This window comes from Clostridioides sp. GD02404 (assembly GCF_045898275.1).
Taxonomy (GTDB): Bacteria; Bacillota; Clostridia; order Peptostreptococcales; family Peptostreptococcaceae; genus Clostridioides; species Clostridioides difficile_A.
This window is the reverse complement of record NZ_JBJOCA010000026.1, coordinates 1-57,671: the sequence shown is the minus strand read 5'-3', so window position 1 is coordinate 57,671 and position 57,671 is coordinate 1. Positions and strand designations below refer to the sequence as shown.

The 57,671-nt window shown below is 28.3% G+C and carries 50 protein-coding genes and 1 CRISPR repeat array (1 of these 51 running past the window's edge); of the genes, 4 read left to right on the top strand and 46 right to left on the bottom strand.

Annotated elements, in window-relative coordinates:
* Positions 1 to 677 carry the 3' portion of a methylenetetrahydrofolate reductase gene (locus tag Q3287_RS14995; RefSeq protein ID WP_407964350.1) on the top strand. The gene continues 94 nt to the left of window position 1, outside the view, so the window shows 677 of its 771 coding nt (coding positions 95-771); the start codon falls outside the window, past its left edge; its stop codon occupies positions 675 to 677.
* A 206-nt stretch (positions 678 to 883) separates the two neighbouring features.
* The gene (locus tag Q3287_RS14990) at positions 884 to 2,035 is read left to right on the top strand and encodes a GGDEF domain-containing protein (RefSeq protein WP_074179827.1); all 1,152 of its coding nucleotides are present in this window, start codon (positions 884 to 886) and stop codon (positions 2,033 to 2,035) included.
* 80 nt (positions 2,036 to 2,115) lie between these two features.
* Here the strand turns inward: Q3287_RS14990 and Q3287_RS14985 are convergent, their stop codons facing one another.
* From Q3287_RS14985 to adhE, 17 genes are all read right to left on the bottom strand, one after another.
* Positions 2,116 to 3,834 carry a putative 2-aminoethylphosphonate ABC transporter permease subunit gene (locus Q3287_RS14985; protein ID WP_054271479.1) on the bottom strand — a complete coding sequence of 573 codons (1,719 nt, stop codon included), beginning with the start codon at positions 3,832 to 3,834 and terminating at the stop codon, positions 2,116 to 2,118.
* A 4-nt stretch (positions 3,835 to 3,838) separates the two neighbouring features.
* Positions 3,839 to 4,828: an ABC transporter ATP-binding protein gene (locus Q3287_RS14980; protein ID WP_074179828.1), complete on the bottom strand. Its 990-nt coding sequence runs from the start codon at positions 4,826 to 4,828 to the stop codon at positions 3,839 to 3,841.
* An 84-nt stretch (positions 4,829 to 4,912) separates the two neighbouring features.
* Positions 4,913 to 5,962: a putative 2-aminoethylphosphonate ABC transporter substrate-binding protein gene (locus tag Q3287_RS14975; protein WP_054271481.1), complete on the bottom strand. Its 1,050-nt coding sequence runs from the start codon at positions 5,960 to 5,962 to the stop codon at positions 4,913 to 4,915.
* A 288-nt stretch (positions 5,963 to 6,250) separates the two neighbouring features.
* Entirely contained in the window at positions 6,251 to 6,919 is a 669-nt protein-coding gene (locus tag Q3287_RS14970; protein ID WP_054277463.1) for a V-type ATP synthase subunit D, read from the bottom strand.
* Between the two features lie 5 nt (positions 6,920 to 6,924).
* Positions 6,925 to 8,298 carry a V-type ATP synthase subunit B gene (locus tag Q3287_RS14965; RefSeq protein ID WP_054271483.1) on the bottom strand — a complete coding sequence of 458 codons (1,374 nt, stop codon included), beginning with the start codon at positions 8,296 to 8,298 and terminating at the stop codon, positions 6,925 to 6,927.
* Positions 8,295 to 10,073 (bottom strand): V-type ATP synthase subunit A, encoded by a 1,779-nt coding sequence (locus Q3287_RS14960; protein WP_074179830.1) that lies wholly within the window; start codon positions 10,071 to 10,073, stop codon positions 8,295 to 8,297. The genes Q3287_RS14965 and Q3287_RS14960 overlap by 4 nt, the downstream gene beginning before the upstream one ends.
* A gap of 116 nt (positions 10,074 to 10,189) precedes the next feature.
* Entirely contained in the window at positions 10,190 to 10,507 is a 318-nt protein-coding gene (locus tag Q3287_RS14955) for a V-type ATP synthase subunit F (RefSeq protein ID WP_009893746.1), read from the bottom strand.
* Complete coding sequence (locus tag Q3287_RS14950) at positions 10,500 to 11,477, bottom strand: V-type ATP synthase subunit C (RefSeq protein WP_054271485.1); 978 nt, start codon at positions 11,475 to 11,477, stop codon at positions 10,500 to 10,502. The genes Q3287_RS14955 and Q3287_RS14950 overlap by 8 nt, the downstream gene beginning before the upstream one ends.
* 14 nt (positions 11,478 to 11,491) lie before the next feature.
* Positions 11,492 to 12,055, bottom strand: coding sequence for a V-type ATP synthase subunit E (locus Q3287_RS14945; protein ID WP_054271486.1), 564 nt, complete (start codon positions 12,053 to 12,055; stop codon positions 11,492 to 11,494).
* 51 nt (positions 12,056 to 12,106) lie between these two features.
* Positions 12,107 to 12,598, bottom strand: a complete 492-nt coding sequence (locus Q3287_RS14940; protein ID WP_021385913.1) for a V-type ATP synthase subunit K — start codon at positions 12,596 to 12,598, stop codon at positions 12,107 to 12,109.
* A 2-nt stretch (positions 12,599 to 12,600) separates the two neighbouring features.
* Positions 12,601 to 14,526, bottom strand: coding sequence for a V-type ATP synthase subunit I (locus tag Q3287_RS14935; RefSeq protein ID WP_054271487.1), 1,926 nt, complete (start codon positions 14,524 to 14,526; stop codon positions 12,601 to 12,603).
* Position 14,527: 1 nt separating this feature from the next.
* Positions 14,528 to 14,839 (bottom strand): hypothetical protein, encoded by a 312-nt coding sequence (locus Q3287_RS14930; RefSeq protein WP_054271488.1) that lies wholly within the window; start codon positions 14,837 to 14,839, stop codon positions 14,528 to 14,530.
* A gap of 629 nt (positions 14,840 to 15,468) precedes the next feature.
* Positions 15,469 to 15,744: a hypothetical protein gene (locus Q3287_RS14925; RefSeq protein WP_407964349.1), complete on the bottom strand. Its 276-nt coding sequence runs from the start codon at positions 15,742 to 15,744 to the stop codon at positions 15,469 to 15,471.
* 95 nt (positions 15,745 to 15,839) lie between these two features.
* Entirely contained in the window at positions 15,840 to 17,249 is a 1,410-nt protein-coding gene (locus tag Q3287_RS14920; protein WP_407964348.1) for a L,D-transpeptidase family protein, read from the bottom strand.
* 325 nt (positions 17,250 to 17,574) lie between these two features.
* A complete protein-coding gene (locus Q3287_RS14915; protein WP_054277470.1) occupies positions 17,575 to 18,237 on the bottom strand; it encodes a B3/4 domain-containing protein in 663 nt (220 codons plus the stop codon).
* A gap of 250 nt (positions 18,238 to 18,487) precedes the next feature.
* Entirely contained in the window at positions 18,488 to 20,713 is a 2,226-nt protein-coding gene (locus Q3287_RS14910) for an EAL domain-containing protein (protein WP_054277471.1), read from the bottom strand.
* A 273-nt stretch (positions 20,714 to 20,986) separates the two neighbouring features.
* Positions 20,987 to 23,641: a bifunctional acetaldehyde-CoA/alcohol dehydrogenase gene (adhE, locus tag Q3287_RS14905; protein WP_407964347.1), complete on the bottom strand. Its 2,655-nt coding sequence runs from the start codon at positions 23,639 to 23,641 to the stop codon at positions 20,987 to 20,989.
* A gap of 387 nt (positions 23,642 to 24,028) precedes the next feature.
* Between adhE and Q3287_RS14900 the strand changes: the two genes are divergently transcribed.
* Positions 24,029 to 24,217: a hypothetical protein gene (locus Q3287_RS14900; protein WP_074179836.1), complete on the top strand. Its 189-nt coding sequence runs from the start codon at positions 24,029 to 24,031 to the stop codon at positions 24,215 to 24,217.
* Between the two features lie 125 nt (positions 24,218 to 24,342).
* On the opposite strand, the gene Q3287_RS14895 is transcribed toward Q3287_RS14900, so the two are convergent.
* The 5 genes from Q3287_RS14895 to Q3287_RS14875 form a co-directional block, all read right to left on the bottom strand.
* Positions 24,343 to 24,933, bottom strand: a complete 591-nt coding sequence (locus Q3287_RS14895) for a dipicolinate synthase subunit B (RefSeq protein ID WP_054271494.1) — start codon at positions 24,931 to 24,933, stop codon at positions 24,343 to 24,345.
* A 2-nt stretch (positions 24,934 to 24,935) separates the two neighbouring features.
* Positions 24,936 to 25,811 (bottom strand): dipicolinate synthase subunit DpsA, encoded by an 876-nt coding sequence (dpsA, locus tag Q3287_RS14890; RefSeq protein ID WP_407964346.1) that lies wholly within the window; start codon positions 25,809 to 25,811, stop codon positions 24,936 to 24,938.
* Positions 25,812 to 25,886: 75 nt separating this feature from the next.
* The gene (locus tag Q3287_RS14885; protein ID WP_407964345.1) at positions 25,887 to 27,272 is read right to left on the bottom strand and encodes an AMP-binding protein; all 1,386 of its coding nucleotides are present in this window, start codon (positions 27,270 to 27,272) and stop codon (positions 25,887 to 25,889) included.
* 3 nt (positions 27,273 to 27,275) lie between these two features.
* Positions 27,276 to 28,412, bottom strand: coding sequence for a thiolase family protein (locus Q3287_RS14880; protein WP_407964344.1), 1,137 nt, complete (start codon positions 28,410 to 28,412; stop codon positions 27,276 to 27,278).
* Between the two features lie 16 nt (positions 28,413 to 28,428).
* Positions 28,429 to 28,977, bottom strand: a complete 549-nt coding sequence (locus Q3287_RS14875) for a biotin transporter BioY (protein ID WP_407964343.1) — start codon at positions 28,975 to 28,977, stop codon at positions 28,429 to 28,431.
* Positions 28,978 to 29,270: 293 nt separating this feature from the next.
* Here Q3287_RS14875 and Q3287_RS14870 point away from each other — a divergent pair, with 293 nt between their 5' ends.
* On the top strand, positions 29,271 to 30,050 hold the full coding sequence (locus Q3287_RS14870) for a hypothetical protein (protein WP_243193297.1): 780 nt from the start codon (positions 29,271 to 29,273) through the stop codon (positions 30,048 to 30,050).
* A gap of 186 nt (positions 30,051 to 30,236) precedes the next feature.
* Here the strand turns inward: Q3287_RS14870 and Q3287_RS14865 are convergent, their stop codons facing one another.
* The 24 genes from Q3287_RS14865 to nrdE form a co-directional block, all read right to left on the bottom strand.
* On the bottom strand, positions 30,237 to 31,154 hold the full coding sequence (locus Q3287_RS14865) for a putative RNA methyltransferase (RefSeq protein WP_407964342.1): 918 nt from the start codon (positions 31,152 to 31,154) through the stop codon (positions 30,237 to 30,239).
* Between the two features lie 281 nt (positions 31,155 to 31,435).
* The gene (locus tag Q3287_RS14860) at positions 31,436 to 31,864 is read right to left on the bottom strand and encodes an N-acetyltransferase (RefSeq protein ID WP_407964341.1); all 429 of its coding nucleotides are present in this window, start codon (positions 31,862 to 31,864) and stop codon (positions 31,436 to 31,438) included.
* A gap of 57 nt (positions 31,865 to 31,921) precedes the next feature.
* Positions 31,922 to 33,591: a CRISPR direct-repeat array (repeat unit 29 nt; unit sequence CTTTACATACCACTTAGTTAATATAAAAC).
* 183 nt (positions 33,592 to 33,774) lie between these two features.
* Positions 33,775 to 34,041, bottom strand: a complete 267-nt coding sequence (gene cas2, locus Q3287_RS14855) for a CRISPR-associated endonuclease Cas2 (protein WP_054271501.1) — start codon at positions 34,039 to 34,041, stop codon at positions 33,775 to 33,777.
* A gap of 3 nt (positions 34,042 to 34,044) precedes the next feature.
* On the bottom strand, positions 34,045 to 35,025 hold the full coding sequence (gene cas1b / locus Q3287_RS14850) for a type I-B CRISPR-associated endonuclease Cas1b (RefSeq protein ID WP_054271502.1): 981 nt from the start codon (positions 35,023 to 35,025) through the stop codon (positions 34,045 to 34,047).
* A gap of 2 nt (positions 35,026 to 35,027) precedes the next feature.
* Positions 35,028 to 35,579, bottom strand: a complete 552-nt coding sequence (cas4, locus tag Q3287_RS14845; protein ID WP_187130398.1) for a CRISPR-associated protein Cas4 — start codon at positions 35,577 to 35,579, stop codon at positions 35,028 to 35,030.
* A gap of 14 nt (positions 35,580 to 35,593) precedes the next feature.
* Positions 35,594 to 37,924 carry a CRISPR-associated helicase Cas3' gene (gene cas3 / locus Q3287_RS14840; RefSeq protein ID WP_407964340.1) on the bottom strand — a complete coding sequence of 777 codons (2,331 nt, stop codon included), beginning with the start codon at positions 37,922 to 37,924 and terminating at the stop codon, positions 35,594 to 35,596.
* Entirely contained in the window at positions 37,896 to 38,630 is a 735-nt protein-coding gene (cas5b, locus tag Q3287_RS14835; protein WP_407964339.1) for a type I-B CRISPR-associated protein Cas5b, read from the bottom strand. Before cas5b ends, cas3 begins: the two co-directional genes overlap by 29 nt.
* 1 nt (position 38,631) lies before the next feature.
* The gene (cas7i, locus tag Q3287_RS14830; protein WP_407964338.1) at positions 38,632 to 39,546 is read right to left on the bottom strand and encodes a type I-B CRISPR-associated protein Cas7/Cst2/DevR; all 915 of its coding nucleotides are present in this window, start codon (positions 39,544 to 39,546) and stop codon (positions 38,632 to 38,634) included.
* 1 nt (position 39,547) lies between these two features.
* The gene (gene cas8a1, locus Q3287_RS14825; RefSeq protein WP_407964337.1) at positions 39,548 to 41,404 is read right to left on the bottom strand and encodes a type I-B CRISPR-associated protein Cas8b1/Cst1; all 1,857 of its coding nucleotides are present in this window, start codon (positions 41,402 to 41,404) and stop codon (positions 39,548 to 39,550) included.
* A gap of 5 nt (positions 41,405 to 41,409) precedes the next feature.
* On the bottom strand, positions 41,410 to 42,147 hold the full coding sequence (cas6, locus tag Q3287_RS14820) for a CRISPR-associated endoribonuclease Cas6 (protein WP_407964336.1): 738 nt from the start codon (positions 42,145 to 42,147) through the stop codon (positions 41,410 to 41,412).
* Positions 42,148 to 42,224: 77 nt separating this feature from the next.
* Positions 42,225 to 43,142 (bottom strand): helix-turn-helix transcriptional regulator, encoded by a 918-nt coding sequence (locus Q3287_RS14815; RefSeq protein WP_407964335.1) that lies wholly within the window; start codon positions 43,140 to 43,142, stop codon positions 42,225 to 42,227.
* A 268-nt stretch (positions 43,143 to 43,410) separates the two neighbouring features.
* Positions 43,411 to 45,327 (bottom strand): FtsX-like permease family protein, encoded by a 1,917-nt coding sequence (locus tag Q3287_RS14810; RefSeq protein ID WP_407964334.1) that lies wholly within the window; start codon positions 45,325 to 45,327, stop codon positions 43,411 to 43,413.
* Positions 45,327 to 46,073 carry an ABC transporter ATP-binding protein gene (locus Q3287_RS14805; protein ID WP_054271510.1) on the bottom strand — a complete coding sequence of 249 codons (747 nt, stop codon included), beginning with the start codon at positions 46,071 to 46,073 and terminating at the stop codon, positions 45,327 to 45,329. Before Q3287_RS14805 ends, Q3287_RS14810 begins: the two co-directional genes overlap by 1 nt.
* A gap of 108 nt (positions 46,074 to 46,181) precedes the next feature.
* Positions 46,182 to 47,033 (bottom strand): undecaprenyl-diphosphate phosphatase, encoded by an 852-nt coding sequence (locus tag Q3287_RS14800; RefSeq protein ID WP_054277480.1) that lies wholly within the window; start codon positions 47,031 to 47,033, stop codon positions 46,182 to 46,184.
* Between the two features lie 223 nt (positions 47,034 to 47,256).
* Positions 47,257 to 48,006, bottom strand: a complete 750-nt coding sequence (locus Q3287_RS14795) for an ATP-binding protein (protein ID WP_407964333.1) — start codon at positions 48,004 to 48,006, stop codon at positions 47,257 to 47,259.
* Positions 48,007 to 48,267: 261 nt separating this feature from the next.
* Positions 48,268 to 48,960: a response regulator transcription factor gene (locus Q3287_RS14790; protein ID WP_054271513.1), complete on the bottom strand. Its 693-nt coding sequence runs from the start codon at positions 48,958 to 48,960 to the stop codon at positions 48,268 to 48,270.
* Between the two features lie 145 nt (positions 48,961 to 49,105).
* Positions 49,106 to 50,065, bottom strand: a complete 960-nt coding sequence (locus tag Q3287_RS14785; protein ID WP_407964332.1) for an NrtA/SsuA/CpmA family ABC transporter substrate-binding protein — start codon at positions 50,063 to 50,065, stop codon at positions 49,106 to 49,108.
* Positions 50,066 to 50,097: 32 nt separating this feature from the next.
* A complete protein-coding gene (locus Q3287_RS14780; RefSeq protein WP_407964331.1) occupies positions 50,098 to 50,976 on the bottom strand; it encodes an ABC transporter ATP-binding protein in 879 nt (292 codons plus the stop codon).
* A complete protein-coding gene (locus tag Q3287_RS14775) occupies positions 50,969 to 51,751 on the bottom strand; it encodes an ABC transporter permease (protein ID WP_407964330.1) in 783 nt (260 codons plus the stop codon). The genes Q3287_RS14780 and Q3287_RS14775 overlap by 8 nt, the downstream gene beginning before the upstream one ends.
* Positions 51,752 to 52,381: a hypothetical protein gene (locus Q3287_RS14770; RefSeq protein WP_407964329.1), complete on the bottom strand. Its 630-nt coding sequence runs from the start codon at positions 52,379 to 52,381 to the stop codon at positions 51,752 to 51,754.
* A 366-nt stretch (positions 52,382 to 52,747) separates the two neighbouring features.
* Positions 52,748 to 53,647 carry a helix-turn-helix transcriptional regulator gene (locus tag Q3287_RS14765; RefSeq protein WP_407964328.1) on the bottom strand — a complete coding sequence of 300 codons (900 nt, stop codon included), beginning with the start codon at positions 53,645 to 53,647 and terminating at the stop codon, positions 52,748 to 52,750.
* A 63-nt stretch (positions 53,648 to 53,710) separates the two neighbouring features.
* Complete coding sequence (locus Q3287_RS14760; protein WP_407964327.1) at positions 53,711 to 54,337, bottom strand: GyrI-like domain-containing protein; 627 nt, start codon at positions 54,335 to 54,337, stop codon at positions 53,711 to 53,713.
* Positions 54,338 to 54,416: 79 nt separating this feature from the next.
* Entirely contained in the window at positions 54,417 to 55,388 is a 972-nt protein-coding gene (gene nrdF, locus Q3287_RS14755) for a class 1b ribonucleoside-diphosphate reductase subunit beta (RefSeq protein ID WP_407964326.1), read from the bottom strand.
* Positions 55,389 to 55,400: 12 nt separating this feature from the next.
* A complete protein-coding gene (gene nrdE / locus Q3287_RS14750) occupies positions 55,401 to 57,500 on the bottom strand; it encodes a class 1b ribonucleoside-diphosphate reductase subunit alpha (RefSeq protein WP_407964325.1) in 2,100 nt (699 codons plus the stop codon).
* Positions 57,501 to 57,671 lie beyond the last annotated feature (171 nt).

Sequence of the window (57,671 nt, the reverse complement as noted above, 5' to 3'; positions counted from 1 at the left end):
TAGCTTGCAAAATAAAAAGAGAATTAGATATTACCCCTATACCTCATATGACATGTAGAGATAGGAATATTAATGCAACTAAAGCTCTCCTTTTAGGACTTAATATTGAAAATATAGATAATGTACTTGTAGTAACTGGAGACCCTATACCATCTGCTGAAAGAGATGAAATAAAAGCTATGTTTAGCTTTAATTCCTCAATATTAGCAAATTACATAAAAACATTGAATGAAAATACATTTAATACACCTTTTAATATACTTGGAGCATTAAATATAAATGCAATAAACTTCGATTCTCAACTTAAACATGCTAAGATTAAAATAGAAAATGGAGTTACTATGTTTTTAACTCAGCCAGTTTTAACAGAGCAAGCTTTAATAAACCTAAAAAAAGCTAAAGAAATACTTCCTGCAAAGATACTTGGAGGAATAATACCTGTTGTAAGCTATAGAAATGCTTGCTTTATGAATAATGAGATTTCAGGGATTACTGTTTCTCAAAATATTATAGACCTGTACAAAGATACATCAAAAGAAGAGTCTACCAAGCTTGCTATTAATATATCTACTCAAATAGCAAAAGAAATTGAACCCTATGTAGATGGTTATTACATTATTACACCTTTTAAAAGAATTGATATAATATGTGATATAATAGCAAATATTTATAAATAAAATATTTATAATATAAGTAATATTAAAATATTTATTAAAATATATTATAATTCTATAAAGCTTTATATTTTAAGGTTATAGGCTTGTTTATTCATTGTAATTTTTATATAAATTTGGTAATATATAGATATATTATGGTGAAATTTATAGATATATATTAATTATGAGGAGATTGTGGGAAGCTCTTTTCACAAAACAACTAAGCTATGAAAATAAATAAAAAATTTAATAGAGTTGATATGCAGGTTTCAATACTTACTGCAATTATTGTAATAATATCTTCTTCGTGCGTGTATTTTTTTAACTATCAATTGACTTACAATGATATGATATATACTTTGAGTGAAAGGTCTAGACGCATATATGAGTATGCAGAAAAAAATATTGATAAAGATACATTTACTGAAATTAACTCTAAAGAAGACCAATCAAAAAACTCTTATAAAAGTTCTAAGACCTTATTAGAATCTATAAAAAATACCACTGGAGTCATGTATCTATATACTGCTAAAAAAACAAAAGATGGCTCATTAGTGTATGTTGTTGATGGCTTAGATTCATCTAGGAGTGATTTTAGAAACGCTGGTGATTTAATAGAAAAAGAAATTTGGGGTGACCTTAACAAAGCACTGGATAATAATATATTGCTCCCTAAAAAAATTAAAGCAACATCCTGGGGATACATATTCATATCATACTTTCCTATTCACAATAATGATGGTGAAGTTGTTGGGGTAATAGGAATTGAATTTGAAGCAAACCATCAATACAATACATTTAAATTTATAAGCATAGTTACACCACTTATAGCATTATTAACTTGTCTAATATCAGCATTGGTTGCGGTAGTTCTATTTAAGCGTATATCAAACCCTACATATACTGATTTTGCTAATACAGATTACTTAACAGGTTTAAAAAATAGAAATGCCTTCGAAATAGACATGAATAATTTGAACAATTTAAGTATAAAAAAGCTAATATCTATCATATCAATAGACTTAGATGGCTTAAAAAAAATCAATGATAAATTTGGTCATCAGACAGGAGATTTATACATTAAGCATGCAAGTAAAATTATAAGAGATGTTATAGCTAAAAAACATGTAGTTTATCGTGTTGGTGGAGATGAATACATAGTCATTCTAAAAAATTCATCTCATGAAGAGATAAATACTATTATAAATAATATCAATTTAAAAATAATTGAAGAAAACTCAACTAACGAGTTAAAGTTATCAATGTCTATTGGATATGCTGTTTTTGATGATAAATTAGATGTTTCTTTGTTTGATACATATCATCGTGCAGATTCTCAAATGTACGATAATAAAAGGAAATTTAAAACACGTGATTAACATTAATTCTAAGCTTAAAAAGTCTATTCCATAAATAACAAGAATAGACTTTTTTAATTTGTATTTTTTTAAGAATTTATTTAGTTAAGATTTGTCCTTTTTTCCAAACGATTTTTTATGAACTCATGTATTACTTTCACTAATATGTTTGTAATTAGTATTAATACTGCCAATGCTGCAGCCTGTGCAGTGCTACCTTTATCATCCAATTGTACAATTGATATTGCAGCCACTTTTGAACTTGCAGTATATATAAATACTAAAGCTGATATGGTCACCATAGAGTTTAAGAAAAAATACATAAAATTTTCTAAAACTGCTGGCAAACAAAGTGGTATAGTTACATTTTTAAGAATTGATGCACTGTTTATCCCCATCGACTTAGCCACCATATCTAATTCCTTATCTACTTTCTTAATGGCTGTAGTAGCAGTTATAAACGCTACTGAAAAGAAATGTACTACATTACATATAACCATTATAAGTACTGTTCCATATAATCCATTGAATAAGTTTTTAATGTATATTGTATCCATAAAATTAAACTCTAACTTATTAAAAAATAGTACATAAGATATACCTAAAACCAACCCTGGCAATGCCATAGGTAATGTACTTAAAAAATATCCAAATGATTTTAAATACGGAGCTTTTTCTGTTTTTTCATTTAGATATGCAAATAAGAAAACAAAGCTTGTACCAAGAATAGCTGTTAATAGTGACATTTTTATTGAATTTATAAATGGTGTAATTCCATCAATACTATTTTTCATAGAAAAGTGTTCTAGTGTGAGTCTTAAATCATATGGCCAAACAGATATTAAGGATGATAAGATTACAGTTAACATTACAGCTATTATACCAAATGCAATAAATCCTACAATCCCACCAAAAATACTATCTCTTAATTTATTAGATTTAATTTTATATGGAATTGACTTTGAATTTATATACGAATTTTGATTCTTTTCAATTTTTTTAGTTACCATAAATGATATTATTGCAGGTATTAAAAGTAAAATTGATACAGTAGCACCCATTGGCATATTTTGTTGCCCTATAATCTGCTTATACACATCTATTGATAATACATTAAACTCTCCTCCAATTACTTTTGGAGCTCCAAAGTCTGTAAAGCATAGTGTAAATGATACAAATGCAGAACTTATCAAAGAGTATTTTATACTAGGAATTGTTATACTTATAAATTCTCTTATTTTACTTATACCCATAGTGTTACTAGCTTCATATAATCTATAATCCGTTGAACTTAATGATATATAAAGTATTTGAAATGATTGAGGAAATACATATATAATTTGTGCTAATATTATTCCTACTGCTCCATATATTGGAACATGTATTCCAAGTAAATTAGTTACAACCCCTTGATTCCCAAACAAATATACTAAGCCTATTGCGTGCATCATTGTTGGAGCAAACATAGGAAACATTGCTAACGACTTAAAAAATCCCTTAAATTTAATCTTTGTCCTCGTTAGTGCATACGCATATACTAATGCAAGTGTTAATGATATCACAGTTGATATAATAGATACAAATACTGTATTTTTCAGCGAATTCAACAGAGCTTCAGAAGCTAAGTATTCTTGGAAGTTTTGCAATCCAACAAAGACTCCATCTTTATCTAAAAATGCCTGCACAAATAGATATATTATAGGTGCCAGTAAGAATATTACTAAAGACATAACCAATACTGTAAGCATGCACTTTTTTATATCTAGATTCATTTTTGATTTAAGACTTATACCCTTAGAACTCATAGCATTATTATTCATATACTTATGCTCCTTTAACTTTTGGATACTTTAAATAGTATTTTTCATCTATATTTATCTTTACAAGGTCACCTTCTACTAAATTTAAATTAACCCATTCTTTTATAGAAACATCACTTATTATGAAATTTTCATTTAATTTATCTTTTATTTCTACTCTTAGGAGATTTCCTCTGAACTCTATGTTAGATATTATTCCTTGATAATTTTCTTTTGTTGATTTCTCTATTTGGACATATTCGGGTCTTACAGTTAATATAGAATCTCCATTATCAAAGCAGTTTGTATCTCCTATAAATTGAGCTGTAAATAGATTTTGAGGATTTTGATATATTTCTTCTGGAGTTCCTATCTGCATTATATCTCCTCCATTTAAAATAGCGATTTTATCTGCCATTGTTATAGCTTCTTCTTGGTCATGTGTTACCATTATTGTTGTTATATTAAGTTCTTTTTGTAGCCTTTTAATATCCATTCTAAGCTTGTGTCTAACCTTTGCATCTAATGCAGACATTGGCTCATCTAAAAGCAAAAACTTTGGTTCAAGCGCTAATGCTCTCGCTATTGCAATTCTTTGTTGTTGCCCACCTGATAACGCTTTAGGATATTTATGAGCTTCATGAGTTAATCCCACTATTTCAAGAACTTCTTTAACTTTATTATCTATTTTTTCTTTTGAAACTTTTCTTTCTTTAAGTGGAAAAGCTATATTGTTATATGCAGTCATATTTGGAAACAAAGCATATGATTGAAACACTATTCCAAAACCTCTCTTTGACGGTTCTAAATCTGTAATATCTTTATCTTGAAGAATTATAGCTCCACTATTTACTTCTTCAAGACCAGCTATTATTCTAAGTAATGTAGTTTTACCACATCCACTAGGCCCAAGTAAACATAAAAATTCACCTTCTTCAATATCCAAACTAATATTATTTAAAACCCTTTTTTGGTCATAATTTTTAAACACATTATTTATTTTTAAGTAACTCATATCTTATCTCCCCTTATCTAATTATATTTTTGTTTTAAATTTTTTTCTTCTAAAATTATCTCTTCTAAACTATTCATTTAAATTTTACTTACTTTCAGATTTTGAACCATACTTTGATTCCCAAGTTTTTAATACCATACCTCTATTTTTTGCAGCAGAGTTTAAATCTACTTCCTTTATTAGCTGTTCAAATGGTTGTTTAGAATAACCCTTTGGAACTGGATTATTTGTCTTTATAGAAGTAACTGCTACTTCGTGTGCATATCTATTCATAGCTGAATCACTCATTGCCCAGTCTAAAAATATCTTTGCTTCTTTTTTTATATTCTCTTTTTTAACTAAAGCATTTGCTTCTAAATCCCAACCTGAACCCTCTTTTGGAAATACTACTTCTATAGGTTCACCACTAGATAATTGTTGTGTAGCTCTATATCCAAGTGTAATACCTATTGGATATTCTCCAGAACCAGCTAGTTTAGCAGGCTTTGAACCAGAGTGTGTATATGTAGCTATATTTTTATGTAATTTATCCATATAATCGTAAGCATCTTTTTCGCCCATCATTTGAATAAGTCCTGATACTGTAAGATACCCTGTTCCAGATGATGCTGGATTTGGCATTGTTATTAGCCCTTTATATTCTGGTTTTATCAAATCTTTATAACTTTTTGGAACATCAATACCTAATTTTTCAAGCTCTTTATAATTAACTACTATAGCTGTTTCTGGTACACTCATTCCTACCCAGGATACATCTTCTCCAGTATCTTTGAATTTTTTATCAACCTTATCATAATTTTTTGGCTTATACACTTCAAGCGCTCCATCTTCTTTTAACTCTATCATGTTCATTGCTGACAATCCCCATATAACATCAGCTTGCGGATTATCTTTTTCTGCTAATAATTTTGAAGCTATTACTCCATGAGAATCCATAACTATCTCTACATCTATATTTGGATACTCTTCTCTAAAGCCTTCCATATAGTAAGCTATTTGCTCTTCCTCTAATGCTGCATATATTGTAAGTTTATTATTTCCTTTTCCTTGAGTAGTTTGTGGTGTTGTTGATATGCAACTTGTCATAAATGTAATTACTACAATACACAGACAAGTAAATATAAATTCTTTCATATCTTCCCCCTTTATGTATTTTTATGTGTTTTTATCTTTTTTTAATTGTTTTTTATTGTTTTTGCTTATGTTTATATAATACACCTAATTTGTTAATATAAAGTTAAGTGTAAATTAACAGTTCGTTAATTTTTAGAAATTTTTGTTAAATATGTTATTTTTGATTAATTCTAGTATACTTTTAAACAATATTTTATTTTTATGGTATCTATATTTTTAATTTGAGCATAAAAAATAAGCCTAACTCCTATAAACTAGAATGTTAGACTTACTTTTATAAGTATTTAATTACACAACCAAATTATTTTTCTTCTTTTCTTCAAGTGCTTTTTTAAGCACCATATCCTTAACCTTCATAAGTCTAGTAGTACTTGCTCTTTCATTTTCCTCAAGCTTCATAGCAATATACTTAATAGTCTCCATGTAATTTGGTATCATTACATTCTCAAGAGCATTAACACGTCTACGTGTCTTTTCTATCTCTTGAGCAAGAAGTTGTGCACTTTTCTCACTTTCTGCAAGTCTTAAAAGTGGCTCCATAGCAGCTGAGAATGCTTCCATAGCAGAATCTAATTCACCTGATGTAAAGGCAAGTCCATAAGGATAAATATCACTTTGATTGTTTTCAGTTTTAAAGTCAAACACAGGAACATCAACACTCATTATATTTTTCGTAGAGACATCTACTGAAACAGATTGCTTTGGCATCATAAGTGCTGAACCTAGATACTCCTGACTCATAACTGCTCTTGCAATTATAAAATTTTTATAAGCACTATCAAGAGCATTTTCTGCTTCTTCACGTAATCGCTTATTTTCTCTTACAATATCAAGAAATTGTTTCATAAGTTCATCAAGCTTATCTTTAAGAAGCTTATGACCTCTTGTAGCAGTTTTAAGGAGTTTCTTAAGTCTAGTCATTTCCATACGTGTTGGATTTACATTTAATCTAGCCACAGATATCACTCCTTAGGCATATATTTTTCAAAATATTCATCACGAATACGTTTAAGTTCACTCTTTGGTAACATACTAAGAAGCTTCCATCCAATTTCTAATGTTTGCTCAATAGTTCTGTCAGTTCTAAATCCTTGTGAAACATATTCTTTCTCAAATTCATCTGCAAACTTTGCATACATTAAATCAATCTCAGAAAGTGCAGATTCACCAAGTATTGCCATAAGTTCTTTTGCATCTTTACCTCTTGAATAAGCGGCAAAAAGTTGGTTCATTGTATCTGCATGGTCCTCACGAGTTTTACCTTTACCAATCCCCTTATCTTTTAGACGAGAAAGTGATGGTAAAACATCTATAGGAGGCTGTATATCTTTTTTATAAAGTTCACGGCTAAGTATAATCTGTCCTTCTGTAATGTATCCTGTAAGGTCAGGTATTGGATGTGTTTTATCCTCCTCAGGCATTGTAAGTATAGGAATCATAGTTATAGAACCTTCATGCCCTTTCATTTTTCCTGCTCTTTCATACATTGTAGCAAGGTCAGTATAAAGATAACCTGGATATCCACGACGTCCTGGTACTTCTTTTTTAGCTGCTGAAACTTCACGTAATGCTTCTGCGTAGTTTGTAATATCTGTTATTATAACAAGTACATGCATGCCCTGGTCAAAAGCAAGATATTCAGCTGCTGTAAGTGCCATTCTAGGTGTAGATACACGCTCTACAGCTGGGTCATTTGCAAGGTTTACAAATACTACAGAACGGTCAATAGCACCAGTTGCTTTAAAGTCACTTATAAAGAAATCTGCATCTTCAAAAGTTATACCAACTGCAGCAAACACAACGGCGAACTTAGAATCAGTTCCACGTACTTTTGCCTGTCTTGCAATTTGAACAGCAAGGTTAGCATGTGGCAAACCCGCTGCTGAGAATATAGGAAGCTTTTGCCCCCTAACCAGTGTATTAAGTCCATCTATCGCAGATACACCAGTCTGTATAAATTCTGCTGGATAATCACGTGCTGCTGGATTTATTGGAGCTCCATTTATATCAAGTCTTTTATCTGGTATAATTTCTGGGCCTCCATCAATAGGTTTACCCATTCCACTAAAGACACGACCTAATATATCTGGTGAAACTCCAAAATCAAGACTCTTTCCTAAAAAACGAACTTTACTTTCAGCAAGGTTTATACCTGTTGAACTTTCAAAAAGCTGAACAAGTGCAGTATCTTCATTTACCTCTAGAACTTTACAACGACGAATCTCTCCATTTGAAAGCTCAATCTCTCCAAGTTCATCAAATTTTACACCTTCTACACCGTTTATTAGCATAAGAGGACCGGCCACCTCTTGTATTGACTTATATTCCTTTATCATAGTTCTTCAGCCCCCCTCTTTTTAATAAGGTCTGCAAGCTCATTGTCTATTTCCTCTTCAATTGAATCGTAAGTAGCATCTATACTGTCTTCTTCTACATACTTAGCACGACCAATCTTTTCAAGAACTGAAAGCTTGATAATATCATTTATAGTAACATTTTGCTTGATGGCATCTTGTGCTGACTTATAGAATTTTAATATAAGTCCCATCATTCTATATTGTTTATGAAGTGATGTGTAAGTATCAACTTCGTGGAAAGAGTTTTGATGAAGGAAGTCTTCTCTTATAGAACGAGTAACTTCTAATATCAATCTATCTCCATCTGAAAGTGAATCCACACCAACTAATTGAACTATTTCTTGAAGTTCAGATTCAACTTGTAAAAGTTTCATAGCTTGAGCTCTTTGAGCTGAGAAATTATCATTTACATTTTTATCTGTCCATACATCAACTTTTTCCTGATAGAGTGAATAACTTGTTAACCAGTTGATTGCTGGGAAATGACGCTTATATGCCAAAGAAGCATCAAGCCCCCAGAATACTTTTACTATACGAAGTGTTGCTTGGCTGACAGGTTCTGATGTATCTCCACCAGGAGGAGAAACTGCACCAATTGCTGTAAGTGTTCCTTCTCTATCATCCATACCTAGACAATTTACCTTTCCTGCTCTCTCATAGAATTGAGCAAGACGTGAACCTAAGTATGCAGGATAACCTTCTTCACCAGGCATCTCCTCTAGACGACCACTCATCTCTCTAAGAGCCTCAGCCCATCTTGATGTAGAGTCTGCCATAAGTGCAACACTATATCCCATATCTCTAAAGTATTCAGCTATTGTAATACCAGTGTATATAGAAGCTTCACGTGCGGCAACTGGCATGTCTGATGTATTTGCTATAAGCACAGTTCTTTGCATAAGTGACTCGCCTGTTCTTGGGTCTTTTAATTCAGGGAACTCAAGAAGAACATCTGTCATTTCATTTCCACGTTCACCACAACCTATATATACAACTATATCTGCATCTGCCCATTTAGCAAGCTGATGTTGTGTAACAGTTTTTCCACTTCCAAAAGGACCTGGTATAGCTGCTACCCCACCTTTTGTGATTGGGAAAAATGTATCTATAACTCTTTGACCTGTAACAAGAAGTGAATCTGGTGTTTTCTTTTCTCTATATGGTCTTTCTTTTCTAACTGGCCATTTTTGCATCATAGTTACAGCTATATCGTTACCTTTTTCATCTGTAATAACACAAACTGTATCTTCAACAGTAAATTCTCCAGAATATATTTCTTTTATAGTACCATTAACTCCATAAGGAACCATAATTTTACATTCCACTACAGCTGTTTCTTGAACTCCACCAATTATATCACCAGATACAACTTTATCGCCTACAGCTTTTTTAGGTTTAAATTCCCACTTAACTTCTCTATCAAGTGAAGATACCTCAACACCTTTAGTTATATTAGTACCTGAAATATCATACATTTTTTCAAGTGGACGTTGAATACCATCATAAATAGTTGAAATAAGACCTGGTCCAAGCTCAACACTCATAGGCATTCCAAGAGAAACAACTTCCTCTCCTGGTCCTAGACCAGAAGTCTCCTCATAAACCTGTATAGAAGCTTTATCTCCATGCATTTCTATAATCTCGCCTATAAGATGTTTATCTGAAACTCTTACGACGTCAAACATATTCGCATCTCTCATGCCCTCCGCTACAACAAGCGGTCCTGACACCTTTACAATTGTGCCTGTTTTCATATTCTCTCACCTGCAATCATATACTTTATCAAAATTTAAATACTCCCTCCTATATTTTATCAATACATACTTTTAGTACTAATAAAATTTGAGATTGTCTTTTATTCAACTTCCATTTATTCTTTAAATAATATATCTGCACCTATAGCACGTTTACTAGATTCTCTTACTTCATTCATACCTAATCCCATACTTCCTCCAATACCTGGAATAACTATAATAGCAGGAAGTTGGTAGTCCTTGTATTTTGCTATTGATTCTTTTGCAAGCAATGATGCCTGTTCTGTAATATAAATTATCGCATACTCATCTTCAACCAACTTATGTATACTTTTTTTAATTTCGTCACTATCATAGGCTGGGAAGATATCTATTCCAAGAGCTAAAAATCCCATGATGCTATCTTTATCTCCAACTACTCCTACCTTATACATAAGCATCCCTTAGCCTTTCTTTTATAGTATCTGCGTCTATATTATTAAGCTTACTAGTCAAAATAATTCTTATTGTTTTTATCTCTGATTCTTTAGCATATAAATAAGCAATTAATGGCTCTAATGTAAGAGGTTTAAATTTTGCTTCTCTAACATATTCCATAAGATAGTCATCACAAAGTTTTTCAAATACAGTGAATCCATTACTCATACCATTTTTACAGATATCAGAGTAAGAAGTAGACTTAAAACATGATGCTGGAGTGTCTGAAGAAAAAGCTTCTAAGAATTTTTCCTTATCAAGTGAGCCACCTGAAACAAACACATTCATAAACATGTGAAAATCTTTCTTCATATTTTTAACTCTTATAAAACTTTTTAGATTTGTTAAATCACAAACTTTCATAACATAATCTATTACAAATTTGTTTTGACTTTCTTTAGCAGTCTCTTTCATACTAGAAAAAGTCGCTTTATCCAAAGCAATATCGACCATCTGACCATTTTGTGTCTTACTATAAACATCAAATGCCTCTACTATGGCTGCTGCCATTATATTAGGTAAATCACTAAAATTACGATTTGCTAAAGATTCTCTAAGCTTAATAAGAGGAATTGTACCTCCATCAATCAAATATTTTTCACCATCTACACCAGAAATTTCTTCTTTAATCAGCACTTTTAAGTTGTGATAGTCATTTTTATAAAGAAATACATCAACAAATTTTTCTTCAGGAGCTAGACCTTTAAGAATTTCATATGTCTTTGATAATTCTTGAGTCAAAATATTCTCAAAATTATGGATATTATTATTCGATGTATCCACATAACCTGCTTCAGCTATAATTCTTAAAGAATCTTCAGGGCTTTTGGCTTCTGCCATTTGAATAAACATTTGTCTGTTAAGAAGCTGTTTTTCAAGCACTCTTATTCGTGCCACGGCATAGGGATAAGTTTTTTCTTCTGCCATTTTTTAACCCCTCCTTAATTAAACAAAATTTCTGCTGCAATTTGCTCAATATCTTCATGTTCTACTGCAATTATGGCTTCAAATGAATAATTATACTCAATGTCGCCTTTTTTAACTATAAAGCCTCCAGTAATATCTCTGATTTCATCAGATACTTTAATGCCTTTTTTTGATAACACATCTTTCAATGCTTTTTTATCTTTTTTAGATAATACTATCTGTGAGTCTTCTGTACAGTTTGATTTTTCAATCATATTTAATATAATCTCTTCATATTCACTATCTTTAAGATTTAAAAGTTTATTTTTAGCTTCTAAGATTACTTCTTCTAAAATCTCTTGTTTTTTTGATAATATTTGTTTCTTAGCCTCCATATAAGCTCCTGATATTTCCTTAGAAGCTGCTTTTTCTGCTTCTGCCTCTGCAAGCTTTGTATAGGAAGCCATTTCCTTTTCAGCTTTTTCAGTAGCTGAATTTATTTTTGAATCTGCCTCACTCTTAGCTTTATCCAATATTTCTTGTGCTTCTTGTTTGGCATCAGCTATAATTCTGTCAATCATTTTTTGTTCATTACCCATAGGAGTGCTTCCTCCTTTTCATTTTTTTTACTTATGAATTATAATCTATAATTAACCAACTGCAATTCCATTGTAAGCTAAGAAAGAAACAAGTAGTCCTAAAAGAGCATATGTTTCAACTATCGCTGCAAATGTTATAGCCTTACCAAGTTCCTCAGGTCTTTTAGCAACTATTCCAACCCCTGCTGCTGCTGCCTTACCTTGTGCGATACCTGACACTAAACCAACTAAACCAATTGGAAGTCCTGCCATAAGAAGTTGTAAACCTTGAGCTGATGTTGGTATTGCATCTCCCCCAATAATCCCTGCTTTTGATAAAATAAGGAAAGCTATGATAAATCCATATAGACCTTGTGTACCAGGAAGAAGTTGTAAAACTAGAAGTTGACCAAATTTACTAGGGTCTTCTGTTACAACACCTGCTGCGGCTTGACCTGCTATTGAAGTACCTTTAGCAGAACCCATACCTGCAAATAATGCTGCTATAGCAGCTCCTGATATTGCCAAAAATTGACCATTTCCTAACGCGTTTAAAAATTCCATATTTACATCTCCTTTTTATTAATGCTTGTATATTTTGTTTTATACTTAAACGGAACAAAAGGAACTCCTCCGCCTTCATAAAACTTGTTGAAAAATTCTACATACTGTAACCTACTTGTATGAACATATGCACCTAGTGCATTTATAAGAAGGTTTATTGTGTGTCCTACAACACCAATTACAACTGCAAATATTGGACCAGCTATAGCCCCTAAAAGATTGATAACCTGCCCTATAACTCCTGTTGTTAGACAAAGTGCCATAATTCTTGTATAAGATAATATATCAGCAAAATAACTTGTTATGCCATAAAGGCTTGAGAATCCTTTGAAAAGCTTAACAGGAACACCTTTAAAGCTTCTTCCTTGAGTAAGGACAAGACCTAAAGCACCTATAATTGCCAAATATTTTCCTACTTCAGAAAATACACCTATATCGCCTGCAACAAAAGGTATTATAAGTAGACATACCCCTGTTATACATAAATACCAAAAACCTATATCAAAAATTGCATCTATTACCTTGCCATCTCTTATTAATGTATATGCTTTAATTCCCAAACCTACATATATATGGATAATACCGAACAGTAATGACATTCCCATAAGTACCATAACATCCTCTAAAGGATTGATTAGAGCTTTTATAGGAATTAAATCCCCCAAAATACCCCCGAATATAAGACCCCATATAGTAGTTGAAACTCCACAAATACCAATAAGTTTAATTAAATTTCCTTCACCTTTTTGCATTTTTGATTTGTATACAATAAATCCACATGCTAGTGCAATTATCATCCCATATGCAGCATCACTTAGCATCATTCCAAAGAATACAACATAAAAGAAAGTCATAATTGTATTTGGGTCAATATCTTTTGTGCTTGGACAGCTGTACATATTTGTTACACTTTCAAAAGGTGTTACAACTTTATTGTTTTCAAGCAGAATTGGGAAACCTTCTTCTTTATCTCCTTCCTCTGTTTGAACACAACAGTCAAACTTTTCTGTAATTTCTTTAATTAGCTCATCTGCTCTTTTGCTTGGTAGCCAACCGTTAAGGCAGAATGTTGTTTTTGTTTTGACAAGCCTCTCTATAATCTTTTTTTGGTCTCTTTCTATAGTGTAAAAATCATATAGATTTTCAAGCATGTGCATATTATCTGCATGGCTTTTAATTTCTTCCGTCTTATTCTTAGAAACGTTTTCCTGTCTAATTATCATTTCATTATATTTCTTAATAGCTTGTGATGGTGTACCTTCTTCATTTGGCAATGCAACTACTGAAAAATTAAATTCTTTTAGAACCTCTAAAGCATTATCAAAAGTTTCTTTCAAAGTAATTAAATAAACATAGTTCATTAACTTGTCGGAATTAATAATTCCAAGAACACTTTCTGGTATTTCATCTTCTAATTTTACTCTTAAGGCATCAACATTTGCACTTGTAGGCACAGTCCCAAGTATAGTTTTTGTATACTTAGTTTCCATATTTTCAAGAGGAATATCAAAATTCACCCATGGTTCTAACATATTTTTATTGTTATTCAATAGATTTATGTTAGTCCTTATTGTACCTATCTCCTTATGTAGAGTGTTTAACTCTAAAGCTTCAGCGTAAATTTGTTCTTCTTTTTCGCTATCAATTCTGTTAAACTCTCTTTTTGGTGCAAACATGGCTTTCTTTTGTTTCACTAGTGAAGAAACAATGTTAATTGCTTGATTTACATGAGACATCTTTTGCTCTAACATTATAACTTCTGATTCTTCACTATCTTTTACAAGATAATTTTTTAACTCCTCCTCCTCAGTAAGAAAGGCACTATCATCAATCTGAACAAACCCACGGTTCATAAGTAGCTTTAAAATCTGGCTTTTTTGAGCTTCTAAGCCAACAATAGATATTTTGTTCATATTAACTATTGCCATATTATCTCACTACCTTTCCAATAACCGCTTCAATCGCCTTACTTTTTCTTTCTTTAGCAGTTTTTTCAATTTTCAGACATTCACTTTTAGCATTAGCTAAGATTTTATCAACCTCCACCTTACTGTCGGTGACTGCCTTCTCAATAAGAGTTTCTTCCATAAGCTTTGCTTGCTTTTTTACATCAGCAAAGATGCTTTCACATTTGTTTACAGCATCAGCTCTGATAGACTCTGCATCAGTAACAGCTTTTACTTTGATACTGTCTGCTGTCTGCTCTGCCTCAACAATGCTTTTTATTATTTCAAAAGCCATCCAAATCACCTCTCTTACCTTTTTACTATGTATATAACCAATTAGATTTTTTTATTCTAATTAGATTACTACCTCATTGTTAAAGTATAAACAGCATTTTTATATAATAATTAATATTTTTTAACGTTTATCTCTTAATAAAACATATTTTAGAGTAGCATTTACTTAGATTTACATCCTTTTTTGACTTACTTTTAGACTATGACATGAGTATGATTTTTTAATACCATTATTTTCAATAATTATAATTTAAAGCGATATGGTTTGTCAATAGCGTTATTCTGTTTTAAAATTAACGTTTTATCGACATTTTTAATTTTTATTTCAATATTTTTCTATATATAATTTTATTTATTACATATAAAATATTTTTATCAGTTTTTTCAACACTTATAGTATTGAAACTAATTGTTTTTTTTGAATTTTTAGAAATATCTCACATTATTTCATCTAAGTTTTATAAATCATTGAGCTATATCGATTTTTGTCACCTTATTTTTAATTTAATTTTTTGTATTTACTTAGATATAAATTAATATTTTCTAAGATTGATAAAATTTACACTTATATTTGATATTTTTATTTTAACTAGTTATATTAATTTAAAATTGATAATATATACAGTTATTTTATATATTCGACAACATTATAAAAAAATCCTCGTACCAATCACTCCAATCTTCAATAGGATATGCTGCTCCTCCATTTACACTTTTCAATAGATTTGATGTATATTCTTCTCCTATAGAAAAAAGTTCCCCTACTGTTATATTGTAACCTCTAGATGTAACAACTTTGCAAAACGAATCCATAACATCACGTTGTTCTCTTGTTTTTATAAGCTCTATTTTGAACTTCTCATCTTTCCTAACTTCTTCTAAAATCCTAATTAACTTTTCATTCATTATATATTCCTCCTTTTAATAACCTCTATATAAAAATGAAGCCATCTTAAAAAACTAAGATGACTTCACTTAATGCTTATAATCATATATATTCACTAATATAAAATAATTGGTGTACCTGGCTCTATATTTTCATATATCTTCTTTGCTTTAGAAAAAGGCGTATTTACACATCCATGCGAACCTGAAGATCTATATATACCTCCACCAAAAGAACTTCTCCAAGTAGCATCATGAATTCCTATATTTCCATTGAATGGAAGCCAATAGCTTACAGGTGAACTGTAACCTTGCCCAGTTAATGAAACATTTCTAGCCTTATAATTAAGAGGGTATATACCTGATGGTGTGGCAAATCCTCTACCTAAATCCCCTGTTACAACATCTGTTGATACAAGCATCTCTCCATTTTTAAAGAACCACATATGTTGGTTAGAAAGACTAATCTCTACATATGTATTTCCAATATCATCTTTATTACGAGATACAGCTTTTTGTATGTAAATAGGTTCTCTTGTAACATTTTTACCAGCTTTTACAACATCAACCAATGCTTCAGCTTCTTTGTTTTTGTCTATCAACCAACCATAAATTCCACCTGAAATTGTAATGTCTTTACCTGTTGCAGTTTTAAATGGTCTTGAATCTCCAAAAGTACTATATTTTTTGCTTAGACCTCTTGCATATTCAACCATAGCAGCATTATCAAAGCTTATCTCATAATTCTTTTCTGAGTCTACCTTTAACCATTTATTAATCTCAACACCATCTAAAGTTTCCTTACGGTCACTAAAATCATATGTAACAACTACACCGACATACTTATCTAATGTCTTAATAGCTTCTTTCAATTTTTCTGAATCCTTTGTATTGTTTGGTGCTTCATACACCTTATTTTCGTCTAAAGAAATAGAAGTCTCTCCAGAATTAATTGATTTTTGTACTAACTTATAAAAGTCATCTTTTTTTACCTTGTTTCCAAGTACCTCTGGAACTATAGTATAAGCATTTTTAGTACTATCATACTTAGGGTAAGCACTCTTAGGTTCTACAACTTTTTTACTATCAAAGCAAGCTAGAGCATTAAATTTCTTTTCTAGTAAATCTTTATTATATGAAAGAGTTACCATATTATTATACTCTTTAGATTTAAATATCCCAACAATCCATCCAAATGCACTCTGGCTATCTTTTATCTTTTGGACTTTATCATCTGATGTAAACTTTAAATCAATATCTTTTGCTTTTATTTGCTCTTTCTTACTATCTCTTTCCTCTAAATTTAAGGTATAAGAACTAGTACTTGATGCTAATAAATCATTTACTTGCTCAACTGTTTTTCCTGAAGCTTTAACTCCATTAATAGTTGTCCCAAAATAAAAATGACTTCTAAAAAAGATTGCCATTCCTATATAAGCTACAACTAAAACACCGACTACTATACCTATCTTAAACTTCAGATTTTTTTGCCCACTTTCTTGTTTTACCTCTTTTCCATCAATCATAATTAAATCCTTCCTTACATTATAATTACCTATGTACTTTATTGCTTTTTAAACAAAATCATATTTGCCTTATTTTATATACCCAAATTACTGTAGTATTATTTACATTTTTAAATATAGAGTTATTTTCATGATACTATTTTATATTTTAAATAAAGTAGTTATTGTAAATACCTCCTTTCAAAATCCCTTAAATATAGGCTCTGCTATATTAATATATTACCATACTTTTAAGAATCATGGGGATATCTATCTGTTTTTGTAACTAATAACTACTTATTTTAAAGATTATATTTCAATCTAACATAACGTTGTTATATACATTCTATTTAATTATTTTAGTTTCTATATCTTTTCCATCTGCATATTCTTTAAGTAATTCCTTAGCATAGTCAAAATATTCTTCAATATCCGATTCTTGGCTAAAAGAAAATATACAAATCAATATTTCATTTGCATCCTCTGTTATCATTGCTCTCTCAGAGTCACTAGTTGGACTTCCAAATTTACCTAGTGAATCAGATAATATCGGAAGATTTTCTATATTTATCAATTCCTTTCCAATACCTTTATACTGCTCTCCTTCATCTCCTACAGTAAAGCATACTGGTGAATGTAATTTACTTACATTATATGTACCTACTGGATACAATGATTTTATTGATATTAGATTATTTATTTCAACTATATTATTTATTGTGTAAAGACCTTTCCCTTGAATAATTCTTCTAACTAATGCTTCTGAAGATGTTCTATATCTACTTGGATTTTTACCAAGTTCTTTATAAGCGTTTCTTGCATCTTTAATCTTATCCAATTTTGTAATATCTTCAACTTTTAGACTTTGATTTAAAATATCACAAAATGTGTTTATCTCACTAATCAATTTTTCTGAGCTCTTACTTACTGCTACTTTTGCTTGGATACAGCCTAACTTAGCATTAGGCCATCTTTCCTTAAGTTTTTTATCAATACTTACATCTATCATACTCAAACAACTCCTATACACTAAATTTTTATTAAAGTTTTTATCATCTATACATTATAGTACTATTCCTTTGTTAATGACATGTTTATTAACAAAATAATTTATTTTTAATACAATTTTTATAAAAGGCTATTATTTTTCCTTTACATACAGTCAATATATGACTAAAAATCAAAAAAACACTAATTATTTAACAAGAATTTATTAAACTCAAGTATTTATAACTAGTGCTTTATATAAAGATTAAATCCTAATCTTTTAGTAAATTTATAAAATTTATACCTGGCATTGGTCTTGCAAAATAAAATCCTTGAACTAAATCACATCCAAATTGCTTCATTAATTCAGCTTGTTCCTTAGTCTCAACACCCTCTATAATTACAATTAAGTCTAGTGATTTAGCTAGAGATACTATAGATTTTGCTATATTACGGCTTCTCTTATCATTTTCAATACCATCAAGAAAAGATCTATCTAATTTAAGTACATCAATTGGCATATCCCTTAAGCAGCTGATAGAAGAATAGCCTGTCCCAAAGTCATCCATAGAAATAAAAAATCCATACTTTCTTAACTCATTTAAGACATTCTTTAAAATATTTAATTCATTCATAGCTACAGTTTCTGTTATCTCCAATTCAATTAAATCTGAATTTATATTATACTTTTGTATAGTATCATTAATGAATTTCACTATATCTGGTTGGTATAACTCAACTCTAGATAAATTTACTGAAACTGGAACTATATTTTTACCTTTTTTCTTCCAGTCAGATAAGTCCATGCATACTCTTTCAAACACAAACCTTCCAATTTTTAAAATCAACTGACTTTTCTCTGCTATAGGTATAAATATTGCTGGACTTATAAATCCATATTCTGGATGATTCCATCTTATTAGTGCCTCACTTCCTACCATTTCACCACTTACAAGTGAAAACTTAGGTTGATAATATACTTCAAATTGATTTTTTACTAAGGCTGTTTTTATATCATCTAAAATAATTGATTCTTCACTAAGTTTATTTCTAACATCCTCATTATAAATAGCATAATTTACATTTTTACCTTTGGCAACAGACCTAGCCATATTTGCCTTATTTACAGCCTTTTGAATATCTACTTCTCCTTCTTCTACAAAGTAAATCCCTACACACAGAGAAATTTCAAATACTGTATTTAGATTTCTTTCAATATTATCTCGTATATTATCAAGTTTTCTTATAACTTTATCTCTTCCTTTTTTATAATCACAGAAAATTGAAAAATAATCACTTGAAAGTCTTGCATATATTTCACCTTCTGTTAGTTCTTCTTTTAAAGCTTTTGCTATTGTAATTAACAGATTATCACCAAATCCATATCCAAAAGTATCATTAATCATCTTAAAATTGTTAATGTCAAAATATACTATAATATAATTTAAAGATGGTTTATTTAAAAGATATCTACTACACTCCTTATAAAACTTGTTTTGATTTCCTATATGAGTAATCTTATCTTCATAGGCCAAACTCAAGACTTCTTTTTCATTAGAATTTTTTATGTACATTATGTAGAAAATTATTGTAATAAATATAAATATAATTAATAACACTGCATATAAAGCTCTCTTGATAATTTGCTCTGAATTCTTAAATATAACACTTTCTGGAACTGAAAAAATCAAATTCCAATCCTTTATATAGTTATTTTTCTCACTTCCATTATCCATAGTGGCATATCCTAGGTATCTTTTTTCTCCTGACATCTCCAAGATTGTCGCACCTGTTTGGTTTTCTTGTAACTCTTTTTTTAACTTATTTACATCTTTAATATCATTATATTGTTTTAACAATTTATAAATATTTTCTGATAGTCTATCTTGTTGAGGGTGAAGTATGACTGTACCATTATTTTTTACAACATAAGATATACTGTTATTTTCATAAAAAGATACATTTATAAGTTTCATTAGAGTATTAACATCATAAGTACAATATAAAACTCCAACCACTTTATTATTATTTAATATTGGTACTGAGATAGTAACTTTTTTTACAGATTTATCTACTTCATCAACATATGGGCTTGAAACGTATTTCTTACCTTTAATTGAATTTTTAAAAAATTCTCTATCCTTAACTGAAAACTTATTACCTTTAGTATTTTCTGCATTACCTTCTATGTCAACAATTGCCATAGTATAAAATTTTTGATTTTCCATTTCCTCTAAAAGCTTTTTCATTTTTTCTTCATTAGATATGTCTGGATTTGAAGTATAATAATTTGAAAAAATATTTAAAACATCTAAATCTTTTTCAATTTGTTTTTGCGCTAATTGAGAACCTTGTGTTGCAACTTCTTTTATATGTACCTCTGCCTCTGATATAAGAAGATTTTTTGTATCTTCTATATATAGATACCCCATTGTCAGAAATATTGAGGTCAATAAAAGAATTATAATTAATGTAATATTCTTATTCCTTTTCGTCATTTGACTCCTCCCCTAATTAGTCAATACCTTATATAGCTAACATATCTTTTTAATACAAATTTATCATTTATGTTATATACACATATACCCAAATATAATGTCTAAAACCAATATAATTATTATATAAAACATCCTTAATTATTATAATAACACTATTTAATTAAATTTTGAATTAAAGAATAAAAACTATTCATTTTTTCAAATAAAAATCCCTTATGCAGTAAATTTTTATCTTATGCATAAGGGATTTTATTTTATCTATTTTTTATTAATTTATCTTCCATAATATGAATTTAAATACATATTTTTTATTTCATTCATAAGAGGATATCTTGGATTTGCTCCTGTACACTGGTCATCAAATGCTTGAATTACCATTTCATCTATTGAATCCATAAACTTAGATTCTTCAACACCAAAGTCTCTTATAGTTTTAGGAATACCAACTTTAGATTTTAATTCTTCAATAGCTATTAGTAAGCTTTTGAATTTCTCTTCATCAGAATTTCCTTTTAAACCTAAGAATGAAGCTATTTCAGCATATCTTTTCAATGCCTCTGGGTATTTATATTGAGAAAATGCTCCCATTTTCTTTGGTGCATCTGAAGAATTAAATTTCATAACCTCTGTTATTAAAAGAGCATTTGCAACACCATGTGGTACATGATGGAAAGCACCTAATTTATGAGCCATAGAGTGACAAACCCCTAAAAATGCATTTGCAAAAGCCATACCTGCCATTGTTGAAGCATTTGCCATTTTTTCTCTAGCTTCTGGGTCTTTTGCTCCATTATCATATGCACGTGGAAGATATTCAAATATACTCTTAATAGCTTGTAGTGCAATACCATTTGTATAATCAGTTGCAAGCATAGATACATATGCTTCTAATGCATGAGTCAAAGCATCTATACCAGAAGCAGAAGTTAAGCTTTTTGGCATATTCATCATCATATCAGAGTCAACTATAGCCATATTTGGCATTAATTCATAATCAGCTAGTGGATATTTTACCCCTGTATCTTGGTCAGTTATAACAGCGAATGGTGTTACTTCTGAGCCAGTACCTGCTGATGTTGGTATTGCTACGAAATTGGCCTTTTCACCCATTTTAGGGAATGTATATACTCTTTTTCTTATATCCATAAATCTCATAGCTAGGTCTTGGAAATCTACTTCTGGATGTTCATACAATGTCCACATTATCTTTCCTGCATCCATTGCACTTCCTCCACCTATAGATATTATTACATCTGGGTTAAATTCTCTCATTGCTTTAGCACCTATCTTGGCACATTCCAAAGTTGGGTCTGGCTCTACTTCAAAGAATGTAGTATGTTTAATATTCATTTCATCTAATAAGTCAGTCACTGCTTTAGTATATCCATTATTGTAAAGGAATGTATCTGTTACAATAAAAGCTCTCTTTTTATTCATTACATCTTTAAGTTCTTTTAATGCAACTCCTAAACAACCCTTTTTGAAATAAACTTTTTCTGGTGCTCTAAACCAAAGCATATTTTCTCTCCTCTCAGCTACTATCTTAATATTAAGTAAGTGCTTAACTCCTACATTTTCAGATACTGAATTTCCACCCCAAGACCCACATCCTAAAGTAAGAGAAGGAGCTAGTTTAAAATTATATAAGTCACCTATACCACCTTGAGAAGAAGGAGTATTAATTAAAATTCTACAAGTTTTCATAGCAGAAGTAAATTTATCAAGTTTTTCCCTTTGATTTACATCATCAATATATAGTGAAGATGTATGACCAAATCCTCCATCTTCTACTAATTTTTCTGCTTTTCTAACTGCATCATCAAAATCATTTGCTCTATACATTGCAAGTACTGGTGAAAGTTTCTCATGAGCAAAAGCCTCTTCTAACTCAACAGACTCTACTTCACCTATTAAAACTTTAGCATCTTCTGGAACTTCAAAACCTGCAAGTTTTGCTATTGTACAAGCTGTCTGTCCAACTATTTTAGAGTTTAATCCTCCATTTATCAAAATTACATTTCTCATTTTTTCTGTTTCATCTTTATTTAATAAATAAGCGCCACGCTCTTCAAATTCTTTTTTAACTTCATTATATACATTTTCTAATACTATAACTGATTGTTCAGAAGCACATATCATACCATTGTCAAAAGTTTTAGACACAAGAATTGAATTTACAGCAGTTTTTATATCTGCACTATCATCAATTATTGCTGGTGTATTACCTGCTCCAACTCCAATAGCTGGCTTTCCAGATGAATATGCTGATTTAACCATTCCAGGTCCCCCTGTAGCAAGAGTTAAATCCACTTCTTTCATAACAGTTGTAGTTAATTCTAAAGAAGGTTCGTCTATCCATCCTATTATACCTTCAGGAGCTCCAGCTAAAACAGCCGCCTCAAGAACTACTTTTGCAGCTTCTATAGTAGAATTCTTTGCTCTTGGATGTGGAGAGAAAATTATCCCATTTCTAGTCTTAAGTGCCAAAAGTGCTTTAAATATAGCAGTAGAAGTTGGATTAGTTGTAGGTACAACAGCTGCAATAACACCTATTGGTTCAGCAATTTTAGTCATGCCAAATGCCTCATCTTTCTCTATTACACCACAAGTTCTAGTTTCTTTATATGCATTATATATATACTCTGAAGCATAATGATTCTTTATGACTTTATCTTCTGCAATCCCCATACCAGTTTCTTTTTGTGCCATTATAGCTAGAGGAACTCTTTGCTTATTAGCTGCTAAAGATGCTGCTAAAAAAATCTTATCTACTTGCTCTTGAGTATATGTGGCAAATATTTTTTGAGCCTCTCTAATTTTTGCTAACTTTTTAACTAAAGTTTCAACATTATTTACAACACCTACATTAATTGACATAACCTCATCTCCCTTTATATTTTCTATTATATCCTGTTCTTTATTGGCCATTTTGACAACCTCCTAGAATAGTATTTTTTACTTAACTGTTAATTTATTAACAGTATAACACCTTCTTTTTCTATTTTCAAGTTATTTTTTTAACATTTTATTTTTATTTAAAATAATCTCACTTGTCCCACTAATACTCTACTTTAAGAATACTTATTTTCATCATATATCACTTTATTTTTTATGTAGATTATAGAAAAATCCATCTCAAAACTTAATGATAACGTTATTATTTTAACACAACATTTTTCTTATAAATAAAAATATATACGGAGAATTTTTTAATATAGTATAATTAAACATATACATTCACAATTCTTATGTGATATAAAATAAGATATAGTTAATACAATATAGATAAACTTAGAGTTCATAGGAGGAATAAGGATGAAAAAATTAAAAGTAATTAGCATTTTATCTTTAATTATGAGTACAATTTTAGCTCTTGGAGGTATTGCAGTAGTAACCTATTATGTGGACAATTTGTTTATTAGAGGACTATCAGTATTTATCTTAATTATGTCTGCTTGTTTTGTATCAAGTACAGTTAACTTGATATTCAAAGAAGCAAAGTAATATAAATTCCAGTTTATAAATTAGATTAGGTAAATACTTTTAATATATTATAGATAAAAGTCCAGCAAATAATATTGCTGGACTTTTATTAATATTACATACAATACATATATCGCATCACTAATTTATTGGTGTGGACTTTTTATAACTGGTTGCAATTGCTTATTCTCTAGAGCAAGTTCTATAGTTGGAACTATTAACTCAGTATGTGCAATCATAGAATTAGGCTTTGCTTTACAATTATCTTGACCAAAAGGTACAAAATATATATTTTTAGAATTAAGGAGAATACCAATGTTTTTGAAGTTGAAACTCAGAGCATCGTTCGTTGATATTGATATTACTAATGGTTTATCATTACGAAGATGACCTTTAGCTGCCATCAATACTGGTGAATCTGTAATCCCATTAGCTAATTTTGCAGCAGTATTTCCAGTACAAGGTGCTATTATTATAATATCAGCAATCCCTTTAGGTCCAAATGGCTCTGCCTCTTCAATTGTAACTATAGGCTTATTACCTGTAAGTTCATATGCTTTTTTCATAAACTCTTCAGAATTTCCAAATCTACAATCAATATTTTGTGATACATCTGAAAATATAGTGTGTACATTTGCTCCTTCTTTAACCAAATTCTCTAACTCTATAAATATTTTATCATAAGTACAAAACGAACCAGTAAATCCTACTCCAATTGTAAGTCCTTCAAGTCTCATTTCTAATCCCTTCTTTCATTTATAATATTTTCTATAGCATTAACAAGAATTTCACCAGATGTTTTTGGTGAGTATTTACCAGGAAGCCCAGGACAAAGAGTCGCATTAATACCTGTATCTTTCGTAACAGAATAATCCACTCCACCAGGAGAAGAAGCTATATCAATAATAGTTACTTCTTGTGATACTTTTTCCAGTCTTTCTTTTGTTAAAACACATTCTGGTATAGTATTAAAAATATAATCAAACTGTAAAAGTTTTTCATCAAGTTGATTCAAAGAAATACTAGAATATCCAAATGCATTAGCCATACTTCTTGCATCATTACTCCTTGCTCCAACACATACATTTGCATCTAAAGAGTATAATTTTTTTGCAAGTATTTGTGCACATCTTCCAAAACCTAATACTAAGCAGTTACTTTGATGTATATTAATTATACTTCTTTTAATAGCTTCTGCTATAGCTCCTTCAGCTGTAGCAACTGCATTTAAAATAGCAACATCATTCATTTTCATAAAATCATAAATCTGAATAGAGTGTTGCTCACAAAATTTACAAACTTTAGTTGGTATGTTACCTCCAAATAATATTTGATTAGGAGATAAATTAATTAGCAAGTTATCAATAGTAGCATCTAGACAACCATCCGTATTTTCAATGTTAACTTGATTCTTTGTAAATGGAATTGGACATAAAATAATGGAACTTTTGGATAGTGCCTCAGCTAGTGAAGTTGCTTTTCCAACGATTCCATTTATTATTTCATTTGATATTCCATAAGTGACTACAGAATACCCTTTATTAATTAGTTTTTTTACCATGTACACTTGTCGCAGGTCTCCCCCGATAACAGTTATATCGTATTGATTTGACATATTGTAAGCCTCCTTTACTATATACAATATGTTTTTATCAATATATTGGTTCACTAAAATTACTAAATATTATATCTATAATATTTTTAATAATGCTAATCTATCTATCTTTTCAGAAGAGGTATATGGAAATGAATTTAAAAAGATAACTTTTCTTGGTATTTCATTTTTTATTAGATTCTCTCTCATTTTAATTAATAAATCTTTCTTTGTAATTTTATCTATAATTGTTACAAATAATGCAATTTGACTCCCTCTTATGGAGTCTGAATATGGTAATACAACTGTGTTCTCAATTTGAGGAATTTTTTTCACTTCATTTTCAACCTTAGTGGAGCTAACTTTAAATCCTCCAATATTTACAATATCATCATTTCTTCCTTCAAAAATTAAATATCCATCATCATCAAAATATCCAACATCATTAACAGAATAAGGTCTTGTTGCATTATATACTGCATATTTTGTATTTACAAAAATCTTTCCATCTTTAACATATACATCTATTTCTGGAAATGGTCTTCCTACACTTAAAGGTTTCTTAATCAATTCATCATAACATAAATATGTAATGTAGTTTAATTCACTTGCTCCATAATATAAAATAATTTCAGATTTTGGCATATAACACTTTAAACTTTTTGCAGTATTCTCAAACAATAATTGAGAGCCTGTGAAAATACTTACAACATTGAGTATCTCTTCTTTTAAATGTTTGACTAAGAGTTGTAGCTTTGTAGGTATGAGATATATATTCGTTATATTATATTGTTTTATTGCTTTTATCCATGCTTTACAATTCATACCTGAATTTATTACAACACTTCCACCTTCATATAATACTGATATTAGAGAATTTAGATTTCCTGTAAAACTCAATGTTCCATTAATAAATAAAATTGATTCCTTAGATATATTAAAAATATCATTTTGAATATGAAAGAATCCAACCCAACTCTCATATGTTCTATACAATACTTTTGGAACACTTGTAGAACCTGAAGACAAAACACCCATGCAAATATCTTTATCTATATAGTTTGTAGGAGTATTATATTGATACATATATATATTAAATTTCGGATTAAATATAGAAAAATTAATTTTCTTTACTACTTTATTAGCATCAAATAAATTAATGTTGTCCATAGGCTCATCAGATATAATTATTGAAATATTATTTTTTATTAGAATATCATTCAATACGTTTTTAGAAAGATTATAATGACAAATAATAGGTACATTTTTTGAATAATTAATTGCGAAAAAACTCACTAACTGAAACATTATACTTTTAGAATATATTAAAATAGGTGTATTATCTCCTATAGAAATTTGTTTTCCAAGCTCCTCACTATAACTTAACATATTTTCATAAGTATGTTTTTCCCCATCTATAATTAAAAAATCTTTATTTTTATCACTATCTCTTTTTATTTTTAGAAGTTCATAGTAGTTCATAATCTACACCCTTTCAATTAATAAGGCTGAACCCAATCCACCAGCTGCAGCTATAGAACAAATCCCATATCTACCATTAATCTTTTCTAATGCTTTTAAAAGATGTAATACAATAATTGAACCTGAAGCACCATATGGATGGCCATATGCTAAAGCTCCACCAAATACATTGTATCTATCAATCAATTCTGGATATTTTCTTTGAAATAGTACATCTATAACTGCAAATGCTTCATTAAATTCAATAGCAGATATATCTAGATAATTAATTTTTTCTATTTCTAAAATTTTTTCCATTGCCTTTATAGTAGATGTTGGACTTAAATTTGCATCTGTTCCTATTGTACATGCATTGACAATCTTTGCTTTAGGCTTCTTTTTTGTATTTTCTATGTATTTTTTAGAGCACAATATAATAAACGAAGCTCCATCATTAATAAGACATGAATTTGCTGCATTTGTAATAGTTTCTTTTCCCAAAATCGGTGGAACTCTGTCTAATAGTCTTTGGCTCATCTTGTCTCGTATACCTTCATCATAAGTATTATTATCTATAGGATGTATGATGTCCTCAAGTACTTTATCTTCTCTAGCCTTCTTTGCTCTTTTATGACTTTCTTTCACCCAAAAATCTAATTCTGTTTTCTTAATCTGATACAATTTTGCTACTCTTTCTGCACCTTCTAACATGCTATTTTCACTATTATCACCAGGTGAAAATTGAGCAACTATATAATTAGGATTCTTTATATCATATCGTTTATCATTTTTATGATATGTACGCATTGGTTGCAGAGAGCTACTTTCAAACCCACCAGCAATAATTAAATCACACTGCCCAGATTTAATTTTTGAAAATGCTATGTCTATGCTCATCATAGCAGAAGCACACTGCATATCTACAGTAAAAGCAGGTACTTCATTTGACACACCTGCTGTTAAAGTCATTAATCTTGCTATATTACCACCTGTTCCAACTGCATTTCCACATATAATCTCATCAATCTTATCAATCTCATATTTTTCAATTAGATGTTTTAATACACTTGCGCCTAATGATTCAGGTTGAACAAATTGAAATATCCCATTTTTTAGACCTATGTGACTTCTAAGTCCTCCTAATATAAAAACTTCTTCCATATATTATAATCTCTCCTTATAATAGATTTCTTTTTAGTACATTATTTAATTTAATACCTAAAAAGGATGCAATAACTGCTTTTATTGTATCTCCAATTAAAAATGGTACAACAGCTGCAAAAAGTGCTGCTTCTACTGTCATTTGATTAAAATAACACATAAATACTGTTCCCATAAAATATATAGTTGGCATACCAATAAAAATTGTTATTAGTATATATCGTTTAATATCATTATTTTTTCCTTTTAATAAACTAATAATTAATGCTGCAAACAAAAATCCAAAATAAAAACCTCCTGTTGGACTTAACAATTTTCCAATCCCAGATGTTCCTCCACCAAATACTGGTATTCCAATTAAACCTATCATTATATATACGCCAACTGTGCTAAAGGCTTGTCTTGGTGTTAAAATCAAAGCTATTAAATTTATCATTATTGTTTGTGCTGTTACTCCTGCTGGTGTAAATGGCAATGGTATATATATGTAGGATGATATACATAACAATGCTACACATATTGACATTTTAGTTAAATCTTGAATATTTACCTTAGTATTTTTCATTTTTATAATTCCCTTCATATGTCTTATTCAATTTAGTTTATATGTATATATACAAGTTTTCTATCAAAGCTTTGTTTTAGTATAAAAGAAAGACGTTTTTTTGTCAACTTAAAATATATCATAGGTTTACATTTTATTTTTAAGTAAACTGTGGATTAATGCTTTATATTTTAATGGTCATTTAGAAAAATTTATTTAGAAACAAACCTATTTTGTCTATACTTGTAAATTATAATATGATATATTTTTATATGAGATTTTATTTTATATAAAAATAATAAGGAAGTGATGATATGAAAATTAATGAAAATACTTTAAATAACATAGATGAAGAGTTGGATGAACTTAGTAAGAAAGTTTATTTAGATTCGCCAGATTTTTGGATAAGCATTTCTGACAAAGTAATAGATAAAGTATTTGATGAAATGTTATTATTTTTTGCAGTTAAGTATAATTACTTTAATATATTATCCTTTGCTATTGAGAATAATTATATAGATTTGAATGCACCATCAAAAAATAAAGAATATCCTAATATAATGAGTCATCTTTTAAATACAGCAAAACAGAATGAAGATAAAAGAATTTATAATTATCTTCTAAATTTAAATAAGTATAAAACTATAGATGAAAGTTCAGATTTAAATGATTTAGATTGTCATACTAGTAGTGATATTCTTGAAAAGAAAGATGTATATATCCCAAAATACTTATGTCCAAACTGTAATTCGAATATTTTTGATACTGGTTATAAAGTATCAAATGACATAATATATAAATTCTCTTTTGATAAATCTGAACCTGTTGAAATATCTAGTGAAATTGCTTCTATTAGATGTTGTAATTGTGAAGAACTATTAGAAAATATTACACCTGACAAATTATATAGTATATGTAAAATCCAAAACTGTAATAATTGTGGTTCTAATTTAACTAAGGTTGGTATTCTTGCAAAGAAAAAAATGGAGTTTGATGAGAATAACGAAGAATTTAAAGATATCTCAACGTCTTATTGTTGTGGAAATTGTGACTCTGAAATAAACATGTCTCAAAAAGAATATTTTAAGATTTAATAATTTATAGTTTTAAATAAGAAGAATATTTTATTAGATACTATATAAGTTTTTAAAATATATAAAATAAACATTTTTATGATAATTAAGATTGCTATGAAATCCAACTTTACTAAGCTGGCCTCATAGCAATTTTCTATTATAAAACCATAATTAAACTTTATCTAACTCTTATAAGGATTCTTTTTATTTCTTTATAGTACCAACTATGATTCTTAAATCGATTGTTATATCAGATATACCTGATTCTAACAACATTAAAATTTCTTCTTCAGCTAATGATGATGTCAAAGGGGTCATTTTAATTAAATTACTTAAGTTTAATACATTGATATTGGTCTTATAATTAATTCTACTATCATAAATTAAATCAAGATGCTTCTTAAATACATCTACAATATTTTTATTATCATAATAACTATTTTTTACATTTTTCTGTATACTTTTTCTTATTTCTTTCAAATAATTTGACTCTGGAACAATCTTTACTACTATTCCACCATTATTTAAAACTCTTGTAAACTCCTTATAGTTTGCAGGAGAAAGTACATTTAATATTATATCAATCTTACTATCTTGAAGTGGCAGATTTGCTAAATCTGAAATACACCATATAATTTCATTTTCTCCTTTTGTAGCAATAGAAATCCCTTCTTTAGCTATGTCAATTCCAATTAATTTACATCCATTATTAATCTCTTCATCTTCATATAATTTATTTAAGAAATATCCTTCACCACAACCTGCATCTAATACATAGTTACTATACTTATTTAAAGTGTAATTTTTAATTATAGATTTTATTTCTTCTATTAAATAATCATACACATTAGAATTATATATTTCATGTCTTGACTCAAATAATTCTTTATTATAAATAGTTTTTGTATTTCTATTTAATAAATTAACATATCCTTTTTTAGATATATCAAAGCAGTGTTTATTCACACATTTGACACTATTTTTATCAACAGTAACCATATATGCTTTGCAAAGTGGGCATTTAAATACATCTATATTTTCATTAAGTAGTAATCTAGTTGTTTCTATCTTTTTTAGTTTACCGATATTTTTTTTATTTACATTACTTATATTCTGTTTCATTCCCATAATCTCCTTAAATTCACTATTTAATTTAAATAGCACGAAATTATGGCTACTTGCATAAGATAACTTTTCTAGATTATATAAAATGTGTTATAAGTTGTTGTAAAATAGCCACAATTTGTGCGCTATCCTCTTATTCTAGTGTAATATATAAATGCTCTTTTATTCATTATTTTTCCCCCTGCTATTATTTTTATTAATATCTTAAGTACATGTAATTCACAATTCTAAAAAATATTCTTTAAATTATGCCTATTGGAATAATAAATATATTAATGTTATTTACCATATTCCATGATGTACTCTTTAAATCCTGAATCTTCATTTATTTGCTCTTTTACTATATTAAATCCTTTTTTATTGTAAAATACAACTGCCTTTTTATTGTCTTTGTATACTGCTAGACTTAGATTCTTGTATTCTTTAGTTGCATAGTCTAAAAGTTTACTTCCTATACCTAGGTTTTGATAGTTTGAATTTATAAATAAGGCTCCTATGAAGCTTTTATTTATTATGCTTATAAATCCTTTTATTTCTTGACCATCCTCATATACAAATGTATCTGATATAGGTATATATTCATTTTTGACAATGTTATAGTTATTTTCCCAGTATTCTTTATTTATAAAGTTGTGTGCTTTGATTGTGCTTTCTTTCCATATTTCCATGATTTTGTTTATATCTTTATCATTTGATTTTCTTATCATAAATTTTATTTCACCCCATTTTTATGTTAATTTTTATTTATAGTATAAGTTTACTTCATTTAGATATGATTTAGTTAATATAAAACGTTATTTGGATATGATTACACTCATGAGAAGCTGAACTTTACATACCACTTAGTTAATATAAAACAAAATGGTAATTCATCATCAAACACGTCTACAGCCTCCTTTACATACCACTTAGTTAATATAAAACCTAATGTAATACTAGCGGGTACACCATATTGTTTTTCTTTACATACCACTTAGTTAATATAAAACTTTTAAGATTTCAAGTGTTATTCTTCGAGCTTCTGTCTTTACATACCACTTAGTTAATATAAAACTATGCTTATTTATTACGTGTACAGTGTTGTTATGAGACTTTACATACCACTTAGTTAATATAAAACAAATTATTTTTAAATGACTTTTTTTCCATTTCCGATCTTTACATACCACTTAGTTAATATAAAACTGCGGATGCTCCTGCCGTTTTCGCTGAGAGTTCTGACTTTACATACCACTTAGTTAATATAAAACTACATTTATTAAGTTGCCCCAAATATCTTCTAAAAACTTTACATACCACTTAGTTAATATAAAACTCACTTTTTCACTCATATATGAACTCCCTCTTAAAACTTTACATACCACTTAGTTAATATAAAACAACTAAGTAATCATCTAAACTATCAAAAAGTTTTCTCTTTACATACCACTTAGTTAATATAAAACTTATACAGAATACAACTTACAAGAGTTAAGTAACGACCCTTTACATACCACTTAGTTAATATAAAACCGAATGGGCAGACCTTTTGGAGAGATTGATATTAGACTTTACATACCACTTAGTTAATATAAAACTAGAAATATTAGACGAAAAGTTCGAGGTTGATTTTTCGCTTTACATACCACTTAGTTAATATAAAACTAGTAATCAGCAAAAAATCATCTTTTAATGAGTCCTCTTTACATACCACTTAGTTAATATAAAACTGTTAATGCTATGAAAAAAAATCAAGGCGAGTTTAACTTTACATACCACTTAGTTAATATAAAACGTAACATAAAAAAGCAATTTTCGGTACATTGTACCTGCTTTACATACCACTTAGTTAATATAAAACGATAGAGTAAATTTGTATAAAAAAATAGAGTTAGATTGCTTTACATACCACTTAGTTAATATAAAACTTTAACTTATCAAGATACATTTTTTGAATTTTTACTCTTTACATACCACTTAGTTAATATAAAACCCGTATGGGCTTTGATATTCTTTTATGTGGTAGTCATCTTTACATACCACTTAGTTAATATAAAACTTACAATCTCACTTGCTCCAGACACATCATACATGGTCTTTACATACCACTTAGTTAATATAAAACTCCCTCGTGCATCATTGCTCTTCCTCCGCCATTAAACTTTACATACCACTTAGTTAATATAAAACCAGGAGAAACTGTTTTATTACTCGCAGAAACTGGAACCTTTACATACCACTTAGTTAATATAAAACCATATGTAACAAGTTATGCAAGAATTTTATTATATGACTTTACATACCACTTAGTTAATATAAAACTTAGAGTTATACTTGAAAGACTTCTCATTTCTAATTTCTTTACATACCACTTAGTTAATATAAAACATTACTACCTACTCCAAGTCTGTAAACACTGCAATTACCTTTACATACCACTTAGTTAATATAAAACCCCAAAATAGGTGCAATTGAATAGCCTGAAAATGCTACACTCACGCAATCATAATTCAATAAAAACATCAAAATTTGCAGTGAGCGAGCAATAGTGCAATTAATAACAATTATCAGTACCCTTCAATCTCTTATATTCCAACTGTTAAGCCTTATTTTAGCACAAATATCGCTCACTGCAAACCTATATAAACATTTCATCAGAATACTTATCAATACCATAACATTTCTTTTTAATTGAATTAGGATTTTTTATCTCATAGACATAAATCGAATCTTCGCTATTATCAATAATCTTTTCTATTTCAGAAATACATTTATGTAACTTCCCATCAGTAATATCTCCTTCAAAAACAGAATTCTGAGTCCAAGTTAAATATTTTTTAAGTGTTTTTCTAACCCTGTTTAATGACCTTGCTTCAACAACATCATAAGTAACAATAACAAACATACTTTACCACCATGCCTTTAAAACTTTATACTTTTCATCATTGATAAAATGTTTAATTAATTTATAACATTCTAACCTTATAAACATTCTATATGAAACTTTTCTATTAAGATTTCTATGTTTTATAGTTGTCTGCATCTTATTTTCAAATTCTTGTAGAAATTTCTTCTTTCCTTTTTCACTTAAATAACAAATTTTGTCCTGATATTCAAAATCACTCTTATTAATTCTTTTGTTATTAATCAAGCTAAAAATTATTGTGTCAATTATAATTGGCTTGAAAATTTCTGCAATGTCTAAACTTAAGGAAAATCTCTTTATTGATGGTTCATGTAAAAAGCTTATTGTAGGGTCAAGTTGTGTCTTATATATTTCACTTAAAACATTTGTATACATTATACTATTTCCAAAAGACATAAGAGCATTTACTGGGTCTTTAGGAGGTCTTTTTTCTCTCTTATAAAACTCAAAGTCATCTTTCAATATTTGATTAAATGATTTATAGTATGTTTTTCTTATTCTTCCTTCTTTACCCATAAGTTCTGATATTTCTTTGACATCATTCAAACTATTTAGTTCATCTTTTATAGTATCAATTAAGCTTTCATCAACCTTGTAATATCTCATATTTCTTAAAATATGATATGATGCACTTTCCACAAATGATTTTGCTAAGTATAGTCTTTCATTTTTATCTAAATAGCAAGCCGATTGAGATACTAAACTGAATCCTGATACATTTTTCTTTCTTGGGTAATATGTACCTGAATAATATCCATAGTAATTATAGAAATGAAGCATAACTCCATATTGGCTTATATAATTTATAAGTTTTGTGTTTAAATCCACTTCCCCATATATATGAATATCATCAACTTGTTCTACTGGTAATATTTTTTTCTCACCTTCTAAATTATAATAGTAAATCGTATTTTCTTTTCTTTTTATACTCCCATTACTTATAATATAATAATCTCTATACATTGTTACTCCTCCTTCACGAAACAAAATTCATAATAAGCACATTTTGTACAATAAGATTTCTTTTCAATTTTGGGAGGAGATAACTTCATGTTTATTTCATTTATATTTATAAGTGTGTTTTCAATAATTCTTTCTTTTTCCTCTGTCAATATCAATTCTTCTTGTTTCTTTTCCTTAACATAATTTATAGTTCCTTTTTTCTCTATCCCCATACTATTTTTTAAATAGTATAAGTAATAGTATAACTGCATTTCATCTGCTTCTTTCATCTTTGAACTTATTTTTACTTCTTTTACATACTCGTCCTTTATTATATCTAATTTCAAGATATCATCAATCAACACTTCTTTATTTTTCATTCTTTTATATGAATCTTCATGTACTATCTTTCCAGACAATACTCTATTACTATTTTGTTCCATAGTTATTCCTTTAGAGAATAACCATAGTTTTCTTTTACATACATAATAATAATTTATCTTTACTCCTTGAACTTTTAATAGTTCTAAATCTATTGGCACAAAATCACCTTCTTTAGTAAATTTTAGCCACATTGTTAATATAAAAATCAAATAAATTGGTCTATTTCTTTACCTATAAGCACACCTTTGCCAAATATCTGTTTTGTATGCTCATTTTCATGTATATCATATTTATATAAAAGTATCTTTAAATCTTCAAGACCTTTCACCTGTATGTCCATTATATTTTGTTTAGCTTTATATATTGGTAAATTTACAGTTTTTTTAATTATCTCTCTTCTAGCCTTTTTTCTCTTAAACTTTATTTCATTTATCAATTCTCTATCATCATTACTATATGCTTCTGTAAGTTCTTGTCCTAATTCTTCATAATCTTTTATTAAAGTCTCTTCAATTTTATTATATATATCCACTGGTATTACTGTATATCCTTCAATATTTCTAAGTATATTTTGTGCCTCGTTAGAGCCTAAACTATATGGTGTTATAGTGTCTAAAATATTTAAAGCACTAGTAAATCTTTTTTTAAAGTCTGTACCTTCTAAATTTTCTTTAGAGTATAGCATCTTAACCATTTCTACCTTATATTTTTCTTCCATCTTCAAACATTCTTTGCCATTTATAAAAGATTTCAATAGTTCAAGTCCTTTTTCTACAATATCTTTATCATAAATGCTACCTATTCCTGTAACTTTTTCTGTATATATAAATATATTTGGGCTAATTTCTTTATACTCTCGACTTCTATAACATCTACCAAATCTTTGGAATAGACTATCTAGTATTGAATTTTCTGTATGAAGTTCATCAAAATCAATATCAAGGGATGCTTCCACTAATTGTGTAGTAATCCAAATACCATTACTATTACTATCTGCAAATTCTTTTATATATTTTTCTAGCTTTGCTCTATCTTCTTGTATATACATAGAATGTAAAAGATTTACATTAACATCTATTCCTTTTGACTTAACTATATCTTCTATTAATTCATATTTTTCTATGGCACTTTTAACTGTGTTTACTATTACAAGAACCTTTTTATTCATTCCACTTTGTATTATTTGTTCTAAATTTTCATCTATTGAATTTTCTACAATAGACACACAATGTCTTATTTTTTCTGTGTTACATGTTAAATCAGCTAAGTTACTATCAATTACACCTCTTTTTTTTAGTTCATCTATATATATAGTTGGCATAGTAGCTGTCATTATCATAAATCTTCCACCTATTTTATGTATCATTTCTATACCTTTTACCAATACAGCTGCTATTTCTGGTGAATATGCTTGTATCTCATCTATTACTACTTTTGAATATGCTAATGTTGAATATACTTTTTCATACCCTCTATACAAAAAAGGAAATTTGAATATTTGGTCTATTGTAGAAAATGTCAGTTTACAAGATAATAACTTTGCTAAATCTACAATCTCATTTGAATTTTCCTGATTACTTTCTTCTAGATAATCTATTGCTGTTGAATGTAACAGACCTAAGAATGTATCATTTGATTCTCCTACTCCAACTATATTTTTAGCTCTATCAAATAACGCATTTATACTCACTCTTAATGGCAGTGTGAAAAATGCCTTATCATTATCTATCCAAATTAAAGCAGTTTCTGTTTTTCCCATCCCTGTAGATGCAATTAGTATTATATTCTTATTTCTATTTGATTTAGCAAATGACTGCACTTCTCTTAAACTACCAAACTCTTTTACTAAATGTTTTTCTGTGTATTCACCTATATTCATGTTACTATTGCACTCAACAATCTCATGAGCAGAGGCACTATGGTCTAATCTATGTAATATACCTTTTAACATAATATATAGATTATAGTATTTGTGATTTTTATCTATTCTTTTTTCTATGCCTTGTAAATATATATTACTAAGTTTTTTAGTTTTTATAGGGTATCTAATATTAAATTCATTTTGCAATTCATGCACTTTATTTATTAAATCCTTGTCTAATACTTTTTGTACCAAATCTTTAAAATCTTCATCTATAAAGATATCTCTTTCATGATGATATACAATAATTTGATTTAGCACATCCATTAAATCCCAATCATCTTCTATATCCAAATATCCATAATTGATAAATGCAGGAGAAATAAAATTGTGCCCTATATTATTCTCCAAATTAGTTATTATTTCAGGTTCATTTATTTCAATATCCATTCTACTTCTTATTAGTTTTTGAAATGGTGAAAAAGCTTTTCCAACATCATGAAATTCTATAACAAAATCAAGCCATTCCCAGAATTTTTCTTTGCCTAAAAAATCTAACTTATTTATACTTGTATCGTAACAATACTTTAATAGATTTCTTTGTTCTAGAAGCTCATTAGTATGCTCTCTCAATGTTTCTACTGGATCAGATTTTGCATATAGCAATAGACTCATCTCCTTTTTGTTTATTAAAGTATAATAAATCTCCTTCTATATCTAACAATATATATCCACGTCTTATTTTATTGCCTTTTTCAATATAATAACTATCAATTTTATTCCAAATTCTTTTTTTACCTTTCTTAGAATTATTTTCATAATAATTATTGAGTCTATAACTTATCCCCTTTAATCTATCATCTTTTAAACTCAACTTTGGTATATATATAGGTCGTCTTATCTTATATTTTGATAATTTGTAATTTTCATAATCATCTATTTCTACTTTCATAGCATTTACTTCAAACTTATTAACCTTTACAAATCTAATATCATTAATTCTTACTAAATCTTCTTTTCTACCTAATGATAAATGTTCATCAAAATTTAATAAATTATCATATAATTTTTTTAATAATTCAAAATCTCCTCCTATATGAATTATTAAATTTACATTCAATAACATATGACTATTCATTGGCATAGATGTAATACTATCCTTTTTATAAAAATATGTTGTCTGATAATTATTAAAGATACTTTCATATGTTCCTTGTACACTTATATTAAATGGTATATACTCTGTAGCATTTAATATTTTGTGAATTAATCCATTTACTGTAGAATATGGTGGTAGTGGATAAGTTTCTGTAATTTTCATGGCAAATGGTTTTTTATAGCATGCAGTTTCTTGAAATAAATCTAATTTCAATACTTTCATATTAATTCACCTCATAATATTCCTTTACTTCTTTAACTAATTGTCCAAAAAATTTATCTACACTTAAAAATTTATCTTCAAATAACTCTTCAAACTCTTCTTTATTTGTAAATGTTCCATCTACCATTCCAACATAAGTAAATTCTTTTAGACCCTTTCCTAAAAAAGTACCTTGAACTACTTCTTCTATTGCTGACTTATTTACTTTAAATCCATTTTTATCTCCTTTTAATTTTATTCTACCTAAAAAGAATGGATTTGCTATTTCATACACTCCTCCTACTACAAACAGAGGAGATAAATTTTCTTGTCTACCTCTAATATTTCTATTTAATACTTTTATTATTTCTAAAAATTCTACTACTCGTTTACATTTATCTTTATTATCAAGTTCTATATCTCCATCTTTACCTATTTTAGATAAATCTATAGTCACTGTATATGTATAGTAGCTTAAATGTTGTTCTATGTTTGCAAGATTAGGATGTTCTCCTATTCTATCTGCTAATCCTTTATTATTTAAAAAGTCCATATCACTTCTATATGGCTCAAGAGAAATTGCATTACTTAATCTTACAGTAGCTTCTCTAGTAAGTGAACCTCCTTTTTTATCCTTCTCATCTTTTTTATTTGTTTTCATATATCCAAATAGATCCATTTCTTCTGATTCTCTTATACTTATATTATCTTTAAACTGAATTGTTCCTTTTCCTTTATCAACAACATGTAAATTCCAAGCAAATAATTCTGCTGCTAATCTTACTATGTCATATCTTAAACATTGACGAGATGCAAATGTGTAGAGATTTCCATCTCCTCTACTTAGTTTCTTTAACTCAGATATATTTGTTATTCCTTCACCATAGTTCAAACTTTGAGCTTGTGTTATTATTGTAAATGTTAATCCTCTTTTCATATTATTTTTCCTCCTTATTAGTTATTCTTCTATTTTTTCTATCATATTTTTCTGACATTAGTCCCATTGTAAATGCGTATCCTATGGATTCAAAATCTAAATCCTCCTCACTAAGCATCTGTAAAAACGCTTCTGGTGGAGTTTTTTCACTTGGTGAAAAAATTCTTAAAATTGTTTGAAAAAAATCATTCTTATTGCCAACCTTAATCAAATTTAAAAGCCTATATGTTATTCCTTCTATTTTATTTTTAGCATTCTTATCAATATAATAATCATGTATTTCACAACCTGATTCGTAAACTTCTCTTAATGTTTTATATTCCATTTCATATACTCCTCTCTTATAGTTATTTACTATTGTTCTTAATTGAACTAGTTTAAAGCAATCTGCTCCTGATATATTTGATTTATTGGTACCTTCCATATCATTTTTAACTTTATTTCTTAATGTATTATTAATTAAATGCTTCAAATCCCTATTTTTCAAAAGGAAATCTAATATATTTGATTTAAGTTTATAATCATAGATACTCTGTATTTTTTTATTTGTCTCCTTGTTTGTAAAAATTTTTGCCAAATAAGTAGGAATATTAAAGTAATTTATCTTACACTTTTTAGAGTCTATACTTGCTTTAAATTCTACAAAAAGTATGTTATGAAGCTGCCATTCACTTTTCAATTTATTTTCTTCTACTATACTTTTTATAAGTTTATTAAAAGGATTCTCATCTTTGGAATCTGAAGACTCACTTTTTTGAACTTTCAAATTGTTGTTTCTTTCAAAAAGCTCATTTATGGAAGTATCCATATTAACAAATAAATAAAACTCATTTTCTTCATTAGACAAATAATTTTTTCTTGTATAAGTAGCTCCTGCTGGTGTACAGAACAATATAAGCTTACAAACATCACATATTGATGTTGTATATTCCTGATTCCAAAACATATTTCTAGCATTATTAGTACTTACTCCAAGTGGGGCAAAATTACTTTCTGAGTACTCATCTAATATCCCTTTATATGAGCCACACATTTCACATACTTCTAAACTATCCATATACAATCTTATATCTTCAATACTTTTATTTTTCTTTATAAATTTATTGTTTATTTCCTTCATAATTTTTTCTATAGTATTTATACTAGACTTACTAACTTTTTTTTCATTTACATCTTTAGATATACTATCTAATCTATCATTTAAATAGATTTTTAATTTATCATAGTCATTCTCTTCTAATAAATCTTCTAATTCTCCTAAATATATGATTTGTCTTAAATAGTCATTAAACATTACTTGTTTTAATCCATCTAAATCTAATTTAGCCTTAGCAACATTAAAAAAACTAACTTGTCCAAAATAATTATCTTGAACTACATATTTATAAAGATTGGCTGTAAGTCTGTCATTTATTGACTTTATTTTAAATATATCAATAATCTCATCAATTAAAGTTTCTAATAAATCAAATTCATCATAACTTTTTATCTTAGACATAATGTCTAACTTTTCTTTTATCAAGTTAGAATTATTTTCATCAAATTTTTTTACCTTATCATTTTGCTGTTTTATATTATCTTTAATTTTCTTAATTCCATCTTTGATTTTATCAGGCTTAGACTTAATAAAATTTATATTGTAATCAACACTCTTTCTAATCCTTTTTGATACATCATATTCATCCATGAAGTAATCGAAATAATACTCATGAAAGTTTTCAAGAAAGGAACTATCAAATTCAATATAGTCTTCCATAATAAATATTTCTGATTTCTTCTCTGCTTTCTTTATTATGTTTAAAAATCCAACTATACCCATATTAAAGAACCAGTCTCCTCTATAAACCCTTAACTTCATTTGTCTCACCTCCATTCTAGAATATCTACATCTCCAAATCCCTGTGCTCTTCTAAAACCTATTCCTAGGTTGTAGATAAGATTTAAGTCATCAATATCACCTTTTAATATAAACTTACCTTTGTAACCATTAACATATTGATACTCTTTGCCTGTTATTTTTTTAAATTCTCTTAAACGCTCTTTAACAACTACCTTTTTAAGACCTATATTTTCAAACTCTAACTTTCTTTTTAATCCATTTCCTCTATAGTTTTTGATAACTTCATTAGTTATATAGTTTAACTCTTCTATATATCCATCATCATCTACCTCCAAGAATTTTCCTTCTTTAGATTTTATGCAAATTGGAGATAGTGCATTAAATAGTACTTTCTCTTTTGTTACCTTCTTTTCTCTTGATAAGTCTATTCTAATCCTTGTAAGTTCATATTCTTTATATAAGCACTTTTTAGAAGTCATTAATCCATTATATATATGAAAACCTAATTCTAAATCTGGAGTACTTATATTTAATATTACTTTATCTTTAATAATAAAATTGTCACCTTCAATACTATATTTTTTTATATAAACTGAAAATGTGAAGTTTTTAGTTTTTTTATTATTTTTTTCATTATAATAGTACATATTTTTATAGTAATCTTCATTAGACTTTCTTATCGCTTCTTTTATAATACTCATAAAGAGTGAATTATAAGATATTGGTATACAATCGGCACTAAATTCAATTTTCATTTTCATAATATCACCTCTCTCAACTAATATATTAACACTAGACCGTGAAGTATATCTGTCTGAATATAAATTATTTAAAAAAATCAGTAAATTTTTTTCATTTTTTCAATTTCTGACAATATATCATCTCTAAGTCTAATAGGTTCTATAACTTCAACATAAGCTCCCATACTCAAAATCCAACTTTTTATCTCTTCATAACCTCTCATTTTAGCTTTAAATAGTATAGAATTATTGTCAAACTCTATAATTTGTTGATTATTAACCCAAATTTTCTCCTTTATAATTATTGAAAATGGATGGCTAATTTTTATAACAACATTAATTTCTTCTCCCTTATAAATTCCTATACTATTTTTACTGTATTCATCCCAATTAAAACTTCTATCTACATTATATTTTTCTTCTAAAACCTTATAACTTTTAATTCTACATAATTTAAAATCTATAAACTTAAGCCTTTTTTCACAAAAAGCTACCATATAGGTATCTGATTTATAATTAAATAAACCGTATGGATGAACAATTCTTTCGCTACTGCCTGAGTTCAACGAATAATATCCTATCCAAATTTTACGTTTTGTCGTATACGCTCTAGTTATTTCGTTACATTTATTTTTTTCAAACTCATAATCACAATTACGTTGTGCTTGTACTGTGAAATAATCCATATATGTATCGCTTTTTTCTCCTGTATTTAATACTGCTTTTATTTTTTCTACAATACTATTAAATTCATTTTTGTAAATATCATTATTGTACTCTAGTTGTGAATTTATCATGTCTAGAATTGAAACTTCACTATCCAATAATTTAATTAGTGAGATACTATTACATTTATCAATTTCATATCCACCATAAATCCCAGGTGTTGAATTTATAAATATACCTGCTTGTTCTAAGTATTCCTTATAACTTTTTATTTGCCTTTCACTTACTTCCAATTCTTCTGCTAGCTCTTTACACTTCATTCTTCCTCTACTTTGAATTAATATCATCATTCTTATTGTATTAACTAACTTACTAATGAATAACACCTCCTAATAATATTAATTAACATCTTATATTGTTTATTTCTACACATATATACATATAACCTCCTTATATTTTATATAAGTAGAATATTTTACTATTTAGATACTTATTACGACATATTAGTATATAATCTTAATAATTAATACAATAAAAAATATTACTGAAAAAATAAATATTTATAATTCCAGTAATATTAATCAATTTTAAATACTTTTTATTAGTTAATAGCATATCCTAAAAATTAACTAAATTTAATCTTATCTCTTTTAAATAATTATTTCTCACAATTAAGAAATACACTATTTGAACTAAAAATAGACTTCCCATTACCAAAACTGCTGAAGATGCTACCTCTATATCAAAAGAATTTCTCAGTGCAGTAAGTGCAAATATCGAATGTATAACTGCCACTACATAAGGCAACAAAAACACAATTCCAATCTCAATAGTTGAAGCTTTTTTAATCTCATTATATGTCATCCCTAACTTATTTAACTGCTCATACTTTTTCTTGTCTACTTGACAATCCATATAAAACTTATTATATAAAAAACTGCTTGTAGTAACAAAGAAAATCATACCTATAAATATTGCCAAAAACATAAATGTAGAATATGTTAATTTACCATTTTCTATCATTAATTCTTTAGAGAAGAATAAATATGGTTGCATTCCAGACTCATCATTAAATTTATTCTCAAATTGTCTACATATCTCTGTAGTTTTACTTGAATCAGCTACTTCAAATGTAGTAAATCTATCCACTATAAATTTTGATTTTATACTATCATAAAAATTATCTTTTACCACATACATATTGTCATAATATGCTGGCATAACACACTCTTCTACTTGTTTTACTATCCTTAGACTTTTATTACCTATAACAACATTGTCTTTAACTTTCTTATCACCTGGCAAGCTTGATGAAAGCAATGATATAGATTCATTATCTTCAAAACTTATAGGGTTAACTCCTATAGTCTTTGTGATTTCGAGATACTTAGATTCTTTTATAATTCTCACATTAAAATCGCTTTTCTTAGGAAATACAGTTTTAAATTCTCCATTAATTCTTGTATAATCTATATTTTCTTTTTTTAATTTGCTTTCTATAAATCTCATTCTTTCCTTATCTTTTTCTTTACTATCAGGCTTGTTAGTATCATTATGCAAAATCATTGTTGAATAATACATTGTGTTAGGATATATTAAATTAATTTGACGCTTTACATCTTTCCAAAATGAATAAACTGTACCTATAGCAGTAAATGCTACTGCAGAAGTTATAGCTATCAAAAAGAATATCCTAGCATTATCCTTTACTTTGTAAATTAAATTTGAAATCCAAAGCATATTCGTATTTTTTCTATAAAATTTCTTATTTAATTTTAGCTTTTTTAGAAAAAAAACACTAAATTGAGAAAAAAATAAATAGGTTGCTAATATAGTAAGAGATGTAACTGGAACTAAGCGTAGATATGTTGTATATTGGTCAGTTGATGTAACAGCACTATAATATGCTATTACAAACAGACAAATACTTAATATAACAAATACTAGTGATGTTTTAGGCTCTGGTTTTGGAGTCTTTGTACCTTTAAGCAATCTCAACACTTGATTTTCCTTAACTATAAAAGAAGCAAATACTGATGTTAATATAGCTAAAATTATGAAGTAAAATAAAGTAGATAATATTGCATTTATTGGTATATAGAACTTCAATGGTGATAATTCTAAAAAGGTAGACATAATCACTAAAAATATCTTTGAAAAGACTAAACCTATTATTACTCCAATTACAGAAGATGCTATATTTATTATTATATTTTCTATAAAAATTAACTTCATTACCTGTTGCTTTGATATACCTGTAATGTAAAGTATTCCAAATTCTTTATATCTACTTTTAAGAAATATACTCACTGAATAAAATACAAAGAAGAATAAAAATAAATATGCAATTATTTTACTCATCTTAAGCCCCTCTTTTAGATAATCGGGAAATTGAGATATCTCTAAATCGGGATGACTTGTAAACATGATAAAAGAAAATAGTAGGGCAGAGGATATAACAATACTTGCTAAATACCCTACATAAGCTTTGATGTTTCTTGAAATATTGTTGATGGCAAATTGTTTTATATTCATTAATTATCGCCCCCCAATAATGTAAGTACATCCATTATTTCTTGATAAAACTGCTCTCTACTACTTCCCTTATATATTTCATTATATATAGCTCCATCTTTTATAAATAAAATCCTACTACAATAGCTTGCAGCTAATGGGTCATGAGTTACCATCATAGTAGTAACCTTATTTTCTCTATTTATATTCTCAAATAACTCCATAACAGTCTTTGATGACTTTGAATCTAAATTACCAGTTGGTTCATCTGCTAAAAGTATTGATGGTCTATTTATTAATGCTCTAGCAATAGCAGTTCGCTGAGCTTGACCACCTGATACTTCAAAAGTTCTTTTTTCTAATAAATCTTTTATCCCTAAAATTCCAGATACTTCAGCCAATCTATTATTTTGTTCTTTTACACTAACCTTATCTAATGTCAATGGTAATACTATATTTTCACCTATAGTTAAGGTATCTAATAAATTAAAATCTTGAAATACAAAACCTAACTCTCTTCTTCTAAATAATGCAAGTTCTTCACCTTTTAATAGTAGTGGATTCTTACCTTTTAGCTCCATAGTTCCTGTAGTTGGTTTATCAATAGTAGAAATCATATTTAAAAGAGTAGTTTTCCCACTGCCAGATGGTCCCATAATTCCTACAAATTCTCCATCATCTATACTAAAATTTATATCATTTAATGCATTAAAAATTATTTTCTTGCCATATACTTTACTTAAATTATTTACAGTTAAAATTTTCATTATTAACTATCCTTTCTAATCTAATTTTTGAAATAACATATATATTTATTTGTTAATTATTATTTATATTGGTTAGCTAATTCTCGTAAATAATAAATATATCTTAATCTATACACTAATTATGTTTGTAAAAGCTAATATAGCAAGCAATATTCCCATAAGTATTCTATATATAGCAAATACTCTCATTGATTTTTTCTTTAGAAAATCCACAAATTTTTCCATAACTACTATTGATACAATAAAAGCTACTATAAATCCAACTATCAAGGCAATCCACAATGTTGGTGTCATTATTGAATAATCAAATTCAAATAAATCCTTTCCTGAGGAAGCTACCATAGCTGGCACAGCTAAAAAGAAAGAAAATTCAGCTGCTATAGGAGAATTAAGTCCTGCTATCCATCCACCCATAATAGTAGATGCACTTCTTGACATACCTGGCCATGCAGATAAAACTTGTAAAACTCCAACTTTTAATGCTTGTATTGGCGTGATTTTGTCTATATTGTCAGTAGAGTGTTTCTTTTTTCTAAACAAAGTCTCTACCACTAATAATAAAATCCCACCAACTATAAATCCTATAATTACAGATTGTAAATTAAACAAGGCTTTTATGTTGTCATAAAATAGAACCCCCACAATCGCAAATGGAATACATGCTATAATTACATTCATTCCAAATTTAAAGCCAGTTTTTCCTTCTTTTCCACCAGTAAATATAAATTTAAAAAATTCTATAACACTATCTTTTATTTTCTTCCAATAAAGTACTACTACTGCTAATATTGCTCCAAGTTGTATTACAACCTCAAACATTTCAGCAAATTGTCCTTTAAAATCTATCAAGCTACCAACCAATATCATATGACCAGTAGATGAAACTGGGATAAATTCCGTAAGCCCCTCTACTATAGCTATCATAACTGATTTTAATATGAAAATAATATCTAAACTCATCAATAAACATCCTTTCCTTTTTGCAAAATTTATTTTTTATGTTATTTCTTATACTAATTGTAATTTAGATTAGAAAATTTAACTATCTACAAACATTACACAAACCTTACAGCTATGTAAGGTTTGCAGGTAAACTCTATTAAAATTAGATTTTTTAACTGTAATTATCTCATTTAACAAATAATATATAAATTAATAAAAAACATAATCAATTAAAGATTTATTATAGAAAATTATTCATATTATCTTTATTAAACATGATTGAAACTTCTGTGCCTTTTCCTACTTCTGATTTTATGCTGACTTTATGCCCTAAATCATCACATACTTTTTTTACTAGATAAAGTCCCATACCTGTAGATTCTCCAAACTTACGACCGTTTTCCCCTGTAAAAAACGGGTCAAATACTCTTTTTATATCTTTAGAAACAATCCCAACACCCTCGTCTATTATACTTAGTGTTACATAGTTATTGTTTTCTTCAGCTTTTATATTTAGGTAGTTACTATAACCTCTAGAATATTTCACACCATTTGTAATCAACTGATTTATTATAAATTTCATCCATTTTATATCTGTATAAACATAAGTAAATTTGTCTATTTTTATCTTCGGAATTATCTCATTTTTTATAAATAGCCTCTTTTCTTCATTTACAATACCAACTACAATTTCGTTCAATTTAGCTTTCTCAACCACAAAATCTTTTTGGAAATTATCTGCCCTTGCAAAGTGCATCGCCATATTTAGACCTTTATTTAGCCTATCTAGTTCTTCTCTTATGTTTTCTGTTACTTCTTCTCCCTCATATTCTTGAAGTTGAAGACTTATAACTGATATTGGTGTTTTCATCTGGTGAATCCATTGATTGATGAAAGTTAAATGCTCACTATGTACTTTTTTATGTTCTTGTATCATTGATTGATATAATTTATGTTGTTGTTTTAAAATAGCTGATATATTTCTTCCCAAGAAAGAATTTCCTAAATACAAGAATGATTCATCCAGAGATTTTATGCCTTTTTTGAATAGAGTATATACTTCTCTATGCTTATAGTATTTATATATTAAAAAACACAATAATATAAAAGAGCTAAATAAAAGAATATATAAACTCTCTCCCAAATTGATAAACTTCATAAGATTACAATAAATAATTGTCATAAATATTCCTATATAATATATAAAAATATAACCCTTAGAATCTCTAAAAAATAATTTCATATTTTCTCCCTACCAATTTTTATTTAATTTATATCCTAATCCTCGTACAGTTTGAACAGCATTATCTATACCTAATTCCTCAAATCTTTTTCTTATCCTGCTAACATTTACATTTAGAGTATTTTCTTCTACAAATTCAATATCGTCCCATATCTTTTCTAACAGATAATCTCTACTTACTACTTTTGGGTATTTTCTAATGAGGCATTCAATCAATATCCCTTCTTTCTTAGTAATAATTAGAACCTTTCCACCTAATTCTAACTCCAATCTCTCTGGATAAAACTTCAATCCATCTAATTCAACTATTCTTTCCTCTATTTTAGGTGAATATTCACCATATACTCTTCTTATATGACTCTTTATCTTTGCCATTACTACATCATAATAAAAAGGCTTTGTTATATAATCATCTGCTCCACTTTCTAAAGCTCTAATCTGGTCTACGTTCCCATCTCTAGCTGATATAAAAATTATAGGTAGATTAGACTGCTGTCTAATACATCTACACCAGTAAAAGCCATCAAATTTAGGTAAATTTACATCCAATAGCACTAAATCTGGCTTTATTTTTTCAAATGTAACCATTATATCATCAAAGTTTTCTTCAACAACCACTTCAAATCCATATTTCTCAATATAATCCTTAAGTAATGTACTTATTGATATATCATCTTCCACAATATATATTTTATGACTCATATATTCCTCCCAATATCTATTTTAACATTAACTAAACCTACTAAAAATAAATATAATTATTAATATAAAATAGAAAAAGTTACCTTAATTAAGGTAACTTAAACTTTTATTATAGTTTCTATTTAATATTATTTTAGCATAATTTCTACTTAGCAGCATATATTAATTCTTTTATGTCTACTTTTTTCTCTTGCAATCCATTTTTTATTAAGAAATTTTGTGTATCTTCAAGTGAAGATATGTCTTTATCTGTTATATCTAAACTAAAATCATACCAAGCATACAACTCTTTAGTTTCTTCAACACTTAAATCAACTTCTTTAGCTACTTTTTCCATAGCTTCATCAAAATTATTATTTACATATTCTAAAGTCTCTTCTTCAACCTTCATAAATCTTTCAACTATCTCTGGATGTTTCTCTGCAAAATCTGTACTAACAGCTGTTACTATTATCCCATCTACTAAACCTTCACCATTTGCTACAAGTTTACTTCCAGACTTCATAGCTTTAAGGGCTGCTGGGCCAGCAATCAATGCAGCATCAACACTGCCATCAGCAAGAGCTGCTGATGCTTCTGGGATACCCATGTTAATAAACTCTACATCATCCATACTTAATCCTTCTTTATCAAGAGCTGCAATTAATACTTGATGTAGTATAGTTCCTTTTGGCCCTGCTACCTTCTTACCTGCCAAATCTGCTGCTGATTTTATTGAACCATCGTTAGTTAAAATCATAAATCCTTTTGGTGACCTACTATAAGTGTTCAGTATCTTTAATTCCACTCCATTAGATGCAGCTATCAAAGCTGATGTACCACCCAATGCATGTAAAAAGTCTATTTCTCCAGCAGCTAAGGCCTGTGTCTGCTCTGGTCCTGTAGTAATTTCATGGAAATTAACTTTTATATTATCCTTTTTAAATTCCTTTCCAAATAAATCATCCTGTTTTTGAATTATAGAAGGAACATTTAATGGTGATTTTACATAAGTTAAATTTATTTCTGAAAGTTTTTCTCCATCATCTTTTTTAGCACATCCAGCTAAAGATGTTGTTGCAAGCGTTAATATCGTTATACCTACCAATAGTTTTTTTAATTTCATTTACTTTACTCCTTAAAATATTATTAATTCCTTTAAATGTCTTTATTTAATTTCATTGTCATTAAAATATCTTTTTTTAATTTAATATAATAGTCTGAAGTCAAATCTCTATCATAATCATCTTCTATATTAAATTCTTTTATTTTTCTTTTGTTTGTAAAAACAACTATTTTCTTGCCTATCTTTAATGCTTCATCGATATCGTGAGTTACAAATATTACACCTTTATTAGTTGATTTATGTATTCTTATAACTTCATTTTGCATATCAATCCTTGTAAAATAATCTAATGCCGAAAAAGGTTCGTCCATAAACAACATATCTGGATTGAAAGAAAGAGCTCTAGCTATACTTACTCTCTGCGCCATACCTCCTGATAACTCATTTGGATAAGAATTTTTAAATTTCTGCAAGTTCATCATATTAAGATATTTTTCTACATCAATACAATTTTTCTTATTAGGTCTATTTAAGTAATTTAAATTATCATTAGTCTCTAAATCTATGGAATCATCATTTATACCTTTACTAGCAATGTTTCTGTGATATTTGAATTTACCAAATACTTTACTTAAAATAGTGTTTTTTCTTTGATTATGAAAGGCTATATTTTCACTTACATTTAACCAAGGCATCAATCTACTCTCTTGAAATACAAATCCTACATTAGGTCTATACTCTTTATTATCTTTAACAAATCTAATCTCACCACTATTTATATCTTCAAGGGATGCAATTGCTCTAAGTAAAGTAGTCTTTCCACATCCACTTTCACCTAAAATTACAGTTATATGATTTTTATCTATGTTCAAAGAAATATTGCTAAGAACTATGTGTTCTTCATTGTTGACTTCATAACTTTTAGATAGATTTCTGATTATGTACCCAGAATCACATACTAAATTATTCATAGGCTTCCACCATCTTTCCCTTACTTACCTTTTTCACAATAATTGAAAATATATAATCTGTAATTATTCCTAAAAGTCCAATTACAATTATACCTACAATGACAACATCTGTTCTAGACATTTCCTTTCCATCAGATATCAAGTAACCAAGACCTGAAGAAGCTGCTACAAGCTCTGCCCCAATAATCGCTCTAAAACTATATCCAAGAGCCAACTTTAGTCCAACTGCAATATCAAGAATGGCATTAGGTATAATTATTTTAAATATTATTTGAATCTTTGAAAACTCAAATACTCTACCTACTTCAATCAGTTTTGAGTCGCAATTCCTAATCCCCTTTAATGTGCTTGTAAAGATTGGGAAAAAAGAAGCCAAAACTATAATTATAATTTTCGATTCTTCTCCTATGCCAAACCATAGTATAAGCATTGGTATTAAAGCAAGTGGAGGTGTATTTCTCAAAAAATTTATTAGCGACTTAAAATATTCATATACTCCACTATGAATTCCAAAGAATATACCTAGAGGTACACCTATTGCAGTACTTATTGCAAATCCTATCAAAACTCTTTTCATACTTGCATATACATTAATAAATATTGAACCATCACTTATCATATTTAAAAATGTACCATACACCTTTTCAGGTGATGGTAATATATAATCACTCCAGATACCAAGATAATTGGTAATTTTCCATAATAAAAGAATTATAAAAAATATCCAAACACTTTTTACTAGACTTAAAAACCTATTATTAAATTTATTGACCATTTACAAACCATCTCCATTATTACATCCATCTTTACAATAAAACATTTCTACTATATCATACTTATCTTTAGAACCATCTCTTATATTTTGTATTTCGCTTAAGATTTCTTCTTCAGTCGATACTTCAAGAACCTTTTCAAAAGAGTCTTTAAAATATCCTAATGGAATAGGAGATTCATCTATCTTTCCAAGTGATTTTATACCTTCTTTTTCAGCAAATTCTTTCCATGTATAAAATATAGCATTACTCTTATCCTTAAATTTTTCACTTGCAAAATCCCTTAATTGTGTACATGGAGAGGTTACTATCAGCATATCATCTTCACTCTTGATATATTTGTCATATAAAACCCTACAAGTTCTTACTAGTATTGGTTCTATCATAGGTATTTCAAAACTATCTATCAAATTCTTTCTTTTTAAAAGGTTTATACTCTCTGGACATCTACAATCTAACATTGTATTCTCAGTCTTTTTTGTATACTCTTTATATTGCTTCTTTACATATTCTAATTGTGGCTCACATTCTGCCATTATGTACCCCTTTTTTATCAAATTTTCTTTGACAAGGTGAAACTTTTCCCCATACATTCTTTCTGCCACTGGATTTATTAGAAGATATTTATTCATAGCTCCTCCTATTATTTAATATTGAATATTATTATCAACTACTAGTTTAAATGAGCACTTAATTTTTGTCAATATATTAAATTTTTCTTAATAAAATAATCTTTCTCTACATTTTTTTGCTATTTAAATTAAAATATTAAATAGTATATTCAATCTATTTTAAATATTAATATATACATAACGCTAGTAATCTACTTATATAATAATCTATAAATATTATATAATGATATGTACATAATTAGTATTAATATTTGATAATAATATCAATAAAAGTAGAAATATTTGGAAGTATTATAAGAAATTAAATCGAATATTGAAACTAAAGTAAAAAAGTGAAGTCTAAACAGACTTCACTTTTTATAATCTTTATAAATATTTCATTTTAACATCATCTATAATTTGCAAAATTTTATTTCTAACACTTATTGGCTCTAGTACTTCAATATTTTTTCCAAAAGAAAGTATATATCCATAAATCCAATCATTTTTTGGATACTGTACTGTTACGATGAAATCTCCATCATTATCATACAATATATTATCAATATCAAATTCATCATACACTCTATAGCCTACATCTTTAGAAATTTTTAACTTTAAATTAATACTTTCATTCTCATCTTCTTTTATCTCTCCAACTTCAACTGGTATACTCCTTATAAAAGTCCGTTCACAAACACATATATTTCTCATCCTTACAATCTTAAAAATTCTATAATCATTTTTTTGATGACAATAGGCTTTAATATACCATGACTTCTCTTTAAACCAAAGCATAAGTGGTTCTACACAACGCTTTGTTACCTTTCCATAAGTATTTATGTACTCAAAAGTTATAATATTACAATCTAAAATGGCTGATTTTATTTTTATAAATTTATCTTTCTCTATATCATTACTACCCCAATGAGAAAAATCAACAGTTATCCAGTTTATATCTGACTTACAAAATAAAGGTTTAAGTTTTGATAGTGTAGAATCAACTTCTGGATATTTAAGAATATTTAAACTTTCTAATGAGGCTAGAATTTCTTTCTGTTCTTGCTCAGACAAAATAGATTTATCAAAGGTAAAATTATCTAAAATACCTATACCCCCATTTCTGCCTTTGTCAGTATAAATTGGAATACCAGAAGCTGACAGTATTTCAACGTCTCTACAAATAGTTCTCCTAGATACTTCAAAGTGTTCAGCTAATTCTGTTGCAGTTACTTTTTTCTTATCTAAAAGGATATAAATAATTTCAAACAATCTATTACTTTTCATATAATCACCTCATTACTTTATTATAGTATAACAATAAAGTAATATAATACCACAATATAACGCTTATAACTCTCTTTTTACTTCAAAACGCAAAACAGTCTTTAATGAATCAGGTGATACTTTTCTAGCATCACTTATATAAATTTCATGATGTACATTAGATTTTCTTATAAGATTATTTCTTTTACAAAATTCACTCATAATGTCAAAACTTTCTGGTTCATTATCATATGAACCTACATGAAGCATTTGCACACACAATCCTTCATTAATAGACTCAAACCTAATTTTTTCAAGAAGATTATGTTCCTTCTTCTTTTTTACTATATTGATAGCTTTGTCCAATAGGTCCTGCGTAACAAAATCTGGCTGGCGTATCATCATAGTATAAACTAAATCTTCTTTAATAAGTATATCTGAGTATTTGCTTTTTTCTCCTTTATCCCATATAGCTTCTAAAGGAAAAACTGTATAATCAAAATATCCTTCTGGCACAATTCCCTTCTTAGGCATAGTTTTTATTGCATATGCCAAAGAATAAAGTACTCCTATTGCTTCAGTAAATTCTTTATCATTTGGGTCTCCACTACCTCTTAACATGATAAATTTTTGCTCTGGTACTTCAACTAATATAGGATTCTCCTTAGGTAAGTATAACTCTTTTTCTTTTTTTCTCCATTCATATTTCATAAAAAATACCTCCGTATATATATTTTATACATTGATATTATCATGGTAAAAGTGACAACAGTATGTCACAATTTATAAATTATACTATAAAATCTTCATCTTCTAATTCTTCATATACTCCTTTTTGGTATCCATTCCCCTTAGTTGAAAAGAAATCATGTGTTTTAGTTTCCGTACTAAGACCATTTAATACAATTGGATTAATAGCATCTACAGTATATACTTTCTCAAACCCTAGATTTTCTAAAGCCCTATTTGCATTGTATTTTAAAAAGTTTACAACCTCTTTTTCAAGCCCACTTTCTCTGTATATAACATTTGTGTACTCTACCTCATTATCCATAAGACTATTAAGTATAGAATACATATTCTCTTCTAATTTATTTTGCTCCATTTCATCAAATTCGTCGTATATTTCTTGCGCAAGCAATCCTATATACTTACCATGTAAAGACTCATCTCTAAGAATGAGTGATATTATTTCTCCACTAGCAACCATCTTTCCTTGACCAGATAAATACAATGGATAAAAGAACCCTGAATAAAACAAGAAACTCTCCAAAAATACGCTTGTAACCATTGATAAATACAAACCTTTTTTACTTGTTGTATTCTCATATTGAGCTAAAACTAAGTCAGCTTTTTTTTGTAAAGTTGGCTCTGTTTCTATCCACTCAAATAACTCATCTATTTCTGAGTTAGAAAGTAAAGTCATAAATATAGAAGAATAGCTTTTGGCATGTATTTCTTCCATAGTTCCCATAAAAGATAGGACAGCCTTTCTTTGTAGATTTTCTGTTAAACTCATCATAGATGGGATTCCATTATTCCCTTGTTTTGTATCCAATAATGTTAAACCACCCAATACTTTCTTATATAGTTCCTTTTCCTTATCGCTTAGTTCATTCCATACCTTGATGTCCTTAGAAACAGATATTTCTTCAGGAAGCCAAAATTGTTTTACATTTTGTTCCCAAAAAGCCTGTGTAAATCCATCTTCTTCTCTATTCCAGTTAACTGCATTATGTATTTTATGTAAATTAAACGTCATATATTTCTCTCCCTATACTGAACATACTAAACACTCATGAGTGTCTCTTGTCATCTTTGTTCTTGTGTAATATAAACTTTTCAGACCTTTTTTATATGCATATATGTAATGTCTAGCTATGTCTCTAGTTGTCTTTTCATCTGTGACAAACAGTGTTGTTGATATGCCTTGGTCAACATGGTTTTGAACTGTTGCTACTAAATCTATTACTTTTCTCATATCCATCCTGTATGCTGATTGATAATATAATATATTATCATTTGTTAAAAATGGCATTGGATATATTGTAGTAGAATCTCCATACGTTCTTACTTCTACTGGTTCAGTAATTGGCATTATACTTGATGTAGCATTTTGCACATAACTAATACTTTGAGTTGGTGCTATTGCCATCAAATAAGCATTATATATGCCTTTTTCTTTTACTTCGTCTAACAAACTTGCCCAATCTTCTTTAGTTGGTATATGGATACCTTCAAATAATGCCTTTACCTTATCTGAATTTGGTAAATAAGATTGCTCATAGTATTTTGATAGTACTTTGCTTTCTCTACCTTTAGCATATTCTGATTTATTGAAACCTTCAAAAGTTTGATTTTTTTCTATAGCTATTTTCATCGATGCTTTAATTGAGTAATATCTAATCATTGCAAAAAATACATTAGAAAAATCTATGGCCTCCTCTGAAGTATATAAAATATTTTCTCTTACTAAATATCCATGTAAATTCATAGCTCCTAATCCTATAGAATGAGACTTACTATTACTATTACTAACCGTTGGCACTGGTTTTATATCTGTACTATCTGCTACAAGTGACAATGCTCTTATTGCTGTCTCAACTGTACTTTCTATAGTTTTATTATCCATAACATTAGCTATATTTAGAGAGCCAAGGTTACAACTTATATCTTGTCCCCATTCATTTTTACCTCCATAACCTTCTATTTGTGAAGGTGTCTGATATTGGAATATCTCACAACACAAGTTAGACATCTTGACCATTCCAACATCTCTTAACGTATGTTCCTTATTTGCTGTGTCTATGTATACTACATATGGGTATCCACTCTCTTGTTGCATCTGTGCTATTTTAGTCAACATCTGTCTAGGATTTATTTCTTTTTTTCTTATGTCCTTATCATTAACCAACTTTTCGTACCACTCATTCATTTCTATCTCATCAAGATAAACTCCATACTTCTTATATACAGTATGAGGATAAAATGCATATGCAATCTTATTTTTTTCTGCTAATTCCATAAACTTATCAGGTATTATTGCCCCTAGTGATAATGTAGCAAGTCTTATTTTCTCATCAGCATTTATCTTTTTTGTATCCATCAATAATTCAAAATCAGGATGAAACACAGTAAGGTAAACTGCTCCAGAACCTTGTCTAGCTCCCATTTGATTAAAATAACTAAAGGATTGTTCCAACATTTTTGCTACACCAACAACTCCTCCAGCTGCTCCTTCTATGTCTTTAATTGATTCACCTGATGCTCTAAGTTTAGATAAGTTTAGTGCAACTCCTCCACCAATCTTTGATAAATGGTTTGATGAAGATATAGCATATGATATGCCTTCTGTACTATCTTCTACAGATAATAAGAAGCATGATACCATCTCTCCAGCTCTTTTTCTTCCAGCATTTAAAAATGTTGGAGTAGCTGGTTGAAACTCTTGTTTTACTATTTTATCTGTAAGACTTAGAGCTAGACTTTCATCACCATTTCCTAATGTCAAAGCTACAATTAATACTTTCTCATTATATGTTTCTAATATTTCTTTTCCATCATTGCTTTTTAATGCGTAATTTTGATAAAACTTGTTTGCACTCATATATGATTGAAATTCAAACTTATATTCCTCAATAAACTTATATACCTTTCTAATAAAATCCATACTGTACTTATTTATTACTTCTTCTGAATAATAACCTTCATCTATTAAGTACTTTAATCTTTCTTCTAAGTCTTTAAATTTTTTCAACTTTGGTTTTATAAATTCTTCTATGTAACTACTTAAGGCTTCCTTGTCTTTTTCTAATTGGTATTTACCTTGTTCATTTTTAATTATCACTTGATTGTTAAGCTCTATCCAATTCATTATTTACCGTCCTTTTAACATAATCTTGTGCTATAATTTCATTTAATTTGATTATTATTTCTTTTAGTATTTACTAGTTTAAATTCCTAAAATAACTTATAGATATCTAAATATAATAAGTATTTTTCAAAAACAAAAGCACTACATATAGTCAGTGCTTTATCTATTATA

Excerpts from the sequence above, each read along its gene's own strand:
- Q3287_RS14990 (WP_074179827.1), top strand. The coding sequence starts at position 884 with ATGAAAATAAATAAAAAATTTAATAGAGTTGATATGCAGGTTTCAATA.
- Q3287_RS14985 (WP_054271479.1), bottom strand. The coding sequence starts at position 3,834 with ATGAATAATAATGCTATGAGTTCTAAGGGTATAAGTCTTAAATCAAAA.
- Q3287_RS14980 (WP_074179828.1), bottom strand. The coding sequence starts at position 4,828 with ATGAGTTACTTAAAAATAAATAATGTGTTTAAAAATTATGACCAAAAA.
- Q3287_RS14975 (WP_054271481.1), bottom strand. The coding sequence starts at position 5,962 with ATGAAAGAATTTATATTTACTTGTCTGTGTATTGTAGTAATTACATTT.
- Q3287_RS14965 (WP_054271483.1), bottom strand. The coding sequence starts at position 8,298 with ATGATAAAGGAATATAAGTCAATACAAGAGGTGGCCGGTCCTCTTATG.
- Q3287_RS14960 (WP_074179830.1), bottom strand. The coding sequence starts at position 10,073 with ATGAAAACAGGCACAATTGTAAAGGTGTCAGGACCGCTTGTTGTAGCG.
- Q3287_RS14955 (WP_009893746.1), bottom strand. The coding sequence starts at position 10,507 with ATGTATAAGGTAGGAGTAGTTGGAGATAAAGATAGCATCATGGGATTT.
- Q3287_RS14950 (WP_054271485.1), bottom strand. The coding sequence starts at position 11,477 with ATGGCAGAAGAAAAAACTTATCCCTATGCCGTGGCACGAATAAGAGTG.
- Q3287_RS14945 (WP_054271486.1), bottom strand. The coding sequence starts at position 12,055 with ATGGGTAATGAACAAAAAATGATTGACAGAATTATAGCTGATGCCAAA.
- Q3287_RS14940 (WP_021385913.1), bottom strand. The coding sequence starts at position 12,598 with ATGGAATTTTTAAACGCGTTAGGAAATGGTCAATTTTTGGCAATATCA.
- Q3287_RS14935 (WP_054271487.1), bottom strand. The coding sequence starts at position 14,526 with ATGGCAATAGTTAATATGAACAAAATATCTATTGTTGGCTTAGAAGCT.
- Q3287_RS14930 (WP_054271488.1), bottom strand. The coding sequence starts at position 14,839 with ATGGCTTTTGAAATAATAAAAAGCATTGTTGAGGCAGAGCAGACAGCA.
- Q3287_RS14925 (WP_407964349.1), bottom strand. The coding sequence starts at position 15,744 with ATGAATGAAAAGTTAATTAGGATTTTAGAAGAAGTTAGGAAAGATGAG.
- Q3287_RS14920 (WP_407964348.1), bottom strand. The coding sequence starts at position 17,249 with ATGATTGATGGAAAAGAGGTAAAACAAGAAAGTGGGCAAAAAAATCTG.
- Q3287_RS14915 (WP_054277470.1), bottom strand. The coding sequence starts at position 18,237 with ATGATAGATGTAAGTATTGATAAAAAACTTAAGGAAAGATGGCCTAAT.
- Q3287_RS14910 (WP_054277471.1), bottom strand. The coding sequence starts at position 20,713 with ATGACGAAAAGGAATAAGAATATTACATTAATTATAATTCTTTTATTG.
- adhE (WP_407964347.1), bottom strand. The coding sequence starts at position 23,641 with ATGGCCAATAAAGAACAGGATATAATAGAAAATATAAAGGGAGATGAG.
- Q3287_RS14900 (WP_074179836.1), top strand. The coding sequence starts at position 24,029 with ATGAAAAAATTAAAAGTAATTAGCATTTTATCTTTAATTATGAGTACA.
- Q3287_RS14895 (WP_054271494.1), bottom strand. The coding sequence starts at position 24,933 with ATGAGACTTGAAGGACTTACAATTGGAGTAGGATTTACTGGTTCGTTT.
- dpsA (WP_407964346.1), bottom strand. The coding sequence starts at position 25,811 with ATGTCAAATCAATACGATATAACTGTTATCGGGGGAGACCTGCGACAA.
- Q3287_RS14885 (WP_407964345.1), bottom strand. The coding sequence starts at position 27,272 with ATGAACTACTATGAACTTCTAAAAATAAAAAGAGATAGTGATAAAAAT.
- Q3287_RS14880 (WP_407964344.1), bottom strand. The coding sequence starts at position 28,412 with ATGGAAGAAGTTTTTATATTAGGAGGACTTAGAAGTCACATAGGTCTA.
- Q3287_RS14875 (WP_407964343.1), bottom strand. The coding sequence starts at position 28,977 with ATGAAAAATACTAAGGTAAATATTCAAGATTTAACTAAAATGTCAATA.
- Q3287_RS14870 (WP_243193297.1), top strand. The coding sequence starts at position 29,271 with ATGAAAATTAATGAAAATACTTTAAATAACATAGATGAAGAGTTGGAT.
- Q3287_RS14865 (WP_407964342.1), bottom strand. The coding sequence starts at position 31,154 with ATGAAACAGAATATAAGTAATGTAAATAAAAAAAATATCGGTAAACTA.
- Q3287_RS14860 (WP_407964341.1), bottom strand. The coding sequence starts at position 31,864 with ATGATAAGAAAATCAAATGATAAAGATATAAACAAAATCATGGAAATA.
- cas2 (WP_054271501.1), bottom strand. The coding sequence starts at position 34,041 with ATGTTTGTTATTGTTACTTATGATGTTGTTGAAGCAAGGTCATTAAAC.
- cas1b (WP_054271502.1), bottom strand. The coding sequence starts at position 35,025 with ATGTATAGAGATTATTATATTATAAGTAATGGGAGTATAAAAAGAAAA.
- cas4 (WP_187130398.1), bottom strand. The coding sequence starts at position 35,579 with ATGTGGCTAAAATTTACTAAAGAAGGTGATTTTGTGCCAATAGATTTA.
- cas3 (WP_407964340.1), bottom strand. The coding sequence starts at position 37,924 with ATGAGTCTATTGCTATATGCAAAATCTGATCCAGTAGAAACATTGAGA.
- cas5b (WP_407964339.1), bottom strand. The coding sequence starts at position 38,630 with ATGAAAGTATTGAAATTAGATTTATTTCAAGAAACTGCATGCTATAAA.
- cas7i (WP_407964338.1), bottom strand. The coding sequence starts at position 39,546 with ATGAAAAGAGGATTAACATTTACAATAATAACACAAGCTCAAAGTTTG.
- cas8a1 (WP_407964337.1), bottom strand. The coding sequence starts at position 41,404 with ATGAAGTTAAGGGTTTATAGAGGAGACTGGTTCTTTAATATGGGTATA.
- cas6 (WP_407964336.1), bottom strand. The coding sequence starts at position 42,147 with ATGAAAATGAAAATTGAATTTAGTGCCGATTGTATACCAATATCTTAT.
- Q3287_RS14815 (WP_407964335.1), bottom strand. The coding sequence starts at position 43,142 with ATGATGATATTAATTCAAAGTAGAGGAAGAATGAAGTGTAAAGAGCTA.
- Q3287_RS14810 (WP_407964334.1), bottom strand. The coding sequence starts at position 45,327 with ATGAATATAAAACAATTTGCCATCAACAATATTTCAAGAAACATCAAA.
- Q3287_RS14805 (WP_054271510.1), bottom strand. The coding sequence starts at position 46,073 with ATGAAAATTTTAACTGTAAATAATTTAAGTAAAGTATATGGCAAGAAA.
- Q3287_RS14800 (WP_054277480.1), bottom strand. The coding sequence starts at position 47,033 with ATGAGTTTAGATATTATTTTCATATTAAAATCAGTTATGATAGCTATA.
- Q3287_RS14790 (WP_054271513.1), bottom strand. The coding sequence starts at position 48,960 with ATGAGTCATAAAATATATATTGTGGAAGATGATATATCAATAAGTACA.
- Q3287_RS14785 (WP_407964332.1), bottom strand. The coding sequence starts at position 50,065 with ATGAAATTAAAAAAACTATTGGTAGGTATAACGATATTAACGCTTGCA.
- Q3287_RS14780 (WP_407964331.1), bottom strand. The coding sequence starts at position 50,976 with ATGAATAATTTAGTATGTGATTCTGGGTACATAATCAGAAATCTATCT.
- Q3287_RS14775 (WP_407964330.1), bottom strand. The coding sequence starts at position 51,751 with ATGGTCAATAAATTTAATAATAGGTTTTTAAGTCTAGTAAAAAGTGTT.
- Q3287_RS14770 (WP_407964329.1), bottom strand. The coding sequence starts at position 52,381 with ATGAATAAATATCTTCTAATAAATCCAGTGGCAGAAAGAATGTATGGG.
- Q3287_RS14765 (WP_407964328.1), bottom strand. The coding sequence starts at position 53,647 with ATGAAAAGTAATAGATTGTTTGAAATTATTTATATCCTTTTAGATAAG.
- Q3287_RS14760 (WP_407964327.1), bottom strand. The coding sequence starts at position 54,337 with ATGAAATATGAATGGAGAAAAAAAGAAAAAGAGTTATACTTACCTAAG.
- nrdF (WP_407964326.1), bottom strand. The coding sequence starts at position 55,388 with ATGACGTTTAATTTACATAAAATACATAATGCAGTTAACTGGAATAGA.
- nrdE (WP_407964325.1), bottom strand. The coding sequence starts at position 57,500 with ATGAATTGGATAGAGCTTAACAATCAAGTGATAATTAAAAATGAACAA.